Below are 56,492 nucleotides of genomic sequence, written 5' to 3'. Positions count from 1 at the left end.
GTGATACGTCCTAGTAAATAATCCGGAGAGATTCAGCGTTATGGATCAAATGTCAGGTGCAGAGTGTCCTCTACATACGTTAGACCGCACAGAGCAACCTCAACCAACGCCACTAGAACCGATGACGTTTCCTCTGCATGGTGCGAGGTTAATCGAGGCATCAGCAGGTACAGGTAAAACCTTCACTATTGCAGGTTTATATCTGCGCCTTTTGCTTGGTCACGGCAGCGCGGAAACTCGACATCGCGTACCGCTTACGGTCGACCAAATTCTGGTCGTAACCTTTACCGAAGCGGCAACTGCGGAATTACGCGATCGTATCAGGGCAAGAATCCATGATGCGCGAATCGCGTTTGCGCGTGGACAGAGTTCCGATCCGGTGATCCAACCTTTGCTTAATGAGTTTGATGATCACAAGCAAGCCGCAGAAATTTTATTGCAGGCAGAGCGTCAGATGGACGAGGCGGCGGTCTACACGATTCACGGTTTTTGCCAACGTATGCTAACGCAAAATGCGTTTGAATCTGGCAGCCGATTTAATAACGAGTTTGTGACCGATGAAAGTCACCTAAAAGCGCAAGTTGTAGCCGATTACTGGCGCCGCAATTTCTACCCGTTGCCATTTACCTTGGCTGGGGAAATTCGCCAGCTATGGAGCTCTCCATCTGCGTTGTTGTCTGACATCAGCAATTACTTAACTGGTGCACCGTTAAGCCTTTCCGTTCCTGCAATGAAAGGCAGTTTGGCTGATCTTCATACTGAAAATTTGAAAAAAATTGATGAATTAAAAGCGCAGTGGCGAGAAAGCCAAGATGACTTCTTCACGCTGATTTCAGATTCAGATATTAACAAACGCAGCTACACCAAAAAGTCTCTGCCGACGTGGTTGGAGGCGGTAAACGCTTGGGCAGCAACGGAAACCACAGGTTACGATTATCCAGACAAGCTGGAGAAATTCGCGCAAAACGTCTTGTTGGAAAAAACACCGAAAGGCAGTGCGCCGCAGCATGCGGTATTTGAAGCCATTGAAACATTTCTTGCCAATCCAATCAGCTTAAAAGCGCCACTGCTTGCTCATGCGATTGAGCATTGTCGTGTGATGCTGGCCAACGCGAAAAATCAAAAACAGTGGCTCTCTTTCGATGATTTGCTGACGCAACTTTCTGCTTCTATCGATACGGACGAAAGCGAGCTTTTAGCGGCGCGTATTCGTACTTTGTACCCTGTCGCAATGATTGACGAGTTCCAAGATACCGACCCGCTTCAATACAGTATTTTCAGCCGTATTTATCTGAACAACCCGGAATGTGGTTTGTTTATGATCGGGGACCCCAAGCAGGCGATTTATGGCTTTCGTGGCGCAGACATTTTCACCTATATAAAAGCGCGTAACCAAGTAAGTGCCCACTACACGTTAGGAACCAACTGGCGTTCTAGCGCAGATATGGTGCAGGCGGTAAACCAAGTATTTGCTTTGCCAGACAGTCCATTTATCTATGATTCGGACATCCCGTTCTTACCCGTTAAGTACAGTCCCAATGCCGAAAAACGCATTTGGACTATGGGTGGCCAAAAGCAACCCGCGCTGACTTATTGGTTGCAAGAAGCGGACGATAAACCGCTACCAAAAGGCGAGTATTTGACTCGAATGGCAGAGGCGACCGCAAGCCAAATCCAAACCATTTTGACGCAGGCTCAACAGGGGCAAGCGTGTCTGGTGAATGGCGAAAAACAGAAAGCGGTTCAAGCGGGCGATATCGCGGTGTTGGTTCGAACAGGTAGTGAAGGTCGAATGGTCAAACAAGCGCTGGCTGATAAAGGCATTGCCAGCGTGTACCTGTCTAACCGAGACAGTGTGTTTACCAGTTCGGTGGCGCAGGATTTACAGCGTTTGCTGCAAGCGGTGCTGACTCCAGAAAATGACCGTGCGCTGCGTGCAAGTCTTGCCTCTGAGCTGTTTGCCCTCGACGCTGCAAGTTTGGATGCACTTAATAACGATGAAGTGGTGTGGGAAAACGCCGTAAACGAATTCAAAGAATATCGCAAACTTTGGGTTCAACGTGGTGTGCTGCCGATGTTGCGCGCGGTGATCAGCAAACGTCATATTGCCGAGCGATTACTAGAAGAAGGTGCGAGTTCACCGGGTGAGAATGGTGAGCGAGTACTTACCGATTTAATGCACATCGGTGAACTGCTTCAACAAGCCAGTAATGAACTGGATAGCGACCACGGTCTGCTGCGTTGGCTCGCTCAGTCTATCAGTGATGCGGAAAACGGTTTGGGTGGCAGTGATGACCAAATCCAACGTTTAGAATCGGAACGTAACTTAGTGCAGATCGTAACTATTCACAAATCAAAAGGCTTGGAGTATGACCTCGTATTTCTGCCGTTTGTGTTCAGCTATCGAGAAGCCAGCGAAGCCAAATATTACGATGCAGCCAATGACCGCACGGTACTGGATATCACTGGCAACGACGCGTCCATGAAGCAAGCGGATAAAGAGCGTTTGGCGGAAGACTTACGCTTGATATACGTGGCACTAACACGTGCTGTGTATGCGTGTTTTATTGGAGCCTCGCCTTTGCGCAATGGTCGTTCGACCAAAGAGCCAACTGGCGTACACCGCAGTGCGATTGGCTATTTGATTCAGAATGGTCAAGAAGGTGGCATTAACGATTTGCACCAAGGTTTAACAAAGCAACAAGACGAGCTTGATTGTGTCGTTGTGGCCGATCCGCCGCCGCAACTCGAAGAGAAGTACGTAGCGCCACAAGAAGAAATACACGATCTTAGCGCGAATGAGCTGCAAAACCCTATCGATAGAAACTGGCGCATCACCAGTTATTCTGGCTTGGTCAAGCAAGGCTCTCATCACGCCGAGCATGATGCCACGATTGAGATTACGGGTTTTGATATCGACTCATCTGAAGAACAAGACGAAGCGGATTTGGTGGAGCCAGAGCGTTCGATTTTTACCTTCCCTCGTGGTGCGCGTCCGGGTACGTTCCTGCACAGCCTGTTTGAGGAAATTGAATTTACTCAGCCAGCCACGACGGAAGAGAATACACAAATCATCCTTGGCTTGATGGAAAGCGAACAGCTCGATGAAGAATGGTTGCCCATTTTACAGCAATTGATTGATACCGTACTCGCAACGCCGTTGGATGGTAAGTCTTTGCTGCTGAATCAAAAAGCACCGTCGCAACGTTTGGTGGAGATGGAATTTTTGCTGCCGATTGAAGTGTTGTCTGCACCGGCGTTAAACCGAGTCATTCAACGTCACGATCCGTTGTCGGCGAAAGCGGGGGATTTAGGTTTCCAAACCGTGCAAGGTATGCTCAAAGGCTTTATCGACTTGGTGTTTGAACATCAAGGTAAATACTACGTGCTTGACTGGAAATCGAATCATCTTGGCGACGATGTGACGAGCTACCATGGTGAGGCTCTGAAATCGGCGATGGCGGATCACCGCTACGATTTGCAGTATCAGATTTATGCGTTAGCACTGCATCGTTTCCTACACAGCCGATTGGCGAATTATCAATACGATCATCACTTCGGTGGCGTGTATTACTTGTTCTTGCGCGGCATGGATGGGCAGAGTGACCACGGCATTTTTGCCGCGAAACCAACCTTAGAGTTCTTACAAGAGATGGATCGTTTGATTGATGGTCAAGCACTTGAAACGCGCGCAACTCAAGCCGGGCAGATGGAGCTACTTTAATGACGACAAATCACAATCTTCATTCTGACCAAGATAGCCTATTGGTAGTGTTGGAACGCTTGGCGCACAAAGGTGCTATTCGTCAGCTCGACTACCAATTCGCCTGTTTTATTGATTCTCAAACGCATGATGAACAGTCGGACAGTCAAGCATTGGCGTTTATCGCAGGTGTTGTCAGTAGTGAGCTTGGCAAAGGACATATCTGTCTGTCTCTGTTCGATGCACAAGGGCAATCTACGGATTTAGCCAGTAAGCTAGGGCTGTTTGGTGAGTCGGCATTGGCGCTCAACACACAGTTGCAAGGCATAGACTGGATTCAAGTATTAAAAAATGCCACCGTGGTCGGCGCGCAAGGAGAAGCCTTACCGCTGATGTTCGATGGCGAGCGTCTGTATCTGCACCGCTATTGGCATTATGAAGTGACACTGGCGGAAAAGCTCAATCAGTTGGGCGCCGCAGTTAACTTGCAACCACAAGAGTTTGCGCGATTATCCGAGTTGCTCAACCATCTGTTTGCGCGCCAATACCATTTTCTATTTAACGCGTTAGGCAAAGCAGTAGAAGCGGGAAGCAGCAACCAAGTGTTGCGTCAACAATTGGTGTGTGACCACCTTGATGTGGTCGCAAGCGAATTGTTGGATTGGCACGCCATTGATTCCGTGCTTAGCAATGCGCGCAAGGTTCAAGATTTGCAAACACTGGATGAACTCGTACCACTCTCAGCTTGTGTGAACTGGCAAAAAGTCGCGGCGGCGGTTGCGTTAACTCGTCGATTTGCTGTGATTTCTGGTGGCCCTGGTACGGGTAAAACGACGACAGTAACCAAATTGCTTGCTGCTTTGATTGAACAGGCGACGCACGAGAAAAATCTAACCATCAAGTTGGTGGCCCCGACGGGGAAAGCGGCGGCGCGATTAACCGAGTCCATTGGTAAAGCAGTGCAAGAACTACCAGTTTCTCCGGAGCTAAAAGCCAAAATTCCGACTGAATCGAGTACCTTACATAGGTTGCTGGGCGCGATTCCTAATAGCGCAGAATTTCGTCACAACAAGCAAAATCCACTGCATTTGGATATTTTGGTTATCGACGAAGCGTCGATGGTTGATTTACCAATGATGTACAAAGTGGTCGATGCCTTACCGAAGCATGCGCGGCTGATTTTGTTAGGTGATAAAGACCAACTTGCCTCAGTTGAAGCAGGGGCTGTGTTGGGTGATATCTGTTCGTTCCATGCATTGGGTTATGGCAAAGAGCAGGCGTCAGCCATCGCAAAACTGACGGGTTTCGATACTTTAGCCCATACGGGGAACAGTGCCTCCAGCATTGCCGATAGCTTATGTATGCTGCAAAAGAGCTACCGATTTGACGCTCGCTCAGGCATTGGTCAGTTGGCAAAAGCGGTTAACTCAGGTTCTGCTGCGAGCGTAGATAATGTCTGGGCGCGTGACTTTTCCGATATCGAACATTTCGCATTAAGTAGTCAACATTATAACCAAATGATGCAGACGTTGGTGCAGGAATACGGTCGTTACCTCAAACGCATTGGACAACAGGAAACTGATCCTAAAACCGGAGAGCCAGAGTCGCTAACGCACAAAGCCAAAGCGGTGTTAGATACCTTCAACCAATGCCGACTGCTGTGCGCGATCCGTGAAGGTGACTTCGGTGTGGCTGGGCTAAACCAACGCATTGAGAAAGCGCTCGCGGCGCGCAAGTTCATTCAAGTTCAGGATGAAATTTGGTATCACGGCAGACCTGTCATGGTTACGCGTAATGATCACGGTTTAGGTTTGTATAACGGTGATATTGGTATTTGCATGCGAGATGACAGTGAAGAAGAACCGCGTTTGAAAGTCTTTTTCGAGTTACCTGACGGCAGTGTGAAATCGGTCTTGCCAAGCCGAGTACCTGAACATGAAACGGCTTACGCCATGACCATCCATAAATCGCAAGGCAGTGAGTTTGATTACACCCTGATGATTTTGCCACCAGACTTTAGCCCGATATTAACCCGTGAGTTGATTTACACAGGCATTACCCGCGCGAAAAAGCGTTTAGCTCTTTATGCCGAGCTCAATGTTCTGAAGCGAGGCATTAAGGTGAAAACCACTCGCGCGAGTGGTTTAGTACAGCGGCTTACTAACTAAAACAAGAAGACCGAGCTTATGGCTCGGTCTTCTTTTATGTACGTTGTGCAAAGGCATCGGTAAACGATACGCTGCGTATTTTGTATTGCTGTTGATAAGTAAGGATAAAGTCTCGAATGGCGTCATTCACCGGAAAAACACAGTGAACATCTAGGCCTTCTAAAAACTGATTGTCAGCCATATCCCAGAAACTTTGAAGCGAATTACAAATGATTGTTCTCATAACAGTGCTCGTCTCGGCTTATTGAAAGTCAGATTAACAACTGTCCTTGGTGTGCAATGCGGGCTAACTAGTTATCGACTGCCCAGCATTTTAGGGTGAAGGCTACGTATCATCACCTAGATCCATTTGTATTGGTTAAAAACCAATCACTAGCGCGCAGAGTATAGCCAACAGTGTGTATATTGAAAAGGTAAAAATGGAACTAAAATCAATGTAATGCTTTGCATATCTAAATTAATGATATTACTGCTTATGATTCATTGCTTTATTGTTGAGAGAGTCGGAGCATGGCGTTCTAAACCTCGGATTGAGGATTCAGAACGCATCTGTTAATGATGTTGAGTTTGTTTATAAGTCTAACGCTAAGATTTTGGACTTACGCTGAAAGTTGTACAGCCCTTGTTTGGCTCCTGGCAAGTAATCGACTCCAACTTCGTAGAATCCTTGCTCTCTAAACCAATGTAGACTGTGGGTGGTAAGGACAAAAATCTGGTTGATGTTTTCTGATTTTGAACGATGCTTCATGTAGTTCAGCAGCAACAAACCTCGGTTGCCATCCCGATAGTCTGGGTGAATAGCAACACAGGCCATTTCAGCTTTTCGTTCTTCAGAATATGGGTATAAAGCCGCGCATCCGATGATTAAGCCATCTTTTTCAATGATGGTGAATTTACCAATCTCTTGCTCTAGCTGTTCTCTCGAACGCCTGACCAAAATGCCTTGTTCTTCTAATGGATGAATCAATTCCAAAATGCCGCCGATGTCATCAATACCAGCTTGACGAACTTGCTCTGCGCTCGCCATGACGACTTGAGTTCCGATACCGTCAAACGAGAACAACTCCTGAATCAAAGCTCCATCTACTTTGTAGCTGATGAGATGGCTACGTGGGACGCCAGCGCGACAAGCGGCGATGGAACCTTTGAGGAAACGCAAAGTGCCCGTGTTGTAATCGGAATCTGAAGCGTGGTTTTCTGAAAGCGTTTTGATGACGTGCTCTGCTTCGATAGGCAGCAACTCTGCAACGGCATTGCCATTGTCGTCAATCACGCCTTGTTCTGAGCAGAAACCAATCAGTTTGTCTGCGCCTAATTTGATCGCCAGTTGCGTCGCGACTTCTTCAGAAAGTAAGTTAAAACACTCACCAGTCACGGAGCTCGCAATAGGGCCAAGTAGCACAATGGAGCCTTGGTCGAGCGTGCGATTAATCGCGTCGGTGTCAATGCGGCGAATGCGTCCACTGTGGCAGTAATCGACACCGTCATCTACGCCAAGTGGCTGTGCAATGACAAAGTTGCCACTGACTACATTCAGTTGTGTGCCAGCCATCGGGGTGTTGTTTAAGCTCATTGAAAGGCGTGCGGTAATGGCTAGTTGAAGCTGCCCAGCAGCTTGCATAACTACCGATAGTGCCGCTTCATCGGTAATTCGGATGTTTTTGTGGTATGGCGTAGTAAGGTCTTGTTTTTCAAGTAATTGATTGATTTGTGGACGAGCGCCATAAACGACAACGACTTTGATGCCTAAACTGTGCATCAAAGCAATATCATTGATTATATTGCCAAAATTATTATGAGCGACCGCTTCACCTCCCAGCATGATCACCATGGTCTTCCCACGGTGAGCGTTGACGTAAGGGGTTGATTGGCGGAATCCTTTTACGAGAGCGGTACTACGAATTTTCACTACAGCCATTCCTTGTGTTTATTTATGCTTAAATAATGTCTTTTTATTCAGTTAATGGCAAGGCAATTTTTTGGAATAAAGCACAAACATCTGGAGTACGGCGCTTTGTCCAGTTTGGTTATGGAGGTTACAATACGCGCGTCTATTTCAAATAAGTGAACCTCATGTCTTCAGTTGTAAATAAGAATGCTGCGATCACTGCTCAAAACGAGTCTAATTCATCCACAAAATCGTCACTTCGCAAGTGGGCGGAACGTTCTCTCATGCTAATGGCAGTGCTGGGTACGGTCATTGTTTGTATGCTGTATGGCGATTTGATCACTCGGTACATTAATCCTCCCATCTCTAAATCAATAATTTATGGCCGCTGGGTTGAGCAAGATGTAGCGCCTTACTCGAGGGAAGAGTTTGTGCTTAGTGAAAGGGGCGTGACCGTTAATGGCTCGACCATTGCAACCGATTTTGAATTTGATGGCGATTCGTTCTCATACAAAGTCGGTTCGACCGTACGCCATTTTGATTTTGTCGGAAAACAACATACAGAAATGAAGTTGGATACGCGGGCGCACTATCTTCCGGTCTTTCGTCTTGAAGGGCACGCTGGCATCGCCGTTCGTTAAATACTGTGTTTTCTATTTGAGCATTCGCCATTGCGCGAGTGCTCAACATTCCTATCTTTTTGATATCCACATCAGTTCAGACATTGTCTGGACAATTTCGTAAATATTCTCCTGTTATCATGTTGTTCGTCCCGAAATGGATGATTTAACAACAAGTAAACGGATTGGCTTAGTGTTGAAACATTTTGTCGTCGCTTTTCAATTGCGTCGTTTGCATTTGTTTGCCATCCTTTTGCTATTCTTTTTTACGGAAAAATCACGTGTTAAAAAAACTCCTTCCTATTATTTCTTTGAGTCTGCTATTTGGTTGTGCTCAACAAAATGATCGCGCTCAGCAATATCTCGATGGTGAGTTCCCTCAGATCCTAAATAAAGTGGATGTAGTTGAATCCAACAAACCACGCGATTTTACTGAGTTTAATAAGCAAGCTGAGCAAGTGGTGATGAAGTCACCATCCATGGCGAAGATTTACCAACCGCTTTACCAAAGACTGAGTGAGTGGGCGCAGCAAAGCGGAGACACCAGCGCGTTGAGTGCGTTTGGCATTCAAGCTGCGCAATTGGGTGGTGGTGATAAAAAAGGTAATGTGTTGTTTACCGGATACTTTTCTCCCGTGATGGAGCTTCGTCATACACCAAACGACATTTTTAAGTACCCAGTTTACGGTAAGCCAAACTGCACATCAGATTGTCCGACTCGCGCGGAGATCTACAATGGGGCATTAGATGGCCAAGGTTTAGTGCTTGGTTATGCGCCAAATCGTATTGACCCGTTTATGATGGAAGTGCAGGGTAGTGGCTATGTGCATTTTGAAGATGATGATACGTTGGAGTACTTTGCGTACGCAGGGAAAAACAACAAAGCTTACGTCAGCATTGGCCGCATTTTGATTGAACGTGGTGAAGTGCCGCGTGAAAAAATGTCCCTCAAAGCGATTAAAGAGTGGGTGATGGACAACGACGATGCGACAGTGCGCGAGCTGTTGGAGCAAAATCCTTCTTACGTTTTCTTTGCACCAAAAGCGGAAGCGCCTGTAACAGGCTCGGCTGGTATTCCGTTGTTGCCAATGGCCGCTGTCGCGGGCGATCGTTCTATCTTACCAATGGGCACGCCAATCTTGGCGGAAGTGCCGTTGTTGAATGCCGATGGTACGTGGAGCGGTGCTCACCAACTGCGCATGCTGATCGTGTTAGACACAGGTGGTGCGGTAAAACAAAACCATTTGGATCTGTATCATGGCATTGGTGCGAGAGCAGGGACAGAAGCTGGTCACTACAAGCATTTTGGTCGAGTGTGGAAACTTGGGTTGGAAAACTCACCAACTCAAGCGCCTTGGGCTTTACCGCCAGAAAAGCTACAATAGCTCCCCAAGAAAGAGGAACCCCCTCTTATCTAGACATTTCATCAAAGAGTGCGTATAAATCGCACTCTTTGTTTTTCTATCGATCATCTGGACTTCAATATGCGTGAACTCGATACCCCTGCATCTGACAGCTACAACCAACGCTTTGGCGGCACACGCCGTCTTTACGGCAATAGTGAAGTGGACATTCTTCGCGCTGCACACGTTTGTGTGATTGGTATTGGTGGTGTCGGTTCATGGGCGGTGGAAGCGCTGGCTCGTACGGGGATCGGTGAGCTGACTCTAATTGATATGGACGATGTTTGTGTCACGAACATTAACCGCCAAATTCATGCGATGACGGGTACCGTTGGTCAAAGCAAAATTGAAGTGATGGCTGAGCGCGTCAAGTTGATCAACCCGGAGTGTAAAGTTAATCTGATTGATGATTTCATTACGCCAGACAATCAACATGAGTACTTAAGTAAAGAGTTTGATTACGTGTTGGATGCGATTGATAGCGTAAAAGCGAAGGCGTCTTTGCTGGCGTATTGCCGCAGCAACAAGATCAAAGTGATCACCACGGGTGGCGCTGGTGGTCAGGTCGATCCAACGCAGATCATGGTCGCTGATTTAACGAAAACGATTCAAGATCCTTTAGCGAAGAAAATCAAAGACACTTTGCGTCGTCATCATAACTTCCCTAAGAATCCGGCTCGTAAGTTTGGTATTGATTGCGTGTTTTCAACCGAGCAGCTGAAGTATCCTCAAGCAGACGGTTCAGTGTGCGGTGTGAAGTCGACAGCGGAAGGTCCAAAACGCATGGATTGTGCTAGCGGATTTGGTGCGGCAACTGTCGTAACCGCGACGTTTGGCTTTGTTGCGGTATCGCGAATCGTTGAGAAGCTGATTCAAAAACACAAGAAGTAGTTCAGCCAAAAGCATCAAACAGAAGGGCACATTATGATCGATTTTCCTGCATCTCCATTTGGAACAGAAATCACCAGCGAAGATATTGTCGCAACGATGCAGCAATTTAAAGGCTGGGAAGATCGTTACCGTCAGGTCATTCAGTGGGGTAAAAAGCTGCCACAAATGCCAGAAGAGCTGAAATCAGAACAAGTTACAGTATCGGGTTGCGAAAGCTTGGTGTGGTTAGTGAGCCAAGCGCAAAATGGCGTGTGGCATTTTTGTGCAGACTCCGATGCGCGTATTGTACGCGGATTAATTGCGTTGGTGATGGCGGCTTATGACGGTAAAACGGCCGATCAAATTCAAGCGTTTGATATTGATGATTATTTTGAGCAGCTGGGACTCATCGCGCATTTAAGCCCATCACGTGGTAATGGCCTGAAAGCTATTGTTGAGCAGATTAAGCACACTGCCGTGTAATGAGCCATTTCCCCAATTTTTAAAAAACGCCGAATAGCTTAGCTGTTTGGCGTTTTTTGTATCTGAGTTGAGACGTTTTTTGCGTGTGAATAAAAAATATGCAAATAGTCGACTATTTTGACTTTAATTGACCTTTCTATTGCTCCTGATCCATTATATTGCCCACTTGGTTTTTATAGACTCAATTGTATTTAAAATTTGTCTATATTAGATAATAGACATATGCCCCATTCGCTTCTATTCCCCAATGTTGAAACACATTTGGAGGCGATTGGGTTACTTAGATACAAACGCTAGGAACCTCCCTGTATGCAATTCACCTTGGAACATGCGCAAGACGTGTTATCCGGAATGCCTGACCCCACTTTTATTTTGAGTGAAGATGGTATCTATATTGATGTTTTTGGAGGAACAGACAAAAAAGCCTATCACGATGGAAGCAATTTGATAGGTAAGACGCTGCACAGCGTACTTGAGAAAGAGCAAGCCGACTGGTTTATCGAACAGATCAATCGGTCACTCAATCAAGACAGTATTGTGACGATCGAGTACAAGATGTGCGCCGACAGCATTCAGGGAATAGATGCGAACAGTGGGCCAAAAGGCGACCTCTATTACGAAGGGAAAATCTGTCCGCTCACTATAAACTATCAAGGTCGTCGCGTTGTTCTCATTCTTACCCGCAACATTTCCAACCGCCACCGAGTCGAAACCCTTCTTCGCCACCAAAGCCAAATTGACGCTCTCACAAACATCTACAATCGACGTGTTTTTTTCGAAAAGCTCACAGAAGAAGTCATTAAATCCCAAACTCCTGACTACCAATCTGCTCTATTATTGTTTGATTTGGATTTTTTTAAAGTTATCAATGATAAACGTGGCCATGATGCGGGAGATTATGTCTTAGAGACATTAGCCGATTTGGTTTCTCACTTGTTGGTTAAAGACGAGATTTTTGCAAGAGTCGGAGGGGAGGAGTTTGCGATTATCCTGCCAGAAACCTCTCTATCGGCGGCGAAAGAAGTGGGAGAGGAAGTACGTTCCCATATTCAAAATTGCCAGTTTGAATTTGAAAAGATTGAAATTCCGGTCACGGTGAGCGTGGGTGTGGTCAAAATAGGCAGAAATGAAACCACCAAACGCTTGTATGCGCATGCAGATAAAGCGCTTTATGCTGCGAAAAGAAATGGCAGAAATTGCGTGGCGACTCTGGATAGGCAGATGGAGTAACCTTGTTGGTTACTCCAAGTCGAAAGGTTGGCGTTATAACATGTCGACGGCTTTCTCTACGGCGGCGATGAGCCTATCCACATCTTCTGCCGTGTTATAAATACCAAAAGAAACGCGTACCGTTCCTTTGACGTTTAGCGCATCCATCAATGGGTGAGCGCAATGGTGTCCTGCTCGTACCGCAATGCCTTGTTGATCGAGCAGCGTCGCCATGTCTTGGTGATGAACGCCGTCCATTACGAACGTCAGTACAGAGGCATTCGGTTGATAGCCTAGAATATGGATGTCATCCAACGCGTTTAGTACTCGGTAGGCCTTATCCTGAAGCACATGGAGATGATCCTCGACTTCGTGATGGTCAAAGCCTTGGTACCACTCAATGGCTTTCGCTAAAGCAATCGCGCCCGCTACGTTTGGTGTTCCCGCTTCAAATTTGCCAGGAAGTGCTGAAAAGGTCGTTTTCTCGAAAGAAACGCGTTCAACCATTTTGCCGCCGCCGTGCCATGGTGGCATAGCTTCTAACAACTCTAGTTTGCCGTATAGAACGCCAATACCTGCTGGCGCATACAGCTTGTGACCTGAGAAAACGTAAAAATCGATATCTGATGCCGACAAATCTAGCTGCTCATGCACGATGCCTTGTGCGCCATCAACTACAACTACCGCACCAACGCTGTGCGCTAGCTCGGTGATCTTTTCGATAGGTTGGCGTGTGCCTGTTACGTTGGTTATTTGTGCGCACGCGACGATTTTGCATCGCTCAGAGATCTTCTGCTCAAACGCCTGTAAGTCAAACTGGCATTCAGCCGTCATTGGCACTTTCACTATTTTCGCACCAGTTTGTTCGGCTACAATCTGCCACGGCACGATGTTGGCGTGGTGTTCCATCTCGCTAATCAAGATTTCATCGCCCGGTTGTAAGGTGCTGCGAGCGTAAGTTTGTGCAATTAAGTTAAGTGCTTCGGTTGCGCCTCGCGTCCAAATGATTTCTTTAGAGCTGTTTGCACCAATAAACGTTGCTACGGCTTCGCGAGCGGCTTCAAACTGGCTAGTCGCGTTTGCTGTCAAACTGTGGCTACCACGATGCACGTTAGCATTTTGTACACTGTAGTAACGGCTAATCACATCGATCACGCACTGTGGCTTTTGTGTTGTTGCTGCGCTATCAAGGTAAACCAAAGGCGATTGGTTTACGTCTTGATTTAGGGCCGGGAACTGTTCGCGTACAGCGTTTACGTCAAACATTACTCTTCACCAAATTCGTGATAATGCAGTGTTGGGATAGTGACTAGCGGTTCTGCGACCATCCATCCATGCTCTTTACCGGAAAGTTTGATAATGATTTCCATTGCGAACTCAAGTGCAGTTCCTGGTCCCTGACTTGTCAGTAGGTTGTGATTCACATCCATGGTGACACGTTTAGCTCGCCATTTGTCTTCAGGAATATGAGATTGGAAGCTTGGATGACATGTCATCAACGCATCTGGGTACAGGTTGTGGTGTTGCAAAACCAAAGCAGGAGTTGCACAAATTGCCGCCACCAGTTTACCCTCGTACATGTGCTGTTTGAGGATTTCAATCATGACGGTACTGTCGCGGAAAGTTTCTGCTCCGCCCACGCCGCCAGATAATACAATGGCATCAAATTCGTCGTCAGCAATATCGACCAATTTGCAGTCAGCGGTCAGTGTTACACCGCGAGAGGCTTTCATAGTCAGTGAACCATCGAAATCTGCGCTTGCGACCGTTACGTCATAGCCTGCTCGAACCATCAAGTCGATAACGGTGACGGCTTCCATTTCTTCGGTGCCCGGAGCGATCGGCACTAAGATTTTCTTACTCATTCTTCTGTCCAGCTTTGTTCTATTTGTTTGATGCGTTGGTAAAGTTCTAAATTCTCAGGTGTATTGATGCGATGTTTCTCTGCCGCTTTTAGCAAGTACCCAGTGATAAAATCAATTTCGGTCGGGCGCTGATGAAACACATCTTGCCTCATTGAAGAATAGTTCTCAGACGTTGCCCGCACCACTTGCATAATGGTCTCGAAAAGCACGTCGAACTGCGTCGCAATGTCTTCCTTATTCATCACTTCGACAAGTTCTTTCGTGATGTTTTTCAAGGTGTCTTGAAAATCACCGTGTGCGAGGTCGCCATTTTTACATTGATGCAATGCTGTAAGCGGGTTGATTGCACAGTTTATGGCGAGTTTGGTCCACAATGCGGCATTGATGTTTGGGTTCCAAACAACTTCTGGTAAAGCGTGCTGCATAACATCTTGCAAAAACTGGCATTGAGCGCCAGATGCATTAAAGCCGCCAACTTGAGTGATGCCTTGCCCCGTGTGCATTACGAGTTCTTTATTCGGCTTATAAGCACCATGGGTTGTGGTTGCGATAACGACGGGATTTCCGGATAGCATCTCTTCTACCTGCTCGGCCGTACCCATACCATTGTGCATAAGCATAACAATGGCATCGCGATGAATGTGCTCAATAAGAGGTTTGAGTGCAGTGATCACTTGCCACGCTTTCACCGTGACCAAAATCAAATCCGCTTGTTGTAAAGAGGGAATATGTTGGTTAGGAAACTCCATTGCAGGTGAGTCATCAAGCGTAAGGGAGTGTTGCGGCTCAGACGTTCTGCCCCACACTGATACTTGGTGTCCTGCCAATTGAAATTTTGTTGCCCACAGTGAGCCAATGGCCCCCGGACCTAAAATGAGAATATTCACCAAACGCTCTCAGTAAAAAGGTTTGCTGCAAGGATAATGAGGGGAGAGAGGAAAGCAAATAAAAATGGCGCTAATTGGCGCCATTTTTTGAGGAAACTTATCGGTTCAATTAGAACTTGTAAGTTACTGCTACGTAGTGACCTGCACCAGAAGATTCTGGTTTGTGACCCCATGGTAGAGCTTCGCCATCTTTGAAACCGTACACGTCTTTGTAAAGTTTTAGACCGTAACCAACTGCAAAGCGGTCAGAGTGCCAGTAGATACCGTTGAACATTGCACCGCCGTTAGACGCTGTAGTGTTGAACTTGTTACCTTTGTCGTCATCCATACCGAATTGGTAATCGATGTAACCTTGGTAAGAAATGAATGAACCGTTCTCGAAGAAGAAGAATGGTTTGAACCAGTTAGTAGAAACTTGGAAACCGTTCCAATCTTTCTTGTTGCCATCGTAAGTACCGTATAGGTTTAGGCCGATTTTGCCTAACCAAGGTACCATCACGTCAGAACCTAGACCGATTTTTTGAGAGTTAACGTCAGAGTTACCGCCCCACTCCATTAGAGTAGAAACGTATAGCTCTTGAACAGGACCAAAAGATAGGTCTTTACCAGTTAGCGCGTCTAAAGACATACGTGGTGCGAATTTCATGAAGATTTTTTCGCCGCCAGCTTTGTCGCTGCCTGGGTCAGAAGCTAGGTTGAATACGTCAACGTAACCGTAAAGATCGAAAATACCAGAGCGACCGCCGAATTCCATCTCTAGGTAATCATGAGAAGATTCAGCATAACCTTTCTCATTGAATGCACCCATTAGGTTAAATTGCATCCACTTGTAATCGTTTTTGTGGATATCGCCGTCAGAGTAATCTGCAGCCAATACTGGAGCTGATGTAGCCGCTAGAAGGCTAAGAGCTAGAAGTGATTTACGCATAAGGGGACTCTCTATGTTTGTAATGATTCAGAACACGCAATCTGTGCTGCGCTTTCCAATTGGCGGGAATAATAGCGATAAAAATCGCAAATGAAAGTGATAAAGGGTGCAAAAATGAACGTTTTTAGTGAGGTATGTCACGAACTTATCTTTATTTACGGAACTTTTTATTTGTTGCATTAACTTGCAGTAAATATGTGATTTAGATCGTTTGCGTGAGCGATTTTATGACTTTTTAAGCCAGTCGATTAACCAACACAAATCGTTAGTGATCCGAGTAATAAGGCGTTCGTATGAATTGGAGAACCAAAGAGGACGTTTGAATGAAAGAAGTCATGTTATTCCCGCTCACCTCGGTTGTACTACCCGAAGGCAAGATGAATCTGCGTATTTTTGAACCAAGATATAAGCGCATGGTGAAAGAGTGTAGTCTGAAAAATGTGGGGTTTGGTGTTTGCCTAGTAGGAAGCGAGGGTGACCCTAAAGACGTGGGAAATGTTTCATCTATCGGAACTTTGGTCAGGATCGTTGATTTTGAAACACTCAGTGATGGTCTTCTTGGTATTACAGTCGCTGGTGAGAAACGCTTTGTTATCAAACGAGTTCGTGCGGACTCGGACGGTTTACGCCATGCAGAAGTCGAATGGTTAGACAATTGGCAACATCCAGACAACTCACCAGATTTTTTCTATTTAAGCCAGCAGTTATCCCATATTTATGAAGAGTTTCCGCAACTTGGAAACCTTTACCAGCATCGTTTTTACGACGACTCAGCTTGGGTTACCCAGCGCTGGCTTGAATTACTTCCTTTAGACTGCAATCTGTTCGAACAGCTCGTTGGCGCAGAGGACTGTATTCCTGCGTTGCAATTTCTGACAGAAGCCATAGAAGCCCCGACAAACAAAGAGGCAAGGATATGAAAGGATTTAGCAGAGCTGCGCTAACTATGGTGGCGGCATTAGGACTGTCTGCGTGTGGCTCCGACAGTGACACCATCGAGTATTCCAATTTGCAAGCAGTACATGCGTCTTCTGATGCGCCGCTTGCAAATGTGTGGATAAACGATAAACCATCATTGAAAGGTGTTGATTATGGTATGGGTTCTGGGTACATGAAGTTACGTGAGGGCATCAACTCAATTCAAGTTGATGTTCAACTGCCAAGCGATGAAACCGCGACCGTAATACCTAAAACAGAATTAGATCTCGATTCTGACCTCAATTACAACGTATTCGTTATTGGTGATGCCGATGGTTCGCCAAACCCAGTAGAACCTTTAGTTGTGACTCGCAGCGCCGATTCAATGGCTGATGCCAATAGTTTAGATGTTCAAGTTGTTCATGCAGCGTCTGGCGTTCCTGCCGTAGATCTCTACGTCACGGAGCCAGGGGCAGATCTTGCTAGCGCAACACCGCTTATTAATCTTGCATACAAAGCATCTACAGACGTATGGAACATCCCCGCTGGTGAGTACCAAGTTCGACTTGCTGTTGGGGATAGCGTTGCTTTTGATTCGGGCACAATATCTCTTGCTGCTAATTCAAACTTGACGATTGCTGCTATCGGTACCGGAGATTCAAATAGCACGTCACCGGTTAAGCTGTTGGTATTGGATGGTTCAGGATCTTCTATAATCGAGGATATGGGCAGCCAAGCTGAAGTAAGAGTCGGACACCTTGTCGATGGAGCGCCAATCGTCGATGTTAACGTTAACGGCGCGGCCTTCGGTCCTCTTGCTGACTTAGCGTTCAAAGAGATTCGTGGTTATTTGGGTCTCGATGCTGGTGCTTACGATATTGACGTTTACGTGGATGGTACAACAACCAATCCTATTATCGATGTTGACGGATTAAAGGTTGCGGGCGGAATGGATTACAGTGTTTATGCTGTCGGTGTTGTTAGCCCAGCGATTGATATCGAACCTCTGGTTGTTGAAGACATGAGACGCGCAGTGGCAACCAGTGCGACGTTAAACGTGACTCATGCGGCAGCCAACCCAGTAGCAGAGATGGTTGATATCTACCTCACAACGTCAGTAGGGATAGAGGGCAGTGATCCAACCATCACAAACTTTGCGTATAAAGAAAGTGCGAAAGGATTGTATGTTGCGGCAGGCACTTACTACGTAACTGTCACCGTCGCAGGCAACCCTGACGCGGTCGCGATCGATTCGCTACCAGTAGACTTAATGAATGGTGTTGTCTACCAAGTGGTTGCTATTGATGACGGAAACAATGGTGGCTTCAATCTTCTCGTTGATGACATCACCGATTAGGAAGAAGGGAGGTGAGAGCCTCCCTATAGTAAAGGCTGATTATGATGAGTGATAGCCCACAAAAATTGGGGCGAAATGAATGGAACGCTTACATGGATAAAGTAAAAGCCAAAGATAGAGAGGCTTTTGCGTTCGTATTCCGTTTTTATGCACCCAAGCTAAAACAGTTTGCCTACAAGCACGTTGGTAATGAGCAAGTTGCTATGGAGATGGTTCAAGAAACCATGGCAACGGTCTGGCAAAAAGCTCATCTTTACGATGGAAAGAAGAGTGCGTTATCGACTTGGATATACACGATTATCCGCAACTTGTGTTTTGACTTACTCAGAAAACAAAAGGGTAAAGAGCTTCACATCCATTCTGATGACATTTGGCCATCGGAATATTATCCGCCAGATTTGGTTGACCATTATTCTCCAGAACAAGACATGTTGAAGGAACAGGTGGTGAAGTTTCTTGATATTTTGCCTAAAAATCAGAGAGACGTATTGCAAGCGGTTTATCTCGAAGAACTGCCACATCAGCAAGTTGCGGAACTTTTTGACATACCGCTAGGCACGGTGAAGTCTCGGTTAAGACTCGCAGTAGAAAAGTTAAGGCACTCAATGCATACGGAGCAACTATGAACAAACATCCAGATAACAACTTGTTAGAAGCGTACGCTTCGGGCAGCATTGATGCGGTTTCTGGTCTTGTGGTCGCCACACATTTAGAGACGTGCTCAAAGTGCCGAGCGTATGTAAACCAAGTAGAAGCAAGTCAAGCAAACACAGTGAGTGAAAGTCCATCAGAGTATTCACCTGAGTTTGATGACATGTTTAACGACATTATTAACGCAGAACCTGTGAACGACAATGTGGTGATTCAAGATACAGCTTTCGTCAATGTCGCAGGTAAAAGCTTCGAGCTTCCAAAAACGTTAGTGCGCTTTTCTGATTTGGTGGGATCGTGGCGAAGCTACGGTGGGAAAGTTTTCAGTGCACAAATTGATTTGGGTGAAGATGCCCGAGTGAGCCTGATGTACATCGGCGAAAATGTACAAATCCCACAACACACGCACAGAGGGTTGGAATCCACACTGGTTCTGCATGGTGGATTTAGCGATGAAGACGGGCAGTATGAAGAAGGCGACTTGATGATACGAGATGCCTCAGTGAAACACAGCCCCTTTACTCAGGAAGGTGAAGACTGTTTGTGTTTAACGGTACTCACTGAGCCAATGATTTTCACGCAAGGTGTTGCACGTATCTTCAACTTGTTCGGCAAAGGGCTTTACCCATAAGCTTAAAACGCCGCGTTTTGTTTAGAAAAAAACCACCGTATTGTGCGGTGGTTTATTATTCTTACTTTTGCGCAAATTTGCGGTCGTTAATGCTTATGCCGCGCTTTTTCCAAAAGATCCGTAAAGTAATGACGCAGTGAATACAACATGATCAAGCTTGGGATCACCATTACGGCCGTGAGAATGAAAAACGTGCTCCAGTCATTTAGGTAGTCAACCAATTCACCGCTGAATGACGCTAGTGTGGTTCGTCCAAAGTTTCCTAGCGACGCAAGCAATGCATATTGAGTGGCAGAGAACGCTTGCCCGGTTAATAGAGTCAGAAACGAGACAAAGGCTACGGTGGAAAATGCCGTCGTAAAATTATCAACGATGATGGTCGCTAAATACAGATGCTCGTTAGGGCCAACAGATGCTATCCAAGCAAACATCAAGTTACTCGCTGACATAGCAATACCGCCAATCATCAAACCGCGCACGATACCAAACTTCACATTGAACATACTGCCAACGAGAGTAAAGAAGATGGTGGCTCCCCATCCAATCAACTTCGAGTAGTAGCCAATTTGTTCGTTGCTAAAGCCAATGTCTTTGTAGAAAGCAATCGACATGCGGCCCAGGAATGCTTCGCCAATCTTAAATAAGAAGACAAACAGCAACAGGGTTATCGCGACGCGAACACCATTGCGGTTGAAGAAATCGAGGAAAGGCTCAACAACGGTGACCGTAAACCACGCCACAAGTTTTGAACCGACGACTTCTTTGTGTCTTTGTTCCGCTTCGGATTGGAGCTTTTCACGTTGTGTGACTGGTTCGCCCACTAACAAAGTGAACACCATGAGTACCACGACAACAGCTGCCATACCGTAATACACTCCGTTCCAGCCGATAGTATCGGCGTTAACAAACGCCAAGTATCCCGGCAATGAGTAGCCTGTCCACCATCCGATGACTGCCATAGCCGAAGCTTGTGGCAACTTAGATTCTTCCGATTTTGGAAAAGTATCAATTCGGAAAGCGTCGATGGCGATGTCTTGTGTTGCCGATGCCGTTGCAATACACAAGGCGAGCAGAGAGGCGAAAATGAGATTTTCCGCAGGATTGACCCCTGCAATGAATAATGTGGCAACCAGCACAATGCTTTGACAGAAAAAGATCCAACTGCGTCTTTGTCCAAGCAGAGGATACAACAGCGGTAACTTCACTCGGTCGACCAAGGGAGCCCACAGAAAGTTGATCGCATAGACCGCAAAGACACTACCAAAATAGCCGATTGAGGAAAGGGTCAAGCCGGCGTCTTTTAGCCAACCAGACATGTTTGAGCCGATAAGTACCCATGGAAAGCCGCTAGAACAGCCCAACATGAAAACCCACATGAGTCGCTTATCAAGGTAACTTTTTACCGTTTCCAACCAAGTGATGGAAGGTAATGAAGACATAAATCAATCCAATAAAATGAAGCCATGGAACGAGAAAGCCCTTCGAATATTCAAAGGGCTTATGGATTTGGTTATTTGAGTAGCGTTGCTTTAGTAATGACGATTTGCGTCTCTGGTACATCACGCATTCGACCTACTGTAGTGGTTGGCTGCTGTGCCATTTTTTCGATAACGTCGAATCCTTCAGTCACCTCACCAAATACCGCATAACCCGGTGGGCGAGCACCATAGTTTAGGAAGTCATTGTCGACGAGGTTGACGAAGAATTGGCGAGTTGCAGAGTCTGGTGCATTAGTGCGTGCCATTGCGATGGTTGCGCGGTCATTGTTCAGACCATTATTTCCTTCGTTTTTGATTGGCGCGTATGTTTTTACCATCTGCATGTCTTGGTTAAAGCCGCCACCTTGTGCCATGAATCCTGGGATAATACGATGGAAAATCGTACCTTCGTAGCTGCCGTCTTCTATATATTTCAGAAAGTTAGCCACTGTGATTGGCGCTTTTTCTTCATTCAGCTCGACGGTAAATGAACCTAACGTTGTTTCAAATGCCACTTTTGGCCCTGCCCAAACACTGCAGCTAAGTAATGCTAAAGAAAGAATCGCTTTGCGTAACATTAGAAACGCTCCTGCATGTATTGACGAAGCTCTGGGTCGTTAGCAATCTCTTTAAGCGTTAACGTCACTACATCATTCAGTGTTTCTTCAATATCAGAATCTGAAGCGCTTAAAGTGCCAGAGCGTTTTGCAGTACCTGTGTAGGTTTTCACCAATTTGCCTTGTGGTGTTTCTGCTGTGATCTCTAGTATCACTTTGGCATCCATTTGGTTTTCCATCACGGAATGTTTGACGTTCACTAACGCTTCTTGAACATTCAGTTCAATCGCGTTGTTGCTGTTTAAATCAGAGTGGAAACCTTGAGATGAGAACTGTTTCTCTAAAGCTTCTTCTAATGCAATGCGTAAGTTTTGCTTCGCATGAAGCGGTAGAATGTTTGAACGACCGTTATCAACCAAAGCTACGTACTGCGCTGCGCGCACGTCTTTGCTGGTCAAACTGTATGTTTTGCCTTGTACGATAGGATTGGTGCTCAAGGTGCTTTCAGGCATTAGGTTCAGTTGCGGTTGTTGTGGCGCTGAACATGCAGTAAGCAATGCAACCGAAGCCGCGAGTAACAGTTTTTTCATTTTATTGTTCCTTGTAAACATTTTGCTCGGAGAGCTCTATTGTTTTGCGCTTAATTTAGCAGGATTTTTTGTTGCCTGTAAAATCACGAACTTATTGTTAGAAGCGATGAGTTTCACATTCTTATCGCCAAACAGACGTTTCAACTTGGCATCGTAGCCGAGGTGACGGTTTCCTATGACGAGTAACTTGCCATTTTGGTTCAAAATTTGTTTTGCATCACAGAACATTTGCCATGCGATATGATCGGTAATGGCTTGTTGCTGATGGAACGGTGGGTTACACATGATTAAATCGCAACTGTCAGGTTTGAATCCATCCAAACAGTTATTGGCCACGCACTGAATGTCGCGACCTTCGCCTAAGTTATCCAATAAGTTCTGCTTGGCAGATTCAAGCGCCATGAAGCTTTCATCAACGCAAGTCAGTCTTACATTTGGATTGAGTTGACCTGCTTTTACCGATAAGACGCCGTTACCGCATCCCAAATCGATAATGTGGTTGATTGAGGCGTCTTGAGGAATATGTTGCAGCATAAAACGCGCACCTAAATCTAAGCTTTCTCCTGAATAGACATTTGGCAGGTTTTTAAGCTGAATGTGTTCACCTTCGATACCCCAAGCCGTGATTGGATCTACTTCAATTCTTGGTTCTGCATTGGCCTGAGAAAAGACCAGTCGATGCTTTTTCCACGCCAGTGACGTTTTAGTCTCTCCAAGATATTTTTCGAACAACTTTAATGTAGATGTATGGATTTCTTTGGCTTTGTTTACAGCAATCACAGGGCAAGCGGTTGGAAGCACTTTGCGAAGTTGGCTCAAGATCCAAACAAGATGACGATTACTTCTAGGTAGCTGGACTAACACAAGATCTGTATTCGCAGGAATACTGTCCATTGTGGTCAGAAATGCCACTTTATTACATTGATTGTCTTCAAGATTTTTTTGAGCACCTTTGTGAGAGACGAAAGAATCGCTCATAAAAGTGACATGATGTTTTTCAGAAAACCAGCAAGCGAGGGCACCAAAGTTATCATTGATAACAACGATGTTTTGATGGTCAGGTAACGCCATTTCTTCGACGTGATTGATCAGGTACTCATCACCCGCATCCCAAGCTTGAAGCGTTTCGTTAGAACGCTTAGGAAAACGATGAAGCGTGAGGCTTCTACCGTGAAGATTCAATTCGGTTTTCATAAGTAAACGTAGGTTGATTCAATAAACTAGTGATTATTGTCGCAAATGATGGCTTACGTAGATACAAAAAGCTGTCAAATTTTCTATTTAACTCGCCGAAATAGCGTAAAGTGGCAAGCTTGTGGCTCGTGCTTTAAACGCATCTGTGCTGAATGGGCTGAACCTTTGCCAGTATTAACGCGAAACAAAGTCGCAAAATGGGAAGAGTATCAAGTCTCCACCTCTTTAGGAGTTGGGTATATACTTATGGCATTTGCATCATTGAGGAAAGAATATGATCCAAGAAATCATAGAGAAGAAGTTACATAGTGAGCTGCAACCAAGCTACTTAAAAGTTATCAACGAAAGTTACATGCACAATGTACCGCCTGGCTCGGAAAGTCACTTTAAAGTCATTGTTGTGAGTGACTTATTTGCCGGTCAGAGATTGATTGGCCGTCACCGTCAAGTTCATCAAATTCTTGCCGATGAGCTAGATAATCATATTCACGCGCTTGCGATCCATACTTACACAGAGGAAGAGTGGAAACGTGAGCAAAATGGTGCACCAGACAGTCCAATGTGTATGGGAGGAGGGCGTTAACCCCTTTCAAACCAGACGTTTTTAGAAAGATGGCTCAGGCCATCTTTTTTTGTTTTACATTTTGTGTGGGACAAAAATGTGGCACAAATGTTGGTTAAAAAATGTGTTAACAGCGTTTCAACAAATGAATATAAATTAAAGCATATTTCAGGCTGTGAATATTTTATTTCCATAAGGTATGTGTGGAATATGTCATTTGTGCGTTCGGTCAAAGTTATGACTAATATTTGACCTTTTAGACCTGATTCTATCGAAATTACCCCTCTATTCTGATGATTGGTCATGGCATCAAGTTCCTAAAAAATGCTAGACTACCGCACCTGATAAATCTCTCATATTTCATGTGACGAGATTTTTAATAGGATGTTGCGATTTTGGTGTTTTAAACAACATCAAAACCGGACACTGATGTCGTGTCTAAAAGTTACGCAATCAAAAGAATCTTTTTCCCGATAAAAGTAGTGCAAGTGCGTATGATTACAATAAAGAAGGGCTTGGATCTTCCTATCGCAGGAACTCCATCCCAGGTGATTAATGATGGTAAGACCATCAAAAAAGTCGCCTTGCTTGGCGAAGAGTACGTTGGCATGCGTCCTACCATGCATGTCCGCGTTGGTGATGAAGTGAAAAAAGCGCAAATTCTTTTTGAAGACAAGAAGAACCCTGGCGTGAAATTTACTGCACCAGCAGCCGGTAAAGTGATCGAAGTTAACCGTGGCGCTAAACGTGTCCTTCAATCTGTAGTGATTGAAGTGGCAGGTGAAGAGCAGGTGACATTCGATAAGTTCGAAGCCGCTCAACTATCTGGTCTAGATCGCGAAGTGATCAAGACTCAACTGGTTGAATCTGGCCTTTGGACCGCTTTACGTACTCGTCCGTTTAGCAAGGTTCCAGCAATCGAGTCTGCTACTAAGGCTATTTTCGTAACTGCAATGGATACTAATCCTCTTGCAGCTAAGCCTGAGTTGATCATTAACGAACAACAAGAAGCATTCATTGCCGGTCTAGACATTCTTTCAGCCCTGACAGAAGGCAAGGTTTACGTATGTAAATCTGGCACTAGCTTGCCACGCTCTTCTCAGTCTAACGTAGAAGAACACGTCTTCGATGGCCCTCACCCAGCAGGTCTTGCTGGCACCCACATGCATTTCCTATACCCAGTAAATGCAGAAAACGTGGCTTGGAGCATCAACTACCAAGACGTTATCGCGTTCGGTAAGCTGTTCCTAACAGGTGAGCTATACACAGACCGTGTTATCTCTCTAGCGGGCCCAGTGGTGAATAACCCACGTCTGGTTCGTACCGTAATGGGTGCTAGCCTTGACGACCTAACAGATAGCGAACTGATGCCTGGCGAAGTTCGTGTGATCTCTGGCTCAGTACTAACTGGTACTCACGCTACAGGTCCACACGCGTACCTTGGCCGTTACCATCAGCAGGTTTCTGTATTACGCGAAGGCCGTGAAAAAGAACTGCTCGGCTGGGCTATGCCTGGTAAGAACAAGTTCTCAGTAACTCGCTCATTCCTTGGTCACCTATTCAAAGGTCAGTTGTTCAACATGACAACATCGACTAATGGTAGTGACCGTTCAATGGTTCCAATCGGCAGCTACGAACGCGTAATGCCATTAGATATGGAACCTACTTTGCTACTTCGCGATCTATGCGCGGGCGATAGTGACAGTGCTCAAGCACTGGGCGCTCTAGAGCTAGACGAAGAAGATTTGGCATTGTGTACCTTTGTTTGTCCTGGTAAGTACGAGTACGGTCAACTACTTCGTGAATGCCTAGATAAGATCGAGAAGGAAGGGTAATTTCCATGGCTCTTAAAAAGTTTCTTGAAGACATCGAGCATCACTTTGAGCCTGGTGGTAAACATGAAAAATGGTTTGCCCTGTACGAAGCTGTCGCTACAGTTTTCTACACGCCAGGTCTAGTAACAAAGAAAAGCTCACACGTTCGTGATAGCGTTGACCTAAAACGTATCATGATCATGGTTTGGTTTGCGGTATTCCCAGCAATGTTCTGGGGTATGTACAACGCAGGTGGCCAAGCTATTGCAGCTCTAAACCACATGTACGCTGGTGATCAACTAGCGACAGTTATCGCAGGTAACTGGCACTACTGGCTGACTGAAATGCTAGGCGGATCGATTTCTGCTGATGCAGGCGTCGGCAGTAAGATGCTACTAGGTGCGACGTACTTCCTACCAATCTACGCAACAGTATTCCTTGTTGGTGGTTTCTGGGAAGTGCTTTTCTGTATGGTGCGTAAGCACGAAGTTAACGAAGGTTTCTTTGTAACTTCTATTCTGTTCGCACTTATCGTTCCACCAACGCTACCTCTATGGCAAGCGGCACTAGGTATCACATTTGGTGTTGTTGTTGCTAAAGAGATCTTCGGTGGTACAGGTCGCAACTTCCTTAACCCTGCACTTGCAGGTCGTGCTTTCCTATTCTTTGCTTACCCAGCGCAAATCTCGGGTGACGTAGTTTGGACTGCAGCTGACGGCTTCTCTGGTGCAACTGCTCTTAGCCAATGGGCTCACGGCGGTAGCGGCGCGTTGATCAACAACATCACTGGCGCTCCTATCACTTGGATGGATGCTTTCATCGGCAACATCCCTGGTTCAATTGGTGAAGTATCGACTCTTGCTCTAATGATCGGTGCAGCGATGATCGTTTACATGCGAATCGCTTCATGGCGCATCATTGCGGGTGTAATGATTGGTATGATTGCGGTATCGACACTGTTTAACGTGGTCGGTTCTGACACCAACCCAATGTTCAACATGCCATGGCACTGGCACCTAGTTCTAGGTGGTTTTGCATTCGGTATGTTCTTCATGGCTACAGACCCAGTATCAGCTTCATTTACTAACAAAGGTAAATGGTGGTACGGCATCCTAATCGGTGCAATGTGTGTGATGATCCGTGTAGTTAACCCAGCGTACCCAGAAGGTATGATGCTGGCGATTCTATTCGCGAACCTATTCGCACCTCTGTTCGACCATGTAGTAATTGAGAAGAACATCAAGCGGAGACTAGCACGCTATGGCAAGTAATAACGACAGCATTAAAAAGACGCTGGGTGTTGTTATCGGGTTGAGCCTTGTTTGTTCAATCATCGTATCAACAGCAGCAGTAGGTCTGCGTGATAAGCAAAAAGCTAACGCTGTCCTAGATAAACAATCAAAGATTGTTGAAGTTGCTGGCATTGAAGCAAATGGTAAGAAAGTACCTGAGCTATATGCTGAATACATCGAGCCTCGCTTGGTTGATTTCGCAACAGGCGAATTCGTTGAAGAAGCGGCTGATGGTTCTAAAGCAGCTAACTACGATCAACGTAAAGCAGCGAAAGACAACGCGACGTCTATTAAGCTTACAGCTGAGCAAGACAAAGCTAAGATCATTCGTCGTGCTAACACGGGTATCGTATACCTAGTGAAAAACAGTGATGACGTTTCTAAAGTTATCATCCCGGTTCACGGTAACGGTCTATGGTCGATGATGTACGCATTCGTTGCAGTTGAAACTGACGGTAACACTGTGTCTGGTATCACTTACTACGAGCAAGGTGAAACTCCTGGACTTGGTGGTGAAGTTGAGAACCCATCATGGCGTGCTCAATGGGTTGGTAAGAAACTGTTCGACGAAAACCACAAACCAGCAATCAAGGTTGTTAAAGGTGGTGCGCCAGCAGGTTCTGAACACGGCGTTGATGGCCTATCTGGTGCGACACTAACTGGTAACGGTGTTCAAGGTACATTCGACTTCTGGTTAGGTGACATGGGCTTTGGTCCTTTCCTAGCAAAAGTTCGTGACGGAGGTCTGAACTAATGTCTAGCGCACAAAACATTAAAAAGAGCATTATGGCGCCGGTGTTGGATAACAACCCGATCGCGCTACAAGTTCTTGGTGTATGTTCTGCTCTTGCAGTAACAACTAAACTAGAAACGGCGTTTGTAATGACACTAGCGGTAACATTCGTAACTGCTCTGTCTAACTTCTCTGTTTCTCTGATCCGTAACCACATTCCTAACAGTGTGCGTATCATCGTTCAAATGGCGATCATCGCATCTCTAGTAATCGTGGTAGACCAGGTGCTAAAAGCTTACCTATACGATATCTCTAAACAGCTATCAGTATTCGTTGGCCTGATCATCACCAACTGTATCGTAATGGGTCGTGCTGAAGCATTCGCAATGAAGTCTGCGCCAGTACCTTCTCTAATCGACGGTATTGGTAACGGTCTAGGTTACGGTTTCGTTCTTATCACTGTTGGTTTCTTCCGTGAGCTATTCGGCTCAGGCAAACTATTTGGTATGGAAGTACTACCTCTAGTGAGCAACGGTGGTTGGTACCAGCCTAACGGTCTAATGCTACTAGCACCATCTGCATTCTTCCTAATCGGCTTCCTGATCTGGGTAATCCGTGTGTTTAAACCAGAACAAGTAGAAGCGAAGGAGTAAGGGCGTCATGGAACATTACATCAGTCTGTTAGTTAAATCGATTTTCATCGAGAACATGGCACTGTCTTTCTTCCTAGGTATGTGTACTTTCCTTGCCGTATCTAAGAAAGTTAAGACCTCTTTCGGTCTAGGTGTTGCAGTTGTGGTAGTTTTGACTATCGCTGTTCCTGTGAACAACCTAGTTTACAACCTAGTTCTGAAAGAAAATGCGTTAGTTGAGGGCGTGGACCTTAGCTTCCTAAACTTCATCACCTTTATCGGTGTAATTGCAGCACTTGTACAGATCCTAGAGATGGTTCTTGACCGTTTCTTCCCACCTTTGTACAACGCGCTAGGCATCTTCCTACCGTTGATCACAGTAAACTGTGCGATCTTCGGTGGTGTATCTTTCATGGTACAACGTGACTACAACTTTGCTGAATCTGTTGTTTACGGTTTCGGTTCTGGTGTGGGTTGGATGCTAGCAATCGTTGCTCTTGCAGGTATCCGTGAGAAGATGAAGTACTCTGACGTACCTCCAGGTCTACGTGGTCTTGGTATCACATTCATCACTGTAGGTCTTATGGCGTTAGGCTTTATGTCTTTCTCTGGTGTTCAACTGTAAGTCGGGTAAACCGCAACAATTAAGGAATAGTCAATGGACATTATTCTTGGTGTAGTGATGTTTACTCTGATCGTACTTGCGCTAGTACTAGTGATTCTTTTCGCTAAGTCTAAGCTTGTACCAACAGGTGACATTACAATTTCTGTGAACGGTGACGCTGATAAAGCGATCGTTACACAACCAGGCGGTAAGCTACTGAGTGCTCTAGCTGGTGCTGGCGTATTCGTATCTTCTGCTTGTGGTGGCGGTGGCTCTTGTGGTCAGTGTCGCGTAAAAGTTAAATCTGGCGGTGGCGACATCCTACCAACTGAGCTTGATCACATCACTAAAGGTGAAGCTCGTGAAGGTGAGCGTCTAGCGTGTCAGGTGGCAGTGAAAACTGACATGGACATCGAACTACCAGAAGAAATCTTCGGCGTTAAGAAGTGGGAATGTACGGTTATCTCTAACGATAACAAAGCGACATTCATCAAAGAGCTTAAGCTACAAATTCCAGATGGCGAATCAGTACCTTTCCGTGCTGGTGGTTACATCCAGATTGAAGCGCCAGCTCACCACGTTAAATACGCGGACTACGATATTCCTCAGGAATACCGTGAGGACTGGGAGAAGTTCAATCTTTTCCGTTACGAGTCTAAAGTTAATGAAGAAACAATTCGTGCATACTCAATGGCTAACTACCCTGAAGAGCACGGTATCATCATGCTTAACGTTCGTATCGCAACTCCGCCGCCGAACAACCCAGACGTACCACCGGGCATCATGTCTTCGTACATCTGGTCTTTGAAAGAAGGCGACAAGTGTACTATCTCTGGCCCATTTGGTGAGTTCTTCGCGAAAGACACTGACGCAGAAATGGTATTCATTGGTGGTGGTGCAGGTATGGCTCCAATGCGTTCTCATATCTTCGACCAGCTAAAACGTCTGCACTCTAAGCGCAAGATGTCATTCTGGTACGGTGCACGTTCTAAACGTGAAATGTTCTACGTTGAAGACTTCGATGGCCTAGCGGCTGAGAACGACAACTTCGTATGGCACTGTGCACTGTCAGATCCACTTCCAGAAGATAACTGGGATGGTTACACAGGCTTCATTCACAACGTTCTTTACGAGAACTACTTACGTGATCACGAAGCTCCAGAAGACTGTGAGTACTACATGTGTGGTCCACCTATGATGAACGCGGCTGTTATCGGCATGCTGAAAGACCTAGGTGTAGAGGATGAGAACATCCTACTAGATGACTTCGGTGGTTAATCCCTCCAAGTGATTGTATTTATGGCTAGCTCTCTAAGGGCTAGCCATTATTTTTTTCTGAAATACAAAACCATATTCAACAGTTGCTATAGGAAATTGGATTGACGGACATAGTCCTATTTCCCATATCAATTCAACAACAATGGGAGTAAACAAGTGAAAAAGTGGCTTGTTGCATTCGCTTCTCTATTGATTTTGGCTGGTTGTGAACAGCCTGCTGATCAAATTCATCTAAGCGGTCCTACAATGGGGACTTCTTACAACATTAAATACATTGAGCAAGACGGCATTCCGACGCCGAAGGCTCTGCAAACGGAAATCGATCGACTGCTTGAAGAAGTCAACGATCAAATGTCGACTTACCGTGAAGACTCAGAGCTGAGTCGCTTTAACCAGCATCAAACAAGTGAGCCTTTCGAAGTGTCAGCGCAAACGGCAACCGTAGTAAAAGAAGCGGTTCGTCTCAATGGCCTAACTTTAGGTGCGCTCGATGTAACGGTTGGTCCTCTGGTTAACCTTTGGGGCTTTGGCCCAGAAGCTCGCCCTGACGTAGTGCCTTCTGATGAAGAGTTAGCGGCTCGTAAGGCAAACACTGGGATTCACCACCTGACCGTTGATGGCAATAAACTGTCAAAGGACATTCCTAATTTGTATGTTGACCTGTCAACGATTGCAAAAGGTTGGGGGGTTGATGTGGTTGCTGATTACCTACAATCGGTAGGGATAAAAAACTACATGGTCGAAGTTGGTGGCGAAATGCGTTTGAAAGGTATCAACCGAGAAGGTGTGCCATGGCGAATCGCGATTGAGAAACCAACGGTTGATGAGCGATCTATTCAAGAGATCATCGAACCAGGTGACATGGCAATTGCAACAAGTGGTGACTACCGTAATTACTTTGAGAGCAATGGTGTGCGATACTCTCACATTATCAATCCGCAAACAGGCAAACCAATCCATCATAAAGTGGTGTCTGTGACAGTATTGGATAAATCGTCGATGACTGCTGACGGTCTAGCAACGGGTCTTATGGTGCTAGGCGAAGAAAAAGGCATGGAAATCGCGAACGAAAATAACATTCCTGTTTTCATGATTGTGAAAACGGAAGATGGTTTTAAAGAGCTGGCTTCGGAAGCATACAAGCCATTCATGAACAAATAACATCAGAAGTGAGCATGTTCTTATGAGTACATTTCTAATTACATTTGCAGTGTTTGTTGCGGTGATCGCAGCGATGGCCGTTGGCTACATCTTCCAGAAGAAAGTAGTGAAAGGCAGCTGTGGTGGTCTTGGCGCAGTCGGCATAGAGAAAGTATGTAACTGCCCAGAGCCATGTGACGCGCGCAAGAAGCGTGAAGCTCGCGAAGCTGCTCGTGCTGAAAAGCTAGCTGCGTGGGAAAAAGACCGTATAGCGTAACGCGCAAGCATAGAGTGCTTATCATTTTTCTATAACCCAGCTTCGGCTGGGTTATTTTTTGCGTGTATCAAAGCGCCGTGTTTTCTACATAGAGAGTGAAATATTAGTACTTTCACGGGTGCATAATTGGGTGAGGTATATACTCAAATAAAGGTTCATTCGAGTCGGAGGACACAATGGAATTACATCAACATGGCATGGCTGATCTTTTCAATCAGCTCGGGTTAGGGAGCTCTTCCAAAGAAATTAAAGATTTCGTCAATACGCATCGACATAAACGTGAATCAGCACCTTTACACGAAGCGAGTTTCTGGACACATTCTCAGGCCGCATTTTTAAAACAAGCGATTGAAGAAGATGCTGATTGGGCTGAGCTTGTGGATCAGCTCGATGTAATGTTGCGTGATTGAACCGCGATAAAAAAAGATAATTCAACCCTTTAGAAACTTGGCAATATGTTCTTTGAGCGGTGGTTTTAATCTTTCATTTTCTTGCTTCGTTAATTGAATTATACTGTATTTTTAACCAGTATTTTGTCGGGTATGTCAGAGCGAATCAGAAAGATTATTCATGTCGATATGGATTGTTTTTATGCTGCCGTCGAGATGCGAGATAACCCAAATTATCGAGATATAGCGCTTGCGGTTGGCGGGCATGAAAAACAGCGCGGCGTCATTAGCACGTGTAACTATGAAGCACGCAAGTTTGGCGTACGTAGTGCCATGCCTACCGCTCGTGCGTTGCAGCTTTGCCCGCATTTGCTCGTTGTTCCCGGTCGAATGCATGTCTACAAACAAGTCTCACTGCAAATTCGAGCTATCTTCGAACGTTATACTTCCTTAATTGAACCTCTTTCTCTTGATGAGGCCTACTTAGATGTTACCGATGCGACAGCTTGCAGGGGCTCAGCAACCCTGATTGCGGAGTCTATCCGTAATGATATTCGAAACGAGTTGGGCCTGACGGCATCTGCTGGAATCGCGCCGATTAAGTTTCTCGCTAAAGTTGCTTCGGATATGAACAAACCCAATGGACAGTTTGTTATTCCTCCTGAGAAAGTTCAAGAAGTGGTTGATAAGCTACCACTAGAAAAAATCCCTGGAGTTGGTAAGGTCAGTCTAGAAAAGTTACATCAAGCGGGCTTTTATCTGTGTGAAGACATTAAAAATAGCGACTATCGAGAACTGTTACGCCAATTCGGTCGCCAAGGCGCATCATTGTGGAAACGCAGTCACGGTATCGATGATCGAGAAGTTGTAGTCGAGCGTGAGAGAAAGTCGGTTGGTGTTGAGCGAACGTTTAGCCAAAACATCTCTACTTATGATGAGTGCTGGCAAGTGATCGAAGAGAAACTTTATCCTGAACTGGAAAAGCGACTGGAGCGTGCCAGTCCAGATAAATCGATCATTAAGCAAGGCATTAAGGTAAAGTTCGCGGACTTCCAGCTCACTACCATTGAACATATTCATCCTCAGTTAGAACTTGAGGACTTTAAGTTGCTGCTAAAAGACATTCTAAAGCGTCAAAATGGTCGTGAAATTCGCCTCTTAGGCTTGAGCGTTATGCTCAAGCCAGAAGAGCAAGCTCGCCAACTCAGCTTCTTTTAATCTATTCCCGCACACTTTCAACTAATTGTAGTACCTGTTCGAAGGACACATTAGCCAATGCACCATACCCAGATAGCTTTGAGGCTTTAAGTTGGCTGATCAACGGCGTGCTGATGCCACATAAGAATCGGGCGATGGCTTCGTTACTGATTGCAGAAGGGGAAAGTTGGACAAACTCTGCAATCCAAGCGGAGGCGACTGCTGGTTCAGGTTGATCGTAAATCCGAGGTGGGAACACCGCTCTCTGTCCTCGACACACAGAACAATGACCGCAGTGAGCAGGGGCGTTGTGGTCGGCAAAGTAACTGGCTAATTGATGACTTAAACAATCTGACGATTGGAATAACCCCAGCATGGCGTGAATTCGGTCGATGTCTTTGCGCTCTTTAGACTGGAACAGCTCGTACAGATGCTGCGTGATGTCTTCGATATTCTGTGTCTCAGGTAAGACGGAATACACATCGGTTAGCTGCTTGCTTTCCAGTTCAACCCAACCATTCTGATGAAAGTAATCCAGTGCAGCGACAACGCGGCTACGTTCCGAGTGATAGTGCATCCAAAGAGCATCGAGATCGACTTGGCACCATACTTTCGCTTTGGTTGAACAAGTGAAAATGGCTTCTACAAACTCGCGTCGTTCTCCTTGGAATTGGTTAACGATAAATTGCTGATCTTGTAGGAATTTGAATCGATATTCGGCAAAGTAGCTAAACTTAGCTTCGATCACTTTCGTAAGCTCTAAATACACCAACAGCGTCTTGAGTGGTAACTGGCGGATATTGCTCTCGCGAGACAAACGTAGTGGCACGACTTCCCACTGAGGTTGGTGCTCTTTGATTTGACCCAATACATAACTAATCGAAGAGCGCTCAGGCGTGTCGCCAAACACAAAGTTTTCTAATACAGTTAGACCAGAAGTATTGCCAAGCAGAGTGCATTCAGAGCTTTGTCCATCTCGTCCTGCTCGACCTATTTCTTGTGCATAGTTTTCAATGGATTTAGGTAGATCAAAGTGAATCACACGGCGAATATCTGATTTGTCGACACCCATCCCAAAGGCAATCGTGGCCACAATGCAGTCAATTTGGCCCGCCATAAATTGCTGTTGTATTTGCTCACGAACTTCACTTTTCATTCCCGCATGATACGCATGAGCGTTAACGCCAATGTGGATCAATGACTTAGCTACTTGCTCTGCAGTTTGCTGTTGCGTTACGTAAACGATGGTTGGCAGTTTAGGGGCTGCGGCGACAATCGTGTTGAGTTGCGTTTGCTTTTCGGACTCTTCGCAAGGGATGACTGAAATATCGAGGTTCGAACGGTAAAAGCCAGTTACAGTAATGTGGTCACTCGTAATATCGAATTTATTTTTCATGTCCTCAATAACGGCGGGCGTTGCTGTGGCGGTCAGCAATAAGGTTTGGGGAATATTCAGTTCTCGCTGATATTGCGGTAACTTGAGGTAATCCGGACGGAAGTTATGTCCCCACTCAGAGATACAGTGCGCTTCATCGACTACCATCAAAGAGATTGGCACTTGACGAATGAACTCGCGAAAGCGCTCGTTTTTGAGGCGTTCGACAGAAATCATCAAAATTTTGATTTCACCGTTTTTGACTCCAACCATTACGCGTTGCGCTTCTTCTCTGCTTTGGCTGCTATCGATAGAAGCGGCGGCGATCCCTTTGCTTTGCAAAAAGCTCAGCTGATCTTTCATTAGTGCCAGTAATGGCGAGATCACTAAAGTGAGGTTTGGCAGCATGGTGGCGGGGAGTTGATAACAAAGAGATTTACCCGAGCCCGTTGGGAATATTGCTGCTGCAGAGTAACCATCCATGACCGATTCAATAACTAGTTGTTGGCCTTGGCGTAATGAGTCAAAACCAAACACGGATTGAAGCGTTTGTAGTAACTGGGTACTTTGCATGTTAGGGAAACCTTTCTTCGGTGATAGACTAGGGTACATTAACATATCCTGCCTACTGAGCGCGCCTTCAAAAAGTATGAACAAAGCTGAGTTAATCCAAATCATCATTCATCAATTGGAAGAAAAACTTCGAATTGCACACGCTTCCACCCAAAGAGCCATCGATGCCGCAACGGACGAAGAAACAGTGCCCGAGCATAAGTACGACACGCTTGCATTAGAGGCTTCCTATCTTGCTCATGGCCAAGCAATGCGATTACAAGAGAGTGAGGACGAATTGCGTCAGTATCGCTCAATGGTTATTCGCGACTTTACGGATGCGCCAATAGGTGTAGGCGCGTATGTGGTTCTCGTCGATGAGAATAATATCGAAAAACGCTTTTTCATCGGTCCGTGCTCTGGTGGACTAACGGTGGCTTGGCAAGATCAGGAAGTCTTTGTCTTAACAGCGAAATCACCATTGGGACGAGCGTTACTTGGCAAAGAGGAAGGTGAAGAGTTTGAGATGAAAATTGGCGATAAAACAACTTGTTACGAAGTCGTGACGGCGTTCTGACATCAAATGTATAACTGAGTGTTATGTTTAACAGAAGTTATTTTGAAGATAAGAGAATGACATGAAGAAACTTTTTACACTTTCATTGCTGATGGTTAGTGCAACAGGCTATGCAGCGCAATGTCGTGTGGACATCCATAATGAAGTTCGTATGGATGGACAGAGTTTGGAAATTCGCCAGACTTCTGGTGATAAAGCCGTCGTGGACGAAGACAACAACTTGTTCATCAAAGGTGAGTTGATTGAACTCGATGCGGAGCAGAAAGCCGCGATTGAAGCATATCGCGAAAAAATGAATGCCTATATCCCTCAAGCTAAGCAGTTAGCGAGTGATGGCTTGGAACTTGCCAATGACATCATTGACGATGTGGCAGCGAGTTTGGATGCACCGGGCGCGTTTGATAACGTAAAAGTTGCAGTTAAAGACTTCTTTGCTGATGTGCAATCTCGTTATTACAAAGATGGTGATTTTATTTTGCCTGCAGACAGCTTTGAATCGATGACGCAGGGCTGGACGAAAGATTTTGAAAAAGCGCAGGAGATTTTTAATAAAGAGTTTCTGGCTAGCGCGTTCGATGCTTTATCGAAAAAAATGAAAGAAGAGGGTGGTTTAAACCTAACAGCACTCTCTGAAAGCATGGCAGAATTAAGTGCGAAAGTTGAGCAGCGTCTGGCTGAACATTCGAAAGAGGTGGAGCAACAAGCGGAAGACTTATGTGAATCTCTGGACAATATGGCAGGGCAAGAAGACGATTTGTTGAAGAAAATTCCTGAGTTGAAAGACTATCGAGTCTTTACCATTTGATGAATCGCTTCGCGTAGAAACAACATCTAAAAATACAAAGAAAGAGAGCGCCGTTTGGCACTCTCTTTTCGTTTTAGTGGTTCCATCTTTTGGCCGAGTTGCGAGGGTTTGACCAAACGCACCTAACCGGCTTAAAGGCGCTTATTGCGCGTTCATCTGAGTTAACTTATCACCAACAGGTTTTGAGAAGTTAAAGCCATCATGCTGATCCCAGTTGATAGACCACGTCATTACGCCAGCATAATTCGGGTAGTTGAACGCTGGTTTAACGGTGCCACAGGATGTGCCTTTCGTTAAACAGTCTAGTGCGTTGAGAATATTTTGTGTCGGAGCCTGACCTGAGTTTGCCGAGCTTGGGCCTGAAGGTAAACCGATCGCGACTTGATCATCACGCAATGGCGCAAACTGAGTGCCGTCGGCTAGTTCAAAACCTTCGATAAGCATCTTAGATTGAGCGACCATCATATCAACAGATCCTTCTGGTGCAGAACCTGGTAGGTACGGGTTTGGTAGACCGCCGTTGTTGTATAGCTGAACATGAAGCAAGTCGAGCGTGCTGCGAGTATCGTTGATCACTGGAATGTACGCTCCCCAAATTCCGCTGTAAGCGACGTAACCGCCTTGAACATAAGGGTGTTCAGGAGCCATGGTTAGGTACATATCGCCACCCATGTTTTGCTCAATTTGCAGCAAAGCACGACCAAGACGAGCTTGAATTTGTGAACCGTGTACTAGGTTAGATCCACTCTCTAAATCCACATCGAGACCATCAAAGCCCCATTCAGCGATAAGGCCAGTTAGACTAGAAACAAAGTTCGCTTCGTCTTGGTCAGTGTTTAGAGTGATAGTGCCTTCAGCACCTCCAAGAGATAGAACGAACTTCTTACCTTTCGCCTGCAATGCTGCCATATCTTGTTTGAATTGCGTTGGGTCGAGTGCAGGACAATCACTGTAAATATCGCCAGAATACAGGTTGAAGTGCACTGTGCCATCGCTGTTTCGGTCGTTTTCAGCAAAGGCAATATCAATCACATCCCAAGCATCAGCCATGTCTGCCAGCCTAATTGGGCAGCCCGCACCGTTCACGAAGTTGTGCCAGTAACCAATCAGTTTATGACGTTTTTCTGTCTGCTCTACAACTGTCACCGCTGCTGCGTCAGATAATGCGGTGCTTCCTGCAAGATCAACGGCTTGAGCGCTTACGGTAAACTGTCCGATTGCGGCTGGTGTCCAGTTCGCAGAATAAGGCACAGTCGTATCAGTGGCGACAACGGCGCCGTTGACCATAAAGTCAACTTGCTTAATGTCTGAAGTTAAAGATGTTGCATCGGCGCTTAATGTGAGATTTTTGCCTAAGCCAACCGTTTGACCTGCGCTAGGCGAAGTAAGGGAAATGACTAAATCTTTATCACTGACATTTACGTTCACAACAGATTCTGACGTATTGTTGTCGTTATCTGTTGCAACGGCTTTAAGCTGGTTAGCGCCAATAAGTGTGGCGTTCCAAGTTACGGAATATGGCGCTTGAGTAACGACACCTAAGAGAGCGTTATTCGCGAAAAACTCCACTTGCGTAACCATGCCATCTGAGTCGCTTGCGTTGGCTGTGATTTCGTTGTTGCTGCCTGCGAGCACGACTTGTCCATCAGTTGGGGCGGTAATGGTAACTTGAGGCGGTGTTGAGCACGCCCCTAGGCCAGTCCAAGCATCTTTCCAGTACAGGCCTTCACCTGGCTCGTAGGCCCATGTTGCATCGGACGAACACCAACCCGCAACGTCACAACGATATTTTTGGTTAAGGTTAGAAACCAGAGCACCTACTTCATAACGCGTGCCTGCTACGTAAGGGACAGCATCGGCACACCCACCATTGCCTGTTTCTGAATTCGCGACGACAAGCGCCACTTCTTGACTCATGGTAGAGAGATTAGAGTCATCTGTCGCTTGAGCTTTAAATGAGTGCGTGCCAACACTCGCTGTCCATTGGTATTCGTAAGGTGCACTGGTATCAATGGCGACGGATTGGTTGTTAACAAAGAATTCAACTTGAGTAACTACGCCATCAAAGTCATCAGCTTGAGCCGTGACGGTTAGGTTATCCCCCACACTCAGTGTTTCCGTACCTGTTGGGCTAGTGAGAGTAATGCTAGGTGGCGGCAGCTCTACTTGAGGCTGAACGACGATAGCAACCGTTGTGGAGGTTACTGCGCCTTCATTGTCTGTCGCAATCGCGGTGAGTTGAGAAACGCCTTGGGCTGCGGTCCAAGATGCCTCAAATGGCGCTTGGGTGACGATAGCAACGGTTTGGTCACCCGCTAAAAACTCCACTTGTGTGACCTGTCCGTCCTCGTCGGACGCATTGGCTAACAGAGTAATGGCGCTGCCTTCAGGAATTTGCGCGTTGTTCGTTGGAGAAGAGAAGGACACCGTTGGCGACAGATTACTGTTTCCGCCATCACATTGACCTAATGCCTTCCACGCTTCCCATGAACCTGAGTTGGTGACGGGGTCGTTACCTTGTGTCCAATAAGCGGCCTCATAGGCGGCACCTTGAGTTTTCACTTGAGTGCCTGAGGTGTAGATCGCAGTGCTATCCCAATCAGGCAGGCTTTGACAGTTGTAGGCTTGAGCTTGATAGCTAACACTGAGTGCAGCTACCACCGCTCCGTGAAGTAGAGTGACCTTCATTTTCCTCTCCTTGAGTCATGGATATAAATGAGAACAGAGTAATAACTAGCTGATAAATAGACATAAGGGGGAAAAAGCGAAGAACAATATTCTGCTTTTCGACACAATATCACGAGGAACTATTCGCCTCTTACAGTCGAGCTCATTATTTTTCGGCTCACTTCACGATGAATGAATCAGTGGTTTTGCGTGGTGATACAGTCGATTTGATGGCAAATAACGGTTTGATGACGGGATGATGAATATGAGATGTATGTAAAAATTTACAAACTGAATGTCTGCCATTTGCATCGTTTGTCGAGTATTTGACCTGCTTGCTCTTGTTGATTAGTTAATATTGCTATAGTGTACTAGTTAGCTAGTTCATTGATATTTTGTGTGAGTGGTATGACACAACAAACTTCTTCTCAGCCTCGCGAGCATTTTGGCTCTCGTCTCGGATTCATCTTAGCAGCCGCCGGCGCTGCGGTTGGTCTGGGTAATATTTGGGGCTTCCCAACACAAGCAGCAAGTAATGGTGGTGGAGCCTTCTTGCTGGTTTACTTAGTGATGATTCTGATCGTTGCTTTTCCTATGCTGGTGGTTGAAATGGCGATTGGTCGTCATGGTCAAGCCAACCCAGTAGACAGCATGCGTGCATTAACCAACCACCCGACTGGCAAAAAGCTTGGCGGTATTGTGGGCTGGATTGGTTTGAGTGTACCAAGTGCAGTCTTAGCGTTTTATTCCATTGTTGGCGGTTGGTTGATCTGCTTTTTGCTAGGTGCGGTTACCGACATCATGGGAATGGAAGCGGCGACTCAATGGTTAAAAGGTTTTAGTGTAGAGCGCAACTTGTTCGGTACGATTACATTTTATGTACTTACCATTTTGATCGTGCAAGGTGGCGTTAAACAAGGCATCGAGAAATGGTCAACACGTCTAATGCCTGCGTTGTTCGTGTTATTCGGTTTGCTGTTTGTTTACATCATGACGCAAAACGGCGCGATGGAAGGTCTGAAACATTACTTGGTGCCTGATTTCGAGAAAGTATGGGACCGTAAACTAATTCTTGCTGCAATGGGGCAGGGCTTCTTCTCACTGACGATTGGTGGTTGTTCAATGCTGATCTACGGCTCTTACTTGAGCAAGAAAGAGAACCTTCCAAAGATGGCAATGAATGTGACCTTGGTCGATACGGCTGTTGCCTTTATTGCAGGGCTAGTGGTGATGCCAGCGATGTTTGTTGCGATGCAAAAAGGTGTCCAAATCTACGCTGAAGACGGTTCTCTATTGAGCTCAGACACCTTGGTATTTACCGTATTGCCACTGATGTTTGATAGTTTAGGTTTACTTGGCCAACTGTTCTCAATCGTGTTTTTCTTATTGCTGACGATTGCGGCGCTGACGTCTTCCATCTCAATGTTAGAGTGTCCGGTGGCGTTAGTGAGTGAACGTTTCAATACTAAGCGCAGTGCGACTAGCTGGGTGCTAGGTGGTCTTATTGCTCTGTTCAGCGTAGTGATTGTGTACAACTTTGGCGCGTTGTTTGGCATGGTTGCGACGGTTGCAACTCAGTATTTACAGCCAACTGCGGCACTACTGTTCTGCTTGTTTGGTGGTTGGGTATGGAATCGTAACTCTAAAATTAAAGAGCTTGAGCAGGGTTGCCCTGAATTCACACAAGGCTGGTTTGGTAAATTGTGGCCTGCGTATGTGAAGTTTGTGTGCCCTGTATTAGTTGCGACGGTGATCTGGGCATCATTCGGTTAACAAGCAAAGATACAGCTTAAATGAAAAGGGCTTGATGTATTCATCAAGCCCTTTCATTATTGTCGTTGGGGTTGCCGTCGTGATTAACGGAACTGACCTGCTTCGGTTAAGAAATCAAACCCTGCCGTAGCCAATTTTGCTTCAAGTGCTGCGCGGTCTATATCAAAAAAAGCAACCAGCTTATCCAGATCACCGCCGAAGTCGTCACGTAGCTTCATGTTGACGATACTCATCAGCATGACTGGGTCCATCGATTCAAAGTTCGCTAAGTTCATTACTTGTCCTCAAAATCTGAAATCAGTAGGTTTGCAGCCGCAAACGCCGCTTTCTCACGTACTTCTTTTGGCAAAGATTCATCCGCCGCAACATCGTTTAGCGCTTTCACTGCACAAGAAATTGCTTGAGGGATGTAGGCTTGATCGCCGCTACCAATTTGAGCATAAAGCTCACGAACTAATTCACAACAGCCGTATACTTGCATGTTTTCTTTCCACTAAATGATAACTTATCTCAATATACACATAGCGGATTTGAAACTCAAAGCTGAGAGTTGTTTTGGCTCAAGTTGAGGTGCATCTTGGACAAGCTTTAATCACTGCATCTGCGCTTCTAATTGATACGTCACTTCCGGAGAAAGCTGAAGCTGCTTAGCCAGTTCTTGTAAGTAAGCTTTTTCCATGAAGTTTTGTTCGTCGGCAACAATGAGTGACGCTAAATAGATCTCAGAAGCTTGCTGTGGTGTCGACGCTTGGCTTGCAATTTCTACTGGATCAAGTGGCTTATGCAACTCTTGCTGAACCAACTGACGAACGTGTTCATCTGCCCCCATTTCTGTAAGGGCTTGTTCAATTCGGGCCATTTCCACATCATCGACATGACCATCGGCTTTGGCTGCACCAATCATGGCTTTTAAAATTAATACGCTGTGTTTGCTATCTTGTGGATCGAAGGGTTCATGGACGCCTTGATCACTCTGCTTAGCTTGCCAATCGTTATACACTTTGTAGGCAAGTGCACCGAGTGCTGCCGCTCCACCGACTTTAAGCGCGCCAGAACCCATTTTCTTCGCCATCTTTTTGCTTTTCTTTGAGCCCATAAGCATGCCAATCAATCCGCCACCGATGGCTCCTGCGCCGAGCGTTTTGAACTGGCTAGAGCTGGATGATGATTTGATGTTTTGAGTTTGCTTACCTAGGGCGTCAGCACCTTGTTTGAGTAAATCAGAGTTGAGCGCTTGGTTTAGAAGACTTTTTAAATCCATAACTGACCTCCTGTAAATGTTGAGATCAGTGTACAAACAACAAGCTGAACCAAAGATTAACGAAATGAATAGTAAAGAAATTAGGGTCAGTGTCATTTCTGAGGACAATAGAAAAGGGTTGACCGAAGCCAACCCTTTTATTTAATCGAAACCTTTTAGGCGTTTATTTAAGTTGAGATTTAACGTGCTCAACAATATCCGCCATCGCTACTGGAGTTTTCTCTCCAGTACGACGGTTTTTGTATTCGAAGTTACCTTCATCCATGCTGCGATCGCCAATCACGATAGTGTGAGGGATACCGATCAACTCGATGTCAGAGAACATCACACCTGGACGTTCTTTACGGTCATCAAATAGAACTTCGATGCCCATAGCAGTTAGTTCCGCGTATAGTTTCTCTGCTGCTTCTTTTACGCGCTCAGATTTGTGCATGTTCATTGGCACGATTGCTACTTGGAAAGGTGCAATTGCGTCTGGCCAAATGATGCCGTATTTGTCGTGGTTCTGTTCAATCGCAGAAGCAACAACACGCGATACACCGATGCCGTAACAGCCCATCTCTAGGATTACGTTTTTACCGTCAGGGCCAAGAACGCTACAGTTCATTGCTTCTGAGTAAACGTTACCAAGTTGGAAGATATGGCCAACTTCGATACCACGTTTCAGCATTAGCGTACCTTTACCACATGGGCTTGGATCGCCTTCTACTACGTTACGTAGATCTTCTACTTGACCCAGTTCAACGTCACGACCCCAGTTAATACCGAAGTAGTGTTTACCGTCGATGTTTGCGCCAGCGCCAAAGTCGCTCATGACTGCTACGCTGCGGTCAACGATGAATGGCAGTTCAAGGCCTACAGGGCCAAGAGAACCAGGGCCAGCACCGATCAGTTCACGAATTTCTTCTTCTGATGCCATCTCTAGTGGAGAAGCCACTTGAGGTAGGTTTTCTGCTTTCACTTCGTTTAGCTCGTGGTCACCACGAACGATCAACGCAATGATTGGTGCATCGATTTCGTCAGACGCCTTAACAAATAGCGTTTTAACGGTTTTCTCGATAGGTAGACCGTGTTGCTCAACCAACTCTGCGATTGTTTTCGCGTTTGGAGTATCAACTAGTGTCATTTCTTGAGTTGGTTCTGCGCGTTCTACCGCAGGCGCTAACGCTTCTGCTTTTTCGATGTTCGCTGCGTAATCAGACTCAGTAGAGAATGCAATTAGGTCTTCGCCGCTGTCTGCAAGTACGTGGAACTCTTGAGAGCCGCTACCACCGATAGCGCCTGAGTCCGCAAGTACTGGACGGTACTCAAGACCCATACGGTCAAATGCTTTACAGTAAGCATCGTGCATTGCTTGGTAAGATTTCTCTAGACCTGCTTTGTCGATGTCGAAGCTGTATGCATCCATCATGCAGAATTCGCGAGCACGCATTACGCCGAAACGTGGACGACGTTCGTCACGGAATTTAGTTTGGATTTGGTACAGGTTTAGCGGAAGCTGTTTGTAAGAGCTCACTTCATTACGCACAAGGCTAGTGATCACTTCTTCAGCTGTTGGGCTAAGTACAAACGGACGAACATGACGGTCAGTAAAGCGAAGTAGCTCAGGACCCATCTTCTCGCTGCGGCCTGTCTCTTCCCATAGTTCAAACGGCTGAACAACGGGCATCAAAGTTTCGACTGCACCTGCATTGTCGATTTCTTGACGAACGATGTTTTCGACTTTACGCAGCACACGTAGACCAGTAGGCAGCCAGGTGTAAAGACCTGAAGCCAGCTTACGGATCATACCTGCACGTAGCATGAGCTGGTGGCTCACTACTTCTGCGTCGTTTGGAGTCTCCTTCAGAGTAGAAAGAAGATAATTACTGGTACGCATTAAATTTATCCGTTTATTAAAGTTAGTTACTCAAGCCTGAATGGACAGGAGTATGAAGGTCCCAAGAAGGGAAAATTGTTAGCCGTCTATAATATCAGCCAATTGGCTTTGTCAAAAGCTTTCAATCGCCGTAACCGTTATTAAGTTGCTATTCACGCTGAACTTAACGTTCAGATCGAACAAATTTACCGCATATTCCTTGGTGTCCGGTTTGTTCTTCTTGTATGCAGGACGTGGATCCTGCGCCAGAACTTGTTCGATCACCGATTGTACATATTGAGTATCGGATCGCTTTGCTAGCATCGCCAATGCTTGAGACGAAAAGGTGACGTTCGATTTTTCAGGCTCTTCACCAGCGTAGCCGCTAATCGCTTCAGTAATGGCATCTGAGTAAGAAATATAAGGTTTGATGTCGACAATCGGTGTGCCATCGACCAAATCAACACTGCCAAGATCAACATATATTTGATCACCTTTCTTCGTGATGCCTTTCACTTCGACTGCCGACATTCCAATGCCATTTGGTCGAAAGGTAGAGCGCGAAGCAAACACGCCAATACGCTCATTTCCACCCAAACGAGGAGGCCGTACGGTTGGTTTCCATCCTGCCTCCAAATTTTGGTCAAACAGAAACAATAACCAGACGTGAGAGAACTGTTCTAATCCGCGCACCGCTTCTGGGCTATTTGCCTCGCCTAACAGCTTTACTCGCGCTTTAGCGGCTGGAACTAGGCGCGGTTGGCGAGGGACGGCAAACTTCTCTTTGTAAGGGGTTTCAATGATGCCAATCGGCTCAATCGAATACATAGCAAATTTCTTCAAGATTCATTTAAGTGAAAAAGTATCACAAATTTCTCTTGCATTTCTTATTGGGAATGATTATTAATTAAAATGTTATAACATAACAATTTTATTTGAAGGAAATTGAAATGAAACCAGGAATCCATCCTGACTATCGTCCAGTGGTGTTTCATGACACAAGTGTGGATGAATACTTTGTTGTCGGCTCAACATTGAAAACCGATCGCACCATTGAGTGGAAAGACGGAAAAACATACCCGTACTTCACATTGGATGTGTCGTCGTCTTCTCATCCGTTTTACACAGGTAAGCAACGAGTGGTTCAAGCGGAAGGGCGTATTGCTAACTTCAACCGTCGTTTTGGTCAATTTACTAGTGAGAAGGAATAAGTCATGAAAGTTGTGAAATCACTTAAAAGCGCGAAGAGCCGTCATCCTGACTGTCAGATAGTGAAAAGAAGAGGGCGCTTGTACGTTATTTGTAAGACAAATCCGAGGTTCAAAGCTGTACAAAAATAACAGTAGAAACGAACAACAAAGGGGTGTGTAGCGAAATTGAAGGTATTTTCGTCCATGACAACGGATGATTGCCTCAGCAGCTATGAATCTACACGCCCACCTAATACTCGCCAAGTGCCAACGTTTATTCGCTCGTGCTTGGCATGGTTTTTACTGGCACGACTTCATCGTTATTCAAGTCAAAATTGAACGTTTGCCAGACTGCTCGGCTCTTTGAGCTTACACCACACACTATCTTTGCATTCGACTTTATATAGGGATTAGGCATTCCTGCATATCTAATGGTTATATCTTTGTTTAATTTATAATGTTGGTTAATTTGTTTTATATGGATGAAATATCTACATTTATGCAAATAACTGGTTATAAATTTGCCATTGATTTACAATTTGTAACGTTTTTGGCTTTTAATTGACTCTTTACTCAAGTACCCTTCGCTCGCTTTGTGACATTTTTTTCACAATTGCACAGGAATAAAAACAAGGAGGGAACAGATGAGTTCATCTGCTTCAATTAAACAAAACTCACCTAAGAAGCCGTTGTTTACGCGCTTTTTGGATACTGTCGAATATTTGGGGAACCTGTTGCCCCACCCGATCACACTATTTGCCATTTTCTGCTTAGCCATTTTGGTGATGTCGGGTATAGCTGGTTACTTCGAAGTATCGGTTGTCGATCCTCGTCCTGAGGGAGCAAAAGGTCGTGCTGCAGACGGCATGATTCAAGTGGTCAGCTTACTTAACGCTGACGGTCTAGAGCTTATTGTTACCAATCTAGTGAAAAACTTTGTTGGTTTCGCACCGTTAGGCACGGTATTGGTTGCGATGCTTGGTGTTGCAATTGCGGAATACTCGGGCCTACTTTCAGCAGCAATGCGTGGCCTAGTAATGGGCGCGTCACAACGTATGGTGACGGTTACGGTTGTTTTTGCTGGTATCATTTCAAACACCGCTTCTGAGCTTGGCTACGTGGTTCTTATCCCACTTGCTGCAATGCTTTTCCATTCCCTTGGTCGTCATCCTCTTGCTGGTCTTGCGGCAGCATTTGCTGGTGTATCGGGCGGTTACTCAGCAAACCTTCTAATTGGTACGGTTGACCCACTGCTTTCAGGTATTACTGAGACAGCAGCTCAAATGATTGACCCGACTTACACTGTTGGACCAGAAGTAAACTGGTACTTCATGTTTGTGTCGACGTTCTTCATCGCGGGTATGGGTGCATTCGTTACAGAGAAAATCGTTGAGCCGAAACTTGGCAAGTACAACGAGGAAGAAGCGGCTGAAGATTTGTCTAACGACAAAATGGGCAACCTAACTGACCTTGAGAAGAAAGGTCTGAAAGTTGCTGGTCTTGCTGTGTTGGTTGTGTCTGCTTTGTTGGCTTGGACGATTGTTCCAGAAGACGGCATTCTACGTTCAGACGCTGGCACTGTTGCAGGATCCCCATTCCTGAAAAGTATCGTCGCTTTCATCTTCGTATTCTTTGCTATCCCTGGCTTTGTATACGGTAAAGTCGTTGGCACGATGAAAACCGACCGTGATGTTATCGATGCGATGTCTAAATCAATGTCTTCGATGGGCATGTACATCGTGTTGGTGTTCTTCGCTGCGCAGTTTGTTGCTTTCTTTAAGTGGACGAACTTTGGCCAAGTATTTGCCGTTGCAGGTGCTGACTTCCTGCAAAGCATCGGTCTGACTGGCCCTATGTTGTTCTTCGCATTCATTCTGATGTGTGGCTTCATTAACCTGATGATCGGTTCTGCATCGGCGCAGTGGGCCGTGACAGCTCCTATCTTCGTGCCAATGCTAATGCTAGTGGGTTATGCTCCAGAAACCATTCAAGCGGCTTACCGTATCGGTGATTCAACCACGAACATCATCACACCGATGATGAGCTACTTTGGTTTGATTTTGGCGGTAGCGACTCGCTACATGAAGAATCTAGGTATCGGTACGCTGATCGCGACCATGCTGCCTTACTCAATCTGCTTTATCGTAGGTTGGAGTCTGCTGTTCTACCTATGGGTATTCGTATTTGGTCTACCAGTCGGCCCGGGCGCTGCAACGTATTACACACCGTAATACTTAGAGCACCTCACACAGCTCCCAAAAAAGCCTGCGATATTCGCAGGCTTTTTTGCATGTTTGAAGTACGAACTCTGTTGAGTCTTATTTCATTGATGGATCATTTCAATACTTGAAAGAAAGGCCTTTATCGCTTCGCGAGGATTCTATCCAGATGGTTTGCAAACTCGCGGCGTTCGGTTTGCGAAAGTGCCGCAGGCCCGCCAGTTTGAATACCGCTTGAGCGCATGGTTTCCATAAAGTCACGAATATTAAGACGCGCTTTGATGGTGTCTTTGGTGTAAAGCTCGCCACGAGAGCTCAACGCTAGAGCGCCTTTAGTGATGACTTCATCGGCAAGTGGGATATCGGATGTGATGACCAAATCATTTGGCTCCACACGACGAACAATTTCGTTGTCAGCAATATCAAAACCTGCAGGGACTTGAAGTGAGTGAATGTTGGCTCTTTTTGGCACTGGTACAACGTGATTAGCGACAAAGGTGCACTCTACACCGGTTCGTTCTGCGGCACGCACGATGGTCTCACGGATCACTTTAGGACAAGCGTCTGCATCTACCCATAACTTCATTCTTATTTCTCACCCAGTTTTGCTTCTAGCTCTTCAATACGAGCGGTTAATTTTGCGACTGTGTTTTCAAGTGCCGTCAGGCGATCTTCTTCTTTCGATAGTGGCGCAGTGACTTCTACTTTTGGGACGTGATTCGCGCTCTTCCAGCTTTTGATAACAGTAATGAGTGCAGGCATTGGGACTGGTGTCTTCATACGTGCTTTCACTAGTGCAACCGTTGGCTCTTTCCCTTCTCGTTGCAGCTGCTCCATCACAGCTTCCAGCTCTTTCGTGACGTCTTGAGTTAACATTTTCAATCCTTAATAACGATATAGTTGTCATCATACTTTGAGAGGTGGGATTTAGCGAATAGCAATTTCGGTAGTGGGTTGTGAGAGATCTCTTACATAGCGTGTAAGAGAAAACGATTTCGTCATCAGTTTTACAGAAGGGATTCAATGTAAGCTTTTGATAATTAATGATTTAACATTTTATTAACCGTTGCGAATAAAAAAAATTGTTTTAGGGTAGATTGTGAAAGCTAAGGAAAAGCGTAAATTTAACCTTGTCAGCAGGAAGCAGACACGGAACAGGAAAGCACCAAGGATTTGGTTATCGTCAGGAAGACGATTTGGTTAATCAGGATGCTTGATCAAGCATGGAGCGCAGGACATTGTAAGGAAACAATCATCAATAGGATGTTGATGACTAAGGATAGACAATGGACCCCTCATAGGATTGAGGTTATGGACAGCATCAGGAAGATGCAAGGGACACCGCTCAAGGAACAAGTGATGTGCGCTAACGGGGAATGTTAGCTATCAGGATGATAAGGACACCGCTAGGACGGCGACGTAAGGACTGAGCTGACGGAATCAGCCACTATTATGGATGATGCATGGAGCACTATTTAGTAGCCGGACTGCTGCGAGTAAGACCATGACCCCGATACATTCGTGTCGGGGTCTTTCTTATTTTCGATGGTAAAACCGTCAATGTCACAAAATTTATAAAATCCTAATAACACTTAATAAAAAACAATCCAGATCAATATCCTTTCCAATCAGTTGGTTTAACTTTCGGCTTCTTTACAAGGCGTTATCTCCCGCAGTCACTTGGCAGGCTCAGCTTCGCTTAGCTTGTGATATGCGGATTAATTAAGTTTGCTGTAATCAAGGAACAGATGTGGCCATAGTAACCAGAAGAATGCTTCTTCTACCCTACAATGAGTCGTTGCAACTAGAATTCGTTATGCTTAATTGCTGCGCGAAAAACCGTGCCGAAATGAATGGTCCTCATACAGTAGCGTCTGCCAAACAGTTGTTTGAGAAAATACTGGATGACGAAAATATTTATAGTATGGCGGTACTTGAGAGTACGAGCCGTGACTATATGGGGCATGTATTCATTTCCCATCTCGATTCCGAACCCGAATTAGGTTTTATTTTTGATAAGGCGTATTGGGGTAAAGGGTTAGCGACAGAAGCGCTAAAAGCGTTTTTCCCTAAAGCGTGCCGCGAATTGGAATTACATAAGGTGAAAGCGAATGTAAACAGCAATCACCAAGCATCAATGGCGGTATTGGAAAAACTGGGATTTGTTAAAACAAGAGAAAGTAAGGACTTATTCGGCCCTTACTTTGAAATGGAATTTACAAGCGATGTGGCGGTAGGTGAAAGCTCTGCGGCCTGAATCCAACCATTGTCAATTGGCCTTGATAGCAGTCATCGCCAAGAGATGAAAACTCAAATTGATACACTGTATGCCAACGCCAGACTCCGTCTGGCGTTTTCAGTTTGTGTGCTCCAAAAGCGATGCTAACGAGCTGAAGATCTAATTGCTCGCATTTTCGTGAGATGGCAACTTTGGCTAACTCAGATTGACGTCGTTGTTGCCAAAATAGAAAACAGAAAAAGCACAGTCCAAGTATTGCCAGTAGATCTCCTATCATCCTTAATCCTTTCTTATCCCTTTGTGGCTTGCTGCAATTTGATGAGTGCAGTGGCTAGCTCTTCCGATGGGCTAGAGTGCAGCAAAGGTAGCAATACCATTCTTAGTTCTGGCAGCATAACTAAATCGGCAAATAATTGATTGAACAGGGTTTGATTGCCTGTTTGTGCGAGTCGCAGCAAAAATTGTTCAGCGATTTTTGCATCAGAAAGAAGATGCCATGCTCGTCCCGCAATACCGATCAGTACTTCTTGGTGACTTAAACGAGGGCTTTGCAAAATCGCTTCTAGTACTGGCAAAGAGATTTCAGTTGGAGCGCCTGCTAACGCGCGAGTTAATGCCGATAGCAAGAACAAATCTGGTTCTGTGCTGTGAATCTCTTGCTGCGCTTTTTCTGCGATACGCTGCGCTAGTCGTTCTTGTAAGTCGACATGCTCAAGAGCACCAAGCAGTGCGTATAGAGGCTCGTTAGGTAAATGATTGAGAGCTTTACGCAGAGTGACCGCATTTTGCTCTTTACCAAGGCGTGCGGCGATATCTGTGATTCCTTGCAGGCCAACCGTCTGCCAGTTTTCCCAGCCTAGACCGCCAGTGAAGTAGTGCTGTGTATGTTCGTAATATTGGCTGGTGGGTAGATCCAAATTTGCTCGAACTTGGCTGTGGAATACCGCCATTTTGTCTTCAGAAGGTTTGAACGTGTATGGATTATTGGAGAGTTTTTGTTGTTGCTCTTCAGACATCTCTTCGTTTAGACGAGTGCCCATGGCTTCAACTACGTATTTAATGAAGTTGCCAATATCAGATTGCTTGAGTAAGCCGCGCTCATCCAGTTCAAACTTTAAAAACCAAATCCAAGGTTGTTTTTGTTCATTCCAATAAGCAATCGCTAAATGTGCTTTACGCTGCATTGGGTATGGGTAAGGGCACTGACCTTTTTCAACATCGGCGAACAATTGTGAATCGATCGTTTTGATGCGTCGACCAAGGTCGAAGATTTGATATTCACAATGGCTGTTTTTCAGTAACTGGGTGAGGGTTTGAATGTTTTCCATTAAATACGACGTCCTAACGTTCTTTTGACAAGAAATGGTATCATTCTCGGCTAATTCAAGGTTCGAGATGTAAAAGTTAATGACTACAAGCACAAAACTGGTGGAATTACTGTACCAACTTGAAGCACAACTTCAAAAGCACGAGCTATGGCAACGAACCATGCCGTCGCCAGAAGCGTTGCAAAGTGTGGAGCCTTTCGCGATAGATACGCTTGATCCACATGAATGGTTGCAGTGGATTTTTATTGCTCGAATGCACGCTTTAGTAGAAAGTAGCCAACCTTTGCCAAGAGGTTTCTCTATTGAACCTTATTTTGCAGAAGCGTGGAAGCAAGAGCCGCAGTACGCAGAGCTTTTGAACACGATTCGAACTATCGACGAACTATGTAAGTAACTTCAATGTCAGAACAAGAAACATCACAAACCGTGGCTCCAGTAGAGTTGGAGATTGTTTATCAAGATGAGTATTTTGTTGCGGTGAACAAGCCCGCCGGCATGTTGGTTCATCGCAGTTGGCTAGATAAACACGAAACTCAGTTTGTCATGCAGACTCTGCGAGACCACATTGGTCAGCATGTCTTTCCGTTGCATCGCTTGGATCGTCCGACTTCTGGCGTTTTGGTGTTTGCGCTCTCCAGTGAAGTGGCTTCTCAAGTGATGCCAATGTTTGCTGAGCACAAAATGGAAAAGACTTATCACGCGATTGTCCGTGGCTGGATTGAGGAAGAGGGCGTTTTAGATTACGCGTTAAAAGTCGAATTAGACAAAATTGCAGATAAGTTCGCCTCACAAGAGAAAGAAGATCAAGAGGCCGTAACCGCTTACAAACCACTGGCGAAAGTGGAAGTGCCTTATTCGACGGGCAAGTTCCCAACAACGCGCTACTGTTTGATGGAAATGAAGCCCAAGACTGGTCGCAAGCACCAATTGCGTCGCCACATGGCCCACTTACGTCACCCAATTGTGGGGGACACATCGCACGGTGATGGTAAACATAACAAATTGTTCCGTAACGAATTTGATTCACACCGCTTGCTGTTACATGCTTCGGAGCTGCGTTTTGTGCATCCGTTTACAAATGAAGAGCTAGTGATGAAAGCGAGTATCGACGATACGTGGCAGCAATTGTTTACTCGATTTGAGTGGGACGAAGAGCTCGTTAAGTAAAGAGGTTGTGCTCTAGCGAAGAGAAATAGAAAAGGGTTGGCATGTTTACCAACCCTTTTTGTTGTTTACCAATTCTCAAAGGCTATTTGAGTTTTTCTAGATCCGCTTCGATCTCGGCGATCTTGCTAGAAACGACTTTTTCTAAATGGCGAAGATCAGAAAGAATCTTTTGTTTTACATCCAATTCAGACACTTTCGCTGGTTTTGTGATCTTGTTGAGTTCGTCGATAACCAAAGTAAGGTTACGGTTGATTTCCGTTACTTCCTTGTATTTATGACTACCGCTATCAACTAAGACATTTTTTACTTGGCGTGGGTATTTGAATTTGACGCTTTTGGCAAAGAACTCGCCTTTTTGCTTATGGAAGTAGATTTTGAGCACGTCTTTATGTGCTTCTTGACGCAGGGAATAACGTTCAATCTGCTTGGGATCATGAATACCCAAACCAGTGAGGTGGGGATACATAGGCTACCTCTATTACATCTAATTGATATTGATATAACTGTAGCAGCCTATGTATGAGCTAGATAGCTGATATTTAGCCAAATTGCTCAACTTGTGGACAAGATCGCCCTCACTCTGAACCGGATGTTTTGGCAGTTTCGAATTAGGCAGTGATGGCGTCAGATAACTTCTCGATCAGTTTGTCTCTCAATTCATTTTGCTGTTCTTCGCTGAGTCTACCGCCAGCTTCGCTAGTGAGAATAAATAAGTCCTCTGCACGTTCGCCGATGGTGGTGATCTTTGCGCCGTGGAGGTTAATATTCAAATCGGCAAAAGTACGTCCGACTTTGGCTAGTAGTCCCGGAGTATCGAGTGCTACAAACTCCATCAAGGTATGTTTCTTCCCTTTCGTTGGTAAGAAATCGACTTTGGTTTTCACATTGAAGTGTTGAAGTTTATTTGGGGTGCGGCGCGTTTTAATCTTCGTCGGACGACCCGCTTCCAGTACGTGAGTGAGGTGTTTAATCACGGCAGCATGGCGAGATTCGTCAATGGCTTCTCCATGTTGGTCGAGCACCATGAAGGTATCAATCACGTGGCCGTCTTTGCTGGTCATGATTTGTGCGTCATGAACGTTAAAGTTACGACGGTCGAGCTCCGCCACCACGGTAGCAAACAACGCTGGTTGATCTTTGGTGTAAACGAACACTTCTGTTCCACCGCGCGTAGCCTTTTTGCTGATAAGTACCAGCGGCTTGTTTGGATCATCCATACGCAGCAAATGCGCACAATGCCAAGCGATTTGAGTGTGAGTATGGCGCAAGAAATAGTCGGCTTTGAATCGTTGCCACAACACTTCGATTTGGCGCGCAGAAAACCCTTCTTTGCGCAGCAATGCGGAAGCCATCTGTTGGTTATGGCGAATACGCTCACGCACATCAACCGGATTTTCTAATCCGCGACGCAGTGCGCGTTGCGTTGAGTAGAAGAGCTCGGCAAGCAGCGTGCGTTTCCAAGCATTCCACAACTCTGGATTGGTTGCGCAAATATCCGCAACCGTGAGACACACTAAATACTCAAGAGATTCTTCGTCACGAACTTGTTTCGCAAACTCTGTAATGACGTCAGGATCGTAAATATCGCGTCGTTGTGCGGTGACTGACATGAGAAGGTGATGCCTCACCAGCCAGCCCACTAACTTAGCTTCTGGCTTCGACAGCCCGTGTTCAATACAGAAATCGTACGCTTCACCTTCACCAATCACTGAGTGATCACCACCGCGACCTTTACCAATATCATGGAAGATTGCTGCAATGATCAGCAGTTCTTTCTTTTGCATGCGAGGGTATATGTCGCAACAAATCGGATGCTTCGCGTGGTTGTCTGGATTGTTAAAGGTATTGATGTGTTTGAGTAGGCGAATACTGTGCTCGTCAACCGTGTAGGCGTGGAACAGGTCGAACTGCATCTGACCAACAATCTGGCTCCATTGCGGTAAATATGCGGCCATAACTCCAAGTCTATGCATCAAACTGAACGCTTTATGAAGTGCATTTGGGTGTCGACATAACGCTAAAAATTTTTCACGAGCCGCTGGAATCGTGTGTAAAAACTTGTTTAAGCGGCGACGTGCAGTACGCAGTTGTCGCAGGGTTGGAGGACTTACCCCCTCAATGGTTGAGTCGTTCGCGATATGCAAAAACATATCAAGAATAGTTTCAGGTCTGGCTTGGAATAGCGCGGGTTTTCTGGCTTCGATTAACGATCCACGGCGTTGAAAATCTGCATCCAAAATTTCTGCGTTTTCAGTTGCACCACCATTGATGATGGCTTGATCAAACAGTTTGAGCAGCATTTTGTTTAATTCTGCGACGCGACGAAGTGTGCGATAAAACTCTTTCATCATCATCTCGACGCCGCGATTGCCTTCACCAACATAACCGAGGTTTTCGGCCACTTGTGCTTGATGTGCGAAGGTCAAACGGTTGTCGTATCGGCGAAGTTCAATGTGCAGCGCAAAGCGGACACGCCACAAGAAGTCCTGACACTCCACCAGTTCGCGGTATTCCGCATCGGTAAGAAAGCCGTAACGGCTCATCTCTAGCAGAGATGTGGCGCCAAAGTGACGGCGCGCTACCCAGCTCAAAGTGTGAATATCGCGAAGACCTCCTGGGGTCGATTTGATATCGGGCTCTAAGTTATAGGTCGTATCGTGGTAGCGAGCATGACGTTCGCGTTGTTCTTGGATTTTTGCGCGGTAGAAGGTCTCGCTCGGCCAGAAAGAGTCGGATAGCACGACCTTTTTTAGAGCTTGGAATGTGTCTTCGCTGCCACAAAGCAGACGTGCTTCTTGTAGGTTAGTAGCAACCGTTAGATCGTCACGACCGATTTGTGCACATTCATTGACAGTGCGAACCGCATGGCCAACTTCCAGTTTTAAGTCCCATAGTAAGGTAATAAATTCGCTGATTTTCGCTTCTAACGCAGTCGGCAGTTTGTTGTTAGAGAGAACAAGAATGTCTATGTCGGACAACGGATGCAGTTCACCGCGACCATATCCGCCTACGGCCACTAATGAGATGTTGTAAATGTCATTAAAACCGAAGTATTGCCATAAACGCGTCAGCAACAAGTCCATGTACTCTGCGCGAGCCAATACTAAGCTGGTCACAGGGTGATGATTAAGAAACTCTTGTTTTTGGGTTGAGCTGAATTTTTCTAACTCTTGTTTTAGTTCGCCGATATTGATTTGTTCGTCGGAAAACGTAAGAGGGGACTGAAGTGGCATATTTGCTATCCGTGCAAGCTAAAAGTAAAGATCTACAAACCTTTCTAATTTAACAAATCTCGCGGAGATAAAAAATATCCCCGCATGAGCGGGGATATTGAAGTCATTCTTGGTTACGCATTTTTCATTAGGCGAGGAATCGTATCATCACTGCGTAGCGTTAATACTTCACAACCATCTTTGGTTACCACGATAGTGTGTTCCCATTGCGCTGAGTTTTTGCCGTCACCTGTGTATACAGTCCAGTCGTCTTGTGCGTCAACAGTACAACCGAATTTACCTGCGTTGATCATTGGTTCAATAGTGAAACACATGCCTTCTTTAAGTACGCGGCGGTCTTTGTTCTTGTAGTGAACCACTTGTGGTTCTTCGTGGAACTCATCACCGATACCGTGACCACAGAAGTCTTTAACAATAGAGAACTTATTTCGAGGGTTGTTCTTATTGTTTTCTTTGATGTATTTCTCGATAGCTGTACCGATATCACCAACAGTTGAACCAGGTTTAACGGTACGCATACCGACATAAAGAGCTTCTTGAGCAACCATGCATAGACGCTTGTTGGCTGGTGAAACATCACCGACTAGGAACATTTTAGATGTGTCACCGTGGTAGCCTTGAGGGCGTACACTTAGGTCTGCATTCTCATCGTTCGGGATGATCACAGTGATATCAACGTTAAGAATGTCGCCATCTTTTAGTACCGCCGGCTTCATTTGGCCGTTGCTACCAATCTCGTCTTTTTCAGCAGGAATACCGTGACAAACAATATGGTTGATAGACGTACAAATCGACTTAGGGAAACCATGGTAATCAAGCGGTGCAGAGTATGCGCCTTTTTCTAGAGCGTATTCATGACAGATTTTGTTCAGTTCGTCTGTCGTAACTCCCACCTGAATATGTGGTTCGATCATTTCTAGAATTTCTGCG

General features: G+C 45.7%; 55 protein-coding genes (1 of these 55 running past the window's edge). 31 read left to right on the top strand and 24 right to left on the bottom strand.

The window, feature by feature from the left end; genetic code table 11:
* Positions 1–49 precede the first annotated feature (49 nt).
* Both recB and recD read left to right on the top strand, forming a co-directional pair.
* Complete coding sequence (gene recB / locus ACF8EG_RS06315; RefSeq protein ID WP_069507409.1) at positions 50–3,724, top strand: exodeoxyribonuclease V subunit beta; 3,675 nt, start codon at positions 50–52, stop codon at positions 3,722–3,724.
* Positions 3,724–5,871, top strand: a complete 2,148-nt coding sequence (gene recD, locus ACF8EG_RS06310) for an exodeoxyribonuclease V subunit alpha (RefSeq protein ID WP_069490389.1) — start codon at positions 3,724–3,726, stop codon at positions 5,869–5,871. Before recB ends, recD begins: the two co-directional genes overlap by 1 nt.
* 34 nt (positions 5,872–5,905) lie before the next feature.
* Here the strand turns inward: recD and ACF8EG_RS06305 are convergent, their stop codons facing one another.
* Both ACF8EG_RS06305 and argA read right to left on the bottom strand, forming a co-directional pair.
* A complete protein-coding gene (locus ACF8EG_RS06305) occupies positions 5,906–6,094 on the bottom strand; it encodes a hypothetical protein (RefSeq protein ID WP_011106047.1) in 189 nt (62 codons plus the stop codon).
* Between the two features lie 348 nt (positions 6,095–6,442).
* Positions 6,443–7,780, bottom strand: coding sequence for an amino-acid N-acetyltransferase (gene argA, locus ACF8EG_RS06300; protein WP_005482311.1), 1,338 nt, complete (start codon positions 7,778–7,780; stop codon positions 6,443–6,445).
* Positions 7,781–7,944: 164 nt separating this feature from the next.
* On the opposite strand from argA, the gene ACF8EG_RS06295 reads away from it, so the two are divergent.
* The 5 genes from ACF8EG_RS06295 (at position 7,945) to ACF8EG_RS06275 (ending at position 12,365) form a co-directional block, all read left to right on the top strand.
* Entirely contained in the window at positions 7,945–8,400 is a 456-nt protein-coding gene (locus ACF8EG_RS06295; RefSeq protein WP_206926062.1) for a DUF2850 domain-containing protein, read from the top strand.
* 260 nt (positions 8,401–8,660) lie between these two features.
* Positions 8,661–9,764 (top strand): murein transglycosylase A, encoded by a 1,104-nt coding sequence (gene mltA / locus ACF8EG_RS06290; RefSeq protein ID WP_005456533.1) that lies wholly within the window; start codon positions 8,661–8,663, stop codon positions 9,762–9,764.
* Between the two features lie 99 nt (positions 9,765–9,863).
* Positions 9,864–10,673, top strand: a complete 810-nt coding sequence (tcdA, locus tag ACF8EG_RS06285) for a tRNA cyclic N6-threonylcarbamoyladenosine(37) synthase TcdA (RefSeq protein WP_005484934.1) — start codon at positions 9,864–9,866, stop codon at positions 10,671–10,673.
* Positions 10,674–10,706: 33 nt separating this feature from the next.
* Complete coding sequence (gene csdE, locus ACF8EG_RS06280) at positions 10,707–11,135, top strand: cysteine desulfurase sulfur acceptor subunit CsdE (protein WP_005482295.1); 429 nt, start codon at positions 10,707–10,709, stop codon at positions 11,133–11,135.
* A gap of 309 nt (positions 11,136–11,444) precedes the next feature.
* Complete coding sequence (locus tag ACF8EG_RS06275) at positions 11,445–12,365, top strand: sensor domain-containing diguanylate cyclase (protein WP_005456666.1); 921 nt, start codon at positions 11,445–11,447, stop codon at positions 12,363–12,365.
* 33 nt (positions 12,366–12,398) lie between these two features.
* On the opposite strand, the gene csdA is transcribed toward ACF8EG_RS06275, so the two are convergent.
* From csdA to ACF8EG_RS06255, 4 genes are all read right to left on the bottom strand, one after another.
* Complete coding sequence (gene csdA, locus ACF8EG_RS06270; protein WP_069507374.1) at positions 12,399–13,610, bottom strand: cysteine desulfurase CsdA; 1,212 nt, start codon at positions 13,608–13,610, stop codon at positions 12,399–12,401.
* On the bottom strand, positions 13,610–14,209 hold the full coding sequence (locus tag ACF8EG_RS06265; RefSeq protein WP_045626638.1) for a DJ-1 family glyoxalase III: 600 nt from the start codon (positions 14,207–14,209) through the stop codon (positions 13,610–13,612). The genes csdA and ACF8EG_RS06265 overlap by 1 nt, the downstream gene beginning before the upstream one ends.
* Positions 14,206–15,096, bottom strand: coding sequence for a 2-dehydropantoate 2-reductase (gene panE, locus ACF8EG_RS06260; protein ID WP_069507373.1), 891 nt, complete (start codon positions 15,094–15,096; stop codon positions 14,206–14,208). The genes ACF8EG_RS06265 and panE overlap by 4 nt, the downstream gene beginning before the upstream one ends.
* A gap of 109 nt (positions 15,097–15,205) precedes the next feature.
* Positions 15,206–16,024, bottom strand: a complete 819-nt coding sequence (locus ACF8EG_RS06255) for an outer membrane protein OmpK (RefSeq protein ID WP_005456639.1) — start codon at positions 16,022–16,024, stop codon at positions 15,206–15,208.
* A gap of 323 nt (positions 16,025–16,347) precedes the next feature.
* Between ACF8EG_RS06255 and ACF8EG_RS06250 the strand changes: the two genes are divergently transcribed.
* From ACF8EG_RS06250 to ACF8EG_RS06235, 4 genes are read left to right on the top strand one after another with little or no spacing between them, the layout of a single operon-like run.
* A complete protein-coding gene (locus tag ACF8EG_RS06250; protein ID WP_029838404.1) occupies positions 16,348–16,944 on the top strand; it encodes an LON peptidase substrate-binding domain-containing protein in 597 nt (198 codons plus the stop codon).
* The gene (locus tag ACF8EG_RS06245) at positions 16,941–18,299 is read left to right on the top strand and encodes a DUF4397 domain-containing protein (RefSeq protein WP_069507372.1); all 1,359 of its coding nucleotides are present in this window, start codon (positions 16,941–16,943) and stop codon (positions 18,297–18,299) included. The genes ACF8EG_RS06250 and ACF8EG_RS06245 overlap by 4 nt, the downstream gene beginning before the upstream one ends.
* Positions 18,300–18,340: 41 nt before the next feature.
* Positions 18,341–18,925 carry an RNA polymerase sigma factor gene (locus ACF8EG_RS06240; protein WP_005456530.1) on the top strand — a complete coding sequence of 195 codons (585 nt, stop codon included), beginning with the start codon at positions 18,341–18,343 and terminating at the stop codon, positions 18,923–18,925.
* A complete protein-coding gene (locus ACF8EG_RS06235; RefSeq protein ID WP_020841188.1) occupies positions 18,922–19,581 on the top strand; it encodes a ChrR family anti-sigma-E factor in 660 nt (219 codons plus the stop codon). Before ACF8EG_RS06240 ends, ACF8EG_RS06235 begins: the two co-directional genes overlap by 4 nt.
* Positions 19,582–19,667: 86 nt before the next feature.
* Here the strand turns inward: ACF8EG_RS06235 and ACF8EG_RS06230 are convergent, their stop codons facing one another.
* The 4 genes from ACF8EG_RS06230 to ACF8EG_RS06215 form a co-directional block, all read right to left on the bottom strand.
* On the bottom strand, positions 19,668–21,020 hold the full coding sequence (locus tag ACF8EG_RS06230; RefSeq protein WP_069507371.1) for an AmpG family muropeptide MFS transporter: 1,353 nt from the start codon (positions 21,018–21,020) through the stop codon (positions 19,668–19,670).
* A gap of 71 nt (positions 21,021–21,091) precedes the next feature.
* Positions 21,092–21,637, bottom strand: coding sequence for a peptidylprolyl isomerase (locus ACF8EG_RS06225; protein ID WP_020841187.1), 546 nt, complete (start codon positions 21,635–21,637; stop codon positions 21,092–21,094).
* Positions 21,637–22,206 carry a YajG family lipoprotein gene (locus ACF8EG_RS06220; RefSeq protein WP_020841186.1) on the bottom strand — a complete coding sequence of 190 codons (570 nt, stop codon included), beginning with the start codon at positions 22,204–22,206 and terminating at the stop codon, positions 21,637–21,639. Before ACF8EG_RS06220 ends, ACF8EG_RS06225 begins: the two co-directional genes overlap by 1 nt.
* 36 nt (positions 22,207–22,242) lie before the next feature.
* Entirely contained in the window at positions 22,243–23,400 is a 1,158-nt protein-coding gene (locus ACF8EG_RS06215; protein ID WP_069507370.1) for a methyltransferase, read from the bottom strand.
* A 274-nt stretch (positions 23,401–23,674) separates the two neighbouring features.
* Between ACF8EG_RS06215 and bolA the strand changes: the two genes are divergently transcribed.
* From bolA to dinB, 11 genes are all read left to right on the top strand, one after another.
* Positions 23,675–23,983, top strand: a complete 309-nt coding sequence (bolA, locus tag ACF8EG_RS06210; RefSeq protein WP_005456570.1) for a transcriptional regulator BolA — start codon at positions 23,675–23,677, stop codon at positions 23,981–23,983.
* A 473-nt stretch (positions 23,984–24,456) separates the two neighbouring features.
* Complete coding sequence (locus ACF8EG_RS06205) at positions 24,457–25,797, top strand: Na(+)-translocating NADH-quinone reductase subunit A (protein WP_005494215.1); 1,341 nt, start codon at positions 24,457–24,459, stop codon at positions 25,795–25,797.
* A gap of 5 nt (positions 25,798–25,802) precedes the next feature.
* Complete coding sequence (locus ACF8EG_RS06200) at positions 25,803–27,047, top strand: NADH:ubiquinone reductase (Na(+)-transporting) subunit B (protein ID WP_005456580.1); 1,245 nt, start codon at positions 25,803–25,805, stop codon at positions 27,045–27,047.
* A complete protein-coding gene (locus ACF8EG_RS06195) occupies positions 27,037–27,822 on the top strand; it encodes a Na(+)-translocating NADH-quinone reductase subunit C (protein ID WP_392419354.1) in 786 nt (261 codons plus the stop codon). Before ACF8EG_RS06200 ends, ACF8EG_RS06195 begins: the two co-directional genes overlap by 11 nt.
* On the top strand, positions 27,822–28,454 hold the full coding sequence (locus ACF8EG_RS06190; protein ID WP_005456515.1) for an NADH:ubiquinone reductase (Na(+)-transporting) subunit D: 633 nt from the start codon (positions 27,822–27,824) through the stop codon (positions 28,452–28,454). The genes ACF8EG_RS06195 and ACF8EG_RS06190 overlap by 1 nt, the downstream gene beginning before the upstream one ends.
* A 7-nt stretch (positions 28,455–28,461) precedes the next feature.
* Complete coding sequence (gene nqrE, locus ACF8EG_RS06185) at positions 28,462–29,058, top strand: NADH:ubiquinone reductase (Na(+)-transporting) subunit E (protein ID WP_005436652.1); 597 nt, start codon at positions 28,462–28,464, stop codon at positions 29,056–29,058.
* A 33-nt stretch (positions 29,059–29,091) separates the two neighbouring features.
* Positions 29,092–30,315 carry an NADH:ubiquinone reductase (Na(+)-transporting) subunit F gene (gene nqrF / locus ACF8EG_RS06180; RefSeq protein WP_005456545.1) on the top strand — a complete coding sequence of 408 codons (1,224 nt, stop codon included), beginning with the start codon at positions 29,092–29,094 and terminating at the stop codon, positions 30,313–30,315.
* A 156-nt stretch (positions 30,316–30,471) separates the two neighbouring features.
* Positions 30,472–31,476, top strand: coding sequence for an FAD:protein FMN transferase (locus tag ACF8EG_RS06175; protein WP_005494217.1), 1,005 nt, complete (start codon positions 30,472–30,474; stop codon positions 31,474–31,476).
* A gap of 22 nt (positions 31,477–31,498) precedes the next feature.
* Positions 31,499–31,732 carry a (Na+)-NQR maturation NqrM gene (nqrM, locus tag ACF8EG_RS06170; protein WP_005436655.1) on the top strand — a complete coding sequence of 78 codons (234 nt, stop codon included), beginning with the start codon at positions 31,499–31,501 and terminating at the stop codon, positions 31,730–31,732.
* Positions 31,733–31,908: 176 nt separating this feature from the next.
* The gene (locus tag ACF8EG_RS06165; protein ID WP_020841183.1) at positions 31,909–32,142 is read left to right on the top strand and encodes a DUF2789 domain-containing protein; all 234 of its coding nucleotides are present in this window, start codon (positions 31,909–31,911) and stop codon (positions 32,140–32,142) included.
* Between the two features lie 132 nt (positions 32,143–32,274).
* Entirely contained in the window at positions 32,275–33,339 is a 1,065-nt protein-coding gene (dinB, locus tag ACF8EG_RS06160; RefSeq protein ID WP_020841182.1) for a DNA polymerase IV, read from the top strand.
* Between the two features lies 1 nt (position 33,340).
* Here dinB and ACF8EG_RS06155 read toward each other — a convergent pair whose 3' ends face one another.
* Complete coding sequence (locus ACF8EG_RS06155) at positions 33,341–35,266, bottom strand: ATP-dependent DNA helicase RecQ (RefSeq protein ID WP_069507408.1); 1,926 nt, start codon at positions 35,264–35,266, stop codon at positions 33,341–33,343.
* A 76-nt stretch (positions 35,267–35,342) separates the two neighbouring features.
* On the opposite strand from ACF8EG_RS06155, the gene ACF8EG_RS06150 reads away from it, so the two are divergent.
* Entirely contained in the window at positions 35,343–35,822 is a 480-nt protein-coding gene (locus ACF8EG_RS06150; protein ID WP_069507369.1) for a GreA/GreB family elongation factor, read from the top strand.
* 61 nt (positions 35,823–35,883) lie between these two features.
* On the top strand, positions 35,884–36,627 hold the full coding sequence (locus tag ACF8EG_RS06145) for a YggN family protein (RefSeq protein WP_021449939.1): 744 nt from the start codon (positions 35,884–35,886) through the stop codon (positions 36,625–36,627).
* Between the two features lie 141 nt (positions 36,628–36,768).
* Here the strand turns inward: ACF8EG_RS06145 and ACF8EG_RS06140 are convergent, their stop codons facing one another.
* Positions 36,769–39,315, bottom strand: coding sequence for an Ig-like domain-containing protein (locus tag ACF8EG_RS06140; protein ID WP_069507367.1), 2,547 nt, complete (start codon positions 39,313–39,315; stop codon positions 36,769–36,771).
* 387 nt (positions 39,316–39,702) lie between these two features.
* Between ACF8EG_RS06140 and ACF8EG_RS06135 the strand changes: the two genes are divergently transcribed.
* Positions 39,703–41,067 carry a sodium-dependent transporter gene (locus tag ACF8EG_RS06135; RefSeq protein WP_005456537.1) on the top strand — a complete coding sequence of 455 codons (1,365 nt, stop codon included), beginning with the start codon at positions 39,703–39,705 and terminating at the stop codon, positions 41,065–41,067.
* Positions 41,068–41,150: 83 nt separating this feature from the next.
* Here the strand turns inward: ACF8EG_RS06135 and ACF8EG_RS06130 are convergent, their stop codons facing one another.
* The 5 genes from ACF8EG_RS06130 to tsaA form a co-directional block, all read right to left on the bottom strand.
* Positions 41,151–41,342 carry a DUF4250 domain-containing protein gene (locus tag ACF8EG_RS06130; protein ID WP_021822800.1) on the bottom strand — a complete coding sequence of 64 codons (192 nt, stop codon included), beginning with the start codon at positions 41,340–41,342 and terminating at the stop codon, positions 41,151–41,153.
* Complete coding sequence (locus tag ACF8EG_RS06125; protein WP_005391765.1) at positions 41,342–41,548, bottom strand: YaeP family protein; 207 nt, start codon at positions 41,546–41,548, stop codon at positions 41,342–41,344. The genes ACF8EG_RS06130 and ACF8EG_RS06125 overlap by 1 nt, the downstream gene beginning before the upstream one ends.
* A 111-nt stretch (positions 41,549–41,659) precedes the next feature.
* The gene (locus ACF8EG_RS06120) at positions 41,660–42,328 is read right to left on the bottom strand and encodes a tellurite resistance TerB family protein (RefSeq protein WP_015297150.1); all 669 of its coding nucleotides are present in this window, start codon (positions 42,326–42,328) and stop codon (positions 41,660–41,662) included.
* 163 nt (positions 42,329–42,491) lie between these two features.
* Complete coding sequence (locus ACF8EG_RS06115) at positions 42,492–44,207, bottom strand: proline--tRNA ligase (RefSeq protein ID WP_005479053.1); 1,716 nt, start codon at positions 44,205–44,207, stop codon at positions 42,492–42,494.
* Positions 44,208–44,318: 111 nt separating this feature from the next.
* Positions 44,319–45,014 (bottom strand): tRNA (N6-threonylcarbamoyladenosine(37)-N6)-methyltransferase TrmO, encoded by a 696-nt coding sequence (gene tsaA, locus ACF8EG_RS06110; RefSeq protein WP_206926061.1) that lies wholly within the window; start codon positions 45,012–45,014, stop codon positions 44,319–44,321.
* Positions 45,015–45,136: 122 nt separating this feature from the next.
* On the opposite strand from tsaA, the gene ACF8EG_RS06105 reads away from it, so the two are divergent.
* From ACF8EG_RS06105 to ACF8EG_RS06095, 3 genes are all read left to right on the top strand, one after another.
* Complete coding sequence (locus ACF8EG_RS06105) at positions 45,137–45,397, top strand: type B 50S ribosomal protein L31 (protein WP_005479047.1); 261 nt, start codon at positions 45,137–45,139, stop codon at positions 45,395–45,397.
* 3 nt (positions 45,398–45,400) lie between these two features.
* Positions 45,401–45,526 (top strand): type B 50S ribosomal protein L36, encoded by a 126-nt coding sequence (gene ykgO, locus ACF8EG_RS06100; RefSeq protein WP_005380299.1) that lies wholly within the window; start codon positions 45,401–45,403, stop codon positions 45,524–45,526.
* Positions 45,527–46,020: 494 nt separating this feature from the next.
* Entirely contained in the window at positions 46,021–47,607 is a 1,587-nt protein-coding gene (locus tag ACF8EG_RS06095) for an AbgT family transporter (protein ID WP_005484923.1), read from the top strand.
* Positions 47,608–47,737: 130 nt separating this feature from the next.
* Here the strand turns inward: ACF8EG_RS06095 and ACF8EG_RS06090 are convergent, their stop codons facing one another.
* Positions 47,738–48,181 carry a YaiI/YqxD family protein gene (locus ACF8EG_RS06090; RefSeq protein WP_005456606.1) on the bottom strand — a complete coding sequence of 148 codons (444 nt, stop codon included), beginning with the start codon at positions 48,179–48,181 and terminating at the stop codon, positions 47,738–47,740.
* Between the two features lie 2 nt (positions 48,182–48,183).
* Positions 48,184–48,471: a hypothetical protein gene (locus tag ACF8EG_RS06085; RefSeq protein WP_015297146.1), complete on the bottom strand. Its 288-nt coding sequence runs from the start codon at positions 48,469–48,471 to the stop codon at positions 48,184–48,186.
* 895 nt (positions 48,472–49,366) lie between these two features.
* On the opposite strand from ACF8EG_RS06085, the gene ACF8EG_RS06080 reads away from it, so the two are divergent.
* Positions 49,367–49,852, top strand: a complete 486-nt coding sequence (locus ACF8EG_RS06080) for a GNAT family N-acetyltransferase (RefSeq protein ID WP_021452994.1) — start codon at positions 49,367–49,369, stop codon at positions 49,850–49,852.
* Here the strand turns inward: ACF8EG_RS06080 and ACF8EG_RS06075 are convergent.
* Together ACF8EG_RS06075 and ACF8EG_RS06070 are read right to left on the bottom strand one after the other, a co-directional pair.
* Positions 49,812–50,111 (bottom strand): DUF3301 domain-containing protein, encoded by a 300-nt coding sequence (locus ACF8EG_RS06075; RefSeq protein ID WP_005494258.1) that lies wholly within the window; start codon positions 50,109–50,111, stop codon positions 49,812–49,814. The genes ACF8EG_RS06080 and ACF8EG_RS06075 overlap by 41 nt on opposite strands.
* A 13-nt stretch (positions 50,112–50,124) precedes the next feature.
* The gene (locus ACF8EG_RS06070; protein ID WP_069507363.1) at positions 50,125–51,162 is read right to left on the bottom strand and encodes a DUF3549 family protein; all 1,038 of its coding nucleotides are present in this window, start codon (positions 51,160–51,162) and stop codon (positions 50,125–50,127) included.
* 79 nt (positions 51,163–51,241) lie between these two features.
* Between ACF8EG_RS06070 and ACF8EG_RS06065 the strand changes: the two genes are divergently transcribed.
* Together ACF8EG_RS06065 and truC are read left to right on the top strand one after the other, a co-directional pair.
* Positions 51,242–51,556, top strand: a complete 315-nt coding sequence (locus ACF8EG_RS06065) for a YqcC family protein (protein WP_005494262.1) — start codon at positions 51,242–51,244, stop codon at positions 51,554–51,556.
* Between the two features lie 5 nt (positions 51,557–51,561).
* Positions 51,562–52,329, top strand: coding sequence for a tRNA pseudouridine(65) synthase TruC (truC, locus tag ACF8EG_RS06060; RefSeq protein ID WP_069507361.1), 768 nt, complete (start codon positions 51,562–51,564; stop codon positions 52,327–52,329).
* Between the two features lie 82 nt (positions 52,330–52,411).
* On the opposite strand, the gene ACF8EG_RS06055 is transcribed toward truC, so the two are convergent.
* The 3 genes from ACF8EG_RS06055 to map all read right to left on the bottom strand — a co-directional run.
* Positions 52,412–52,795, bottom strand: coding sequence for a DUF3461 family protein (locus ACF8EG_RS06055; RefSeq protein WP_005456756.1), 384 nt, complete (start codon positions 52,793–52,795; stop codon positions 52,412–52,414).
* Between the two features lie 142 nt (positions 52,796–52,937).
* Positions 52,938–55,562, bottom strand: a complete 2,625-nt coding sequence (glnD, locus tag ACF8EG_RS06050) for a bifunctional uridylyltransferase/uridylyl-removing protein GlnD (protein ID WP_024699349.1) — start codon at positions 55,560–55,562, stop codon at positions 52,938–52,940.
* Positions 55,563–55,675: 113 nt separating this feature from the next.
* A protein-coding gene (gene map / locus ACF8EG_RS06045) for a type I methionyl aminopeptidase (RefSeq protein WP_005456732.1) crosses the window boundary here: on the bottom strand, positions 55,676–56,492 show its 3' portion. Its footprint extends 62 nt past the window's final position; only the last 817 of its 879 coding nucleotides appear in the window; its start codon lies beyond the right edge, outside the window — the gene reads right to left on this strand; the stop codon is at positions 55,676–55,678.

The organism is Vibrio sp. YQ_11 (assembly GCF_043103065.1).
Classification (GTDB): Bacteria; Pseudomonadota; Gammaproteobacteria; order Enterobacterales; family Vibrionaceae; genus Vibrio; species Vibrio parahaemolyticus.
The sequence above is the reverse complement of the archived record's forward strand: the minus strand, read 5'-3'. Positions and strand labels throughout refer to the sequence as shown.

Excerpts from the sequence above, each read along its gene's own strand:
- recB (WP_069507409.1), top strand. The coding sequence starts at position 50 with ATGTCAGGTGCAGAGTGTCCTCTACATACGTTAGACCGCACAGAGCAA.
- recD (WP_069490389.1), top strand. The coding sequence starts at position 3,724 with ATGACGACAAATCACAATCTTCATTCTGACCAAGATAGCCTATTGGTA.
- ACF8EG_RS06305 (WP_011106047.1), bottom strand. The coding sequence starts at position 6,094 with ATGAGAACAATCATTTGTAATTCGCTTCAAAGTTTCTGGGATATGGCT.
- ACF8EG_RS06295 (WP_206926062.1), top strand. The coding sequence starts at position 7,945 with ATGTCTTCAGTTGTAAATAAGAATGCTGCGATCACTGCTCAAAACGAG.
- tcdA (WP_005484934.1), top strand. The coding sequence starts at position 9,864 with ATGCGTGAACTCGATACCCCTGCATCTGACAGCTACAACCAACGCTTT.
- csdE (WP_005482295.1), top strand. The coding sequence starts at position 10,707 with ATGATCGATTTTCCTGCATCTCCATTTGGAACAGAAATCACCAGCGAA.
- ACF8EG_RS06275 (WP_005456666.1), top strand. The coding sequence starts at position 11,445 with ATGCAATTCACCTTGGAACATGCGCAAGACGTGTTATCCGGAATGCCT.
- csdA (WP_069507374.1), bottom strand. The coding sequence starts at position 13,610 with ATGTTTGACGTAAACGCTGTACGCGAACAGTTCCCGGCCCTAAATCAA.
- ACF8EG_RS06265 (WP_045626638.1), bottom strand. The coding sequence starts at position 14,209 with ATGAGTAAGAAAATCTTAGTGCCGATCGCTCCGGGCACCGAAGAAATG.
- ACF8EG_RS06255 (WP_005456639.1), bottom strand. The coding sequence starts at position 16,024 with ATGCGTAAATCACTTCTAGCTCTTAGCCTTCTAGCGGCTACATCAGCT.
- ACF8EG_RS06250 (WP_029838404.1), top strand. The coding sequence starts at position 16,348 with ATGAAAGAAGTCATGTTATTCCCGCTCACCTCGGTTGTACTACCCGAA.
- ACF8EG_RS06245 (WP_069507372.1), top strand. The coding sequence starts at position 16,941 with ATGAAAGGATTTAGCAGAGCTGCGCTAACTATGGTGGCGGCATTAGGA.
- ACF8EG_RS06240 (WP_005456530.1), top strand. The coding sequence starts at position 18,341 with ATGATGAGTGATAGCCCACAAAAATTGGGGCGAAATGAATGGAACGCT.
- ACF8EG_RS06235 (WP_020841188.1), top strand. The coding sequence starts at position 18,922 with ATGAACAAACATCCAGATAACAACTTGTTAGAAGCGTACGCTTCGGGC.
- ACF8EG_RS06230 (WP_069507371.1), bottom strand. The coding sequence starts at position 21,020 with ATGTCTTCATTACCTTCCATCACTTGGTTGGAAACGGTAAAAAGTTAC.
- ACF8EG_RS06225 (WP_020841187.1), bottom strand. The coding sequence starts at position 21,637 with ATGTTACGCAAAGCGATTCTTTCTTTAGCATTACTTAGCTGCAGTGTT.
- ACF8EG_RS06220 (WP_020841186.1), bottom strand. The coding sequence starts at position 22,206 with ATGAAAAAACTGTTACTCGCGGCTTCGGTTGCATTGCTTACTGCATGT.
- ACF8EG_RS06215 (WP_069507370.1), bottom strand. The coding sequence starts at position 23,400 with ATGAAAACCGAATTGAATCTTCACGGTAGAAGCCTCACGCTTCATCGT.
- bolA (WP_005456570.1), top strand. The coding sequence starts at position 23,675 with ATGATCCAAGAAATCATAGAGAAGAAGTTACATAGTGAGCTGCAACCA.
- ACF8EG_RS06205 (WP_005494215.1), top strand. The coding sequence starts at position 24,457 with ATGATTACAATAAAGAAGGGCTTGGATCTTCCTATCGCAGGAACTCCA.
- ACF8EG_RS06200 (WP_005456580.1), top strand. The coding sequence starts at position 25,803 with ATGGCTCTTAAAAAGTTTCTTGAAGACATCGAGCATCACTTTGAGCCT.
- ACF8EG_RS06195 (WP_392419354.1), top strand. The coding sequence starts at position 27,037 with ATGGCAAGTAATAACGACAGCATTAAAAAGACGCTGGGTGTTGTTATC.
- ACF8EG_RS06190 (WP_005456515.1), top strand. The coding sequence starts at position 27,822 with ATGTCTAGCGCACAAAACATTAAAAAGAGCATTATGGCGCCGGTGTTG.
- nqrE (WP_005436652.1), top strand. The coding sequence starts at position 28,462 with ATGGAACATTACATCAGTCTGTTAGTTAAATCGATTTTCATCGAGAAC.
- nqrF (WP_005456545.1), top strand. The coding sequence starts at position 29,092 with ATGGACATTATTCTTGGTGTAGTGATGTTTACTCTGATCGTACTTGCG.
- nqrM (WP_005436655.1), top strand. The coding sequence starts at position 31,499 with ATGAGTACATTTCTAATTACATTTGCAGTGTTTGTTGCGGTGATCGCA.
- ACF8EG_RS06165 (WP_020841183.1), top strand. The coding sequence starts at position 31,909 with ATGGAATTACATCAACATGGCATGGCTGATCTTTTCAATCAGCTCGGG.
- dinB (WP_020841182.1), top strand. The coding sequence starts at position 32,275 with ATGTCAGAGCGAATCAGAAAGATTATTCATGTCGATATGGATTGTTTT.
- ACF8EG_RS06155 (WP_069507408.1), bottom strand. The coding sequence starts at position 35,266 with ATGCAAAGTACCCAGTTACTACAAACGCTTCAATCCGTGTTTGGTTTT.
- ACF8EG_RS06150 (WP_069507369.1), top strand. The coding sequence starts at position 35,343 with ATGAACAAAGCTGAGTTAATCCAAATCATCATTCATCAATTGGAAGAA.
- ACF8EG_RS06145 (WP_021449939.1), top strand. The coding sequence starts at position 35,884 with ATGAAGAAACTTTTTACACTTTCATTGCTGATGGTTAGTGCAACAGGC.
- ACF8EG_RS06140 (WP_069507367.1), bottom strand. The coding sequence starts at position 39,315 with ATGAAGGTCACTCTACTTCACGGAGCGGTGGTAGCTGCACTCAGTGTT.
- ACF8EG_RS06135 (WP_005456537.1), top strand. The coding sequence starts at position 39,703 with ATGACACAACAAACTTCTTCTCAGCCTCGCGAGCATTTTGGCTCTCGT.
- ACF8EG_RS06130 (WP_021822800.1), bottom strand. The coding sequence starts at position 41,342 with ATGAACTTAGCGAACTTTGAATCGATGGACCCAGTCATGCTGATGAGT.
- ACF8EG_RS06125 (WP_005391765.1), bottom strand. The coding sequence starts at position 41,548 with ATGCAAGTATACGGCTGTTGTGAATTAGTTCGTGAGCTTTATGCTCAA.
- ACF8EG_RS06120 (WP_015297150.1), bottom strand. The coding sequence starts at position 42,328 with ATGGATTTAAAAAGTCTTCTAAACCAAGCGCTCAACTCTGATTTACTC.
- ACF8EG_RS06115 (WP_005479053.1), bottom strand. The coding sequence starts at position 44,207 with ATGCGTACCAGTAATTATCTTCTTTCTACTCTGAAGGAGACTCCAAAC.
- tsaA (WP_206926061.1), bottom strand. The coding sequence starts at position 45,014 with ATGTATTCGATTGAGCCGATTGGCATCATTGAAACCCCTTACAAAGAG.
- ACF8EG_RS06105 (WP_005479047.1), top strand. The coding sequence starts at position 45,137 with ATGAAACCAGGAATCCATCCTGACTATCGTCCAGTGGTGTTTCATGAC.
- ykgO (WP_005380299.1), top strand. The coding sequence starts at position 45,401 with ATGAAAGTTGTGAAATCACTTAAAAGCGCGAAGAGCCGTCATCCTGAC.
- ACF8EG_RS06095 (WP_005484923.1), top strand. The coding sequence starts at position 46,021 with ATGAGTTCATCTGCTTCAATTAAACAAAACTCACCTAAGAAGCCGTTG.
- ACF8EG_RS06090 (WP_005456606.1), bottom strand. The coding sequence starts at position 48,181 with ATGAAGTTATGGGTAGATGCAGACGCTTGTCCTAAAGTGATCCGTGAG.
- ACF8EG_RS06085 (WP_015297146.1), bottom strand. The coding sequence starts at position 48,471 with ATGTTAACTCAAGACGTCACGAAAGAGCTGGAAGCTGTGATGGAGCAG.
- ACF8EG_RS06080 (WP_021452994.1), top strand. The coding sequence starts at position 49,367 with ATGCTTCTTCTACCCTACAATGAGTCGTTGCAACTAGAATTCGTTATG.
- ACF8EG_RS06075 (WP_005494258.1), bottom strand. The coding sequence starts at position 50,111 with ATGATAGGAGATCTACTGGCAATACTTGGACTGTGCTTTTTCTGTTTT.
- ACF8EG_RS06070 (WP_069507363.1), bottom strand. The coding sequence starts at position 51,162 with ATGGAAAACATTCAAACCCTCACCCAGTTACTGAAAAACAGCCATTGT.
- ACF8EG_RS06065 (WP_005494262.1), top strand. The coding sequence starts at position 51,242 with ATGACTACAAGCACAAAACTGGTGGAATTACTGTACCAACTTGAAGCA.
- truC (WP_069507361.1), top strand. The coding sequence starts at position 51,562 with ATGTCAGAACAAGAAACATCACAAACCGTGGCTCCAGTAGAGTTGGAG.
- ACF8EG_RS06055 (WP_005456756.1), bottom strand. The coding sequence starts at position 52,795 with ATGTATCCCCACCTCACTGGTTTGGGTATTCATGATCCCAAGCAGATT.
- glnD (WP_024699349.1), bottom strand. The coding sequence starts at position 55,562 with ATGCCACTTCAGTCCCCTCTTACGTTTTCCGACGAACAAATCAATATC.